Origin of the sequence: Microbispora sp. NPDC046933 (assembly GCF_040644635.1) — a bacterium.
In the GTDB taxonomy this organism is placed as follows: domain Bacteria; phylum Actinomycetota; class Actinomycetes; order Streptosporangiales; family Streptosporangiaceae; genus Microbispora.
This window is the reverse complement of sequence record NZ_JBEYWW010000046.1, coordinates 1-54,560: the sequence shown is the minus strand read 5'-3', so window position 1 is coordinate 54,560 and position 54,560 is coordinate 1. Positions and strand designations below refer to the sequence as shown.

The 54,560-nt window shown below is 72.5% G+C and carries 61 protein-coding genes (2 of these 61 only partly in view); 40 read left to right on the top strand and 21 right to left on the bottom strand.

The annotated features are described in order from the left end of the window. Positions 1-12, top strand: the 3' portion of a protein-coding gene (locus tag ABZ857_RS39135) for a DUF1918 domain-containing protein (protein WP_357054269.1). Its footprint begins 201 nt before the window's first position; only the last 12 of its 213 coding nucleotides appear in the window; the start codon falls outside the window, past its left edge; it ends in the stop codon at positions 10-12. On the opposite strand, the gene ABZ857_RS39130 is transcribed toward ABZ857_RS39135, so the two are convergent. After that, positions 1-452 carry the 5' portion of a DUF2267 domain-containing protein gene (locus ABZ857_RS39130; protein ID WP_357054266.1) on the bottom strand. The gene continues 19 nt to the left of window position 1, outside the view, so 452 of the gene's 471 nt are visible here — the first part of the coding sequence; its start codon is at positions 450-452; its stop codon lies beyond the left edge, outside the window. The two genes, ABZ857_RS39135 and ABZ857_RS39130, sit on opposite strands and share 31 nt — an antisense overlap. A 40-nt stretch (positions 453-492) precedes the next feature. Continuing rightward, a complete protein-coding gene (locus tag ABZ857_RS39125) occupies positions 493-1,128 on the bottom strand; it encodes a phosphoribosyltransferase family protein (RefSeq protein ID WP_357054263.1) in 636 nt (211 codons plus the stop codon). A 91-nt stretch (positions 1,129-1,219) separates the two neighbouring features. Here ABZ857_RS39125 and ABZ857_RS39120 point away from each other — a divergent pair, with 91 nt between their 5' ends. From ABZ857_RS39120 to ABZ857_RS39020, 21 genes are all read left to right on the top strand, one after another. After that, positions 1,220-1,435 (top strand): hypothetical protein, encoded by a 216-nt coding sequence (locus ABZ857_RS39120; protein ID WP_357054260.1) that lies wholly within the window; start codon positions 1,220-1,222, stop codon positions 1,433-1,435. A gap of 21 nt (positions 1,436-1,456) precedes the next feature. Continuing rightward, entirely contained in the window at positions 1,457-2,491 is a 1,035-nt protein-coding gene (locus tag ABZ857_RS39115) for a LacI family DNA-binding transcriptional regulator (protein WP_357054257.1), read from the top strand. Positions 2,492-2,558: 67 nt separating this feature from the next. Beyond that, on the top strand, positions 2,559-3,713 hold the full coding sequence (locus tag ABZ857_RS39110; RefSeq protein WP_357054254.1) for a histidine kinase: 1,155 nt from the start codon (positions 2,559-2,561) through the stop codon (positions 3,711-3,713). After that, positions 3,710-4,363 carry a response regulator transcription factor gene (locus ABZ857_RS39105; RefSeq protein WP_357054251.1) on the top strand — a complete coding sequence of 218 codons (654 nt, stop codon included), beginning with the start codon at positions 3,710-3,712 and terminating at the stop codon, positions 4,361-4,363. The genes ABZ857_RS39110 and ABZ857_RS39105 overlap by 4 nt, the downstream gene beginning before the upstream one ends. Before the next feature lie 79 nt (positions 4,364-4,442). After that, positions 4,443-5,615 carry a hypothetical protein gene (locus ABZ857_RS39100; RefSeq protein WP_357054248.1) on the top strand — a complete coding sequence of 391 codons (1,173 nt, stop codon included), beginning with the start codon at positions 4,443-4,445 and terminating at the stop codon, positions 5,613-5,615. Positions 5,616-5,706: 91 nt separating this feature from the next. After that, positions 5,707-5,979 (top strand): GlsB/YeaQ/YmgE family stress response membrane protein, encoded by a 273-nt coding sequence (locus ABZ857_RS39095; RefSeq protein WP_357054245.1) that lies wholly within the window; start codon positions 5,707-5,709, stop codon positions 5,977-5,979. 219 nt (positions 5,980-6,198) lie between these two features. Next, positions 6,199-6,768: an SIS domain-containing protein gene (locus tag ABZ857_RS39090; RefSeq protein WP_357054242.1), complete on the top strand. Its 570-nt coding sequence runs from the start codon at positions 6,199-6,201 to the stop codon at positions 6,766-6,768. Then, positions 6,765-6,974, top strand: coding sequence for a HypC/HybG/HupF family hydrogenase formation chaperone (locus ABZ857_RS39085; RefSeq protein WP_357054240.1), 210 nt, complete (start codon positions 6,765-6,767; stop codon positions 6,972-6,974). Before ABZ857_RS39090 ends, ABZ857_RS39085 begins: the two co-directional genes overlap by 4 nt. After that, entirely contained in the window at positions 6,971-7,651 is a 681-nt protein-coding gene (locus tag ABZ857_RS39080) for an SIS domain-containing protein (protein ID WP_357054237.1), read from the top strand. The genes ABZ857_RS39085 and ABZ857_RS39080 overlap by 4 nt, the downstream gene beginning before the upstream one ends. Beyond that, positions 7,638-8,702, top strand: a complete 1,065-nt coding sequence (locus ABZ857_RS39075; RefSeq protein WP_357054234.1) for a hydrogenase expression protein HypE — start codon at positions 7,638-7,640, stop codon at positions 8,700-8,702. The genes ABZ857_RS39080 and ABZ857_RS39075 overlap by 14 nt, the downstream gene beginning before the upstream one ends. 2 nt (positions 8,703-8,704) lie before the next feature. Then, positions 8,705-10,480: a nickel-dependent hydrogenase large subunit gene (locus ABZ857_RS39070; protein WP_357054231.1), complete on the top strand. Its 1,776-nt coding sequence runs from the start codon at positions 8,705-8,707 to the stop codon at positions 10,478-10,480. Beyond that, a complete protein-coding gene (locus ABZ857_RS39065) occupies positions 10,477-10,983 on the top strand; it encodes a NifU family protein (RefSeq protein ID WP_357054228.1) in 507 nt (168 codons plus the stop codon). The genes ABZ857_RS39070 and ABZ857_RS39065 overlap by 4 nt, the downstream gene beginning before the upstream one ends. Then, entirely contained in the window at positions 10,980-11,600 is a 621-nt protein-coding gene (locus ABZ857_RS39060) for a DUF5947 family protein (protein ID WP_357054225.1), read from the top strand. The genes ABZ857_RS39065 and ABZ857_RS39060 overlap by 4 nt, the downstream gene beginning before the upstream one ends. 2 nt (positions 11,601-11,602) lie before the next feature. Beyond that, positions 11,603-12,238, top strand: coding sequence for a DUF6084 family protein (locus ABZ857_RS39055; protein ID WP_357054222.1), 636 nt, complete (start codon positions 11,603-11,605; stop codon positions 12,236-12,238). Then, a complete protein-coding gene (locus ABZ857_RS39050) occupies positions 12,235-13,512 on the top strand; it encodes a hypothetical protein (RefSeq protein ID WP_357054219.1) in 1,278 nt (425 codons plus the stop codon). The genes ABZ857_RS39055 and ABZ857_RS39050 overlap by 4 nt, the downstream gene beginning before the upstream one ends. Before the next feature lie 8 nt (positions 13,513-13,520). Then, a complete protein-coding gene (locus tag ABZ857_RS39045) occupies positions 13,521-14,000 on the top strand; it encodes a hydrogenase maturation protease (protein WP_357054216.1) in 480 nt (159 codons plus the stop codon). 103 nt (positions 14,001-14,103) lie between these two features. After that, the gene (locus ABZ857_RS39040; protein WP_357054213.1) at positions 14,104-14,511 is read left to right on the top strand and encodes a hydrogenase maturation nickel metallochaperone HypA; all 408 of its coding nucleotides are present in this window, start codon (positions 14,104-14,106) and stop codon (positions 14,509-14,511) included. Further along, positions 14,459-14,734: a HypC/HybG/HupF family hydrogenase formation chaperone gene (locus tag ABZ857_RS39035; protein WP_357054210.1), complete on the top strand. Its 276-nt coding sequence runs from the start codon at positions 14,459-14,461 to the stop codon at positions 14,732-14,734. Before ABZ857_RS39040 ends, ABZ857_RS39035 begins: the two co-directional genes overlap by 53 nt. A 7-nt stretch (positions 14,735-14,741) precedes the next feature. After that, positions 14,742-15,866, top strand: a complete 1,125-nt coding sequence (gene hypD, locus ABZ857_RS39030; RefSeq protein WP_357054208.1) for a hydrogenase formation protein HypD — start codon at positions 14,742-14,744, stop codon at positions 15,864-15,866. After that, the gene (hypE, locus tag ABZ857_RS39025) at positions 15,863-16,951 is read left to right on the top strand and encodes a hydrogenase expression/formation protein HypE (RefSeq protein ID WP_357054205.1); all 1,089 of its coding nucleotides are present in this window, start codon (positions 15,863-15,865) and stop codon (positions 16,949-16,951) included. Before hypD ends, hypE begins: the two co-directional genes overlap by 4 nt. 18 nt (positions 16,952-16,969) lie before the next feature. Continuing rightward, complete coding sequence (locus tag ABZ857_RS39020) at positions 16,970-17,293, top strand: hypothetical protein (protein WP_357054202.1); 324 nt, start codon at positions 16,970-16,972, stop codon at positions 17,291-17,293. Here the strand turns inward: ABZ857_RS39020 and ABZ857_RS39015 are convergent. Beyond that, positions 17,290-18,762 (bottom strand): MFS transporter, encoded by a 1,473-nt coding sequence (locus ABZ857_RS39015; protein ID WP_357054200.1) that lies wholly within the window; start codon positions 18,760-18,762, stop codon positions 17,290-17,292. The genes ABZ857_RS39020 and ABZ857_RS39015 overlap by 4 nt on opposite strands. Positions 18,763-18,841: 79 nt before the next feature. Between ABZ857_RS39015 and soxR the strand changes: the two genes are divergently transcribed. Further along, entirely contained in the window at positions 18,842-19,309 is a 468-nt protein-coding gene (soxR, locus tag ABZ857_RS39010; RefSeq protein ID WP_357054198.1) for a redox-sensitive transcriptional activator SoxR, read from the top strand. A gap of 24 nt (positions 19,310-19,333) precedes the next feature. Here soxR and hypF read toward each other — a convergent pair whose 3' ends face one another. The 7 genes from hypF to ABZ857_RS38975 all read right to left on the bottom strand — a co-directional run bounded on the left by hypF (position 19,334) and on the right by ABZ857_RS38975 (position 29,299). Then, a complete protein-coding gene (gene hypF / locus ABZ857_RS39005; protein ID WP_357054195.1) occupies positions 19,334-21,601 on the bottom strand; it encodes a carbamoyltransferase HypF in 2,268 nt (755 codons plus the stop codon). A gap of 16 nt (positions 21,602-21,617) precedes the next feature. Then, entirely contained in the window at positions 21,618-22,715 is a 1,098-nt protein-coding gene (locus tag ABZ857_RS39000; RefSeq protein WP_357054192.1) for a cobalamin-dependent protein, read from the bottom strand. Continuing rightward, the gene (locus ABZ857_RS38995; RefSeq protein ID WP_357054189.1) at positions 22,709-24,352 is read right to left on the bottom strand and encodes a SpoIIE family protein phosphatase; all 1,644 of its coding nucleotides are present in this window, start codon (positions 24,350-24,352) and stop codon (positions 22,709-22,711) included. Before ABZ857_RS38995 ends, ABZ857_RS39000 begins: the two co-directional genes overlap by 7 nt. A gap of 132 nt (positions 24,353-24,484) precedes the next feature. Beyond that, on the bottom strand, positions 24,485-25,387 hold the full coding sequence (locus ABZ857_RS38990; protein ID WP_357054186.1) for a cellulose-binding domain-containing protein: 903 nt from the start codon (positions 25,385-25,387) through the stop codon (positions 24,485-24,487). A gap of 9 nt (positions 25,388-25,396) precedes the next feature. Continuing rightward, positions 25,397-26,137, bottom strand: a complete 741-nt coding sequence (locus ABZ857_RS38985; RefSeq protein WP_357054183.1) for a hypothetical protein — start codon at positions 26,135-26,137, stop codon at positions 25,397-25,399. A 224-nt stretch (positions 26,138-26,361) separates the two neighbouring features. Continuing rightward, positions 26,362-28,341, bottom strand: coding sequence for a cellulase family glycosylhydrolase (locus tag ABZ857_RS38980; protein ID WP_357054180.1), 1,980 nt, complete (start codon positions 28,339-28,341; stop codon positions 26,362-26,364). A 34-nt stretch (positions 28,342-28,375) separates the two neighbouring features. Beyond that, complete coding sequence (locus tag ABZ857_RS38975; protein WP_357054177.1) at positions 28,376-29,299, bottom strand: ROK family protein; 924 nt, start codon at positions 29,297-29,299, stop codon at positions 28,376-28,378. A 270-nt stretch (positions 29,300-29,569) separates the two neighbouring features. Here ABZ857_RS38975 and ABZ857_RS38970 point away from each other — a divergent pair, with 270 nt between their 5' ends. Beyond that, positions 29,570-30,565 carry a sulfite exporter TauE/SafE family protein gene (locus ABZ857_RS38970; protein WP_357054174.1) on the top strand — a complete coding sequence of 332 codons (996 nt, stop codon included), beginning with the start codon at positions 29,570-29,572 and terminating at the stop codon, positions 30,563-30,565. On the opposite strand, the gene ABZ857_RS38965 is transcribed toward ABZ857_RS38970, so the two are convergent. Next, on the bottom strand, positions 30,547-31,260 hold the full coding sequence (locus ABZ857_RS38965) for a dienelactone hydrolase family protein (RefSeq protein WP_357054170.1): 714 nt from the start codon (positions 31,258-31,260) through the stop codon (positions 30,547-30,549). The two genes, ABZ857_RS38970 and ABZ857_RS38965, sit on opposite strands and share 19 nt — an antisense overlap. A 60-nt stretch (positions 31,261-31,320) precedes the next feature. On the opposite strand from ABZ857_RS38965, the gene ABZ857_RS38960 reads away from it, so the two are divergent. Together ABZ857_RS38960 and ABZ857_RS38955 are read left to right on the top strand one after the other, a co-directional pair. Then, entirely contained in the window at positions 31,321-32,106 is a 786-nt protein-coding gene (locus ABZ857_RS38960; protein WP_357054167.1) for an aminotransferase class IV, read from the top strand. A 115-nt stretch (positions 32,107-32,221) separates the two neighbouring features. Continuing rightward, complete coding sequence (locus tag ABZ857_RS38955) at positions 32,222-33,670, top strand: alpha/beta fold hydrolase (RefSeq protein ID WP_357054164.1); 1,449 nt, start codon at positions 32,222-32,224, stop codon at positions 33,668-33,670. Here the strand turns inward: ABZ857_RS38955 and ABZ857_RS38950 are convergent. After that, positions 33,667-34,632: an LLM class F420-dependent oxidoreductase gene (locus ABZ857_RS38950; protein WP_357054161.1), complete on the bottom strand. Its 966-nt coding sequence runs from the start codon at positions 34,630-34,632 to the stop codon at positions 33,667-33,669. The genes ABZ857_RS38955 and ABZ857_RS38950 overlap by 4 nt on opposite strands. Before the next feature lie 207 nt (positions 34,633-34,839). Here ABZ857_RS38950 and ABZ857_RS38945 point away from each other — a divergent pair, with 207 nt between their 5' ends. Further along, positions 34,840-35,004, top strand: coding sequence for a hypothetical protein (locus tag ABZ857_RS38945; RefSeq protein WP_357054158.1), 165 nt, complete (start codon positions 34,840-34,842; stop codon positions 35,002-35,004). A gap of 36 nt (positions 35,005-35,040) precedes the next feature. After that, positions 35,041-36,099, top strand: a complete 1,059-nt coding sequence (locus tag ABZ857_RS38940; protein ID WP_357054155.1) for a sulfite oxidase — start codon at positions 35,041-35,043, stop codon at positions 36,097-36,099. Between the two features lie 10 nt (positions 36,100-36,109). On the opposite strand, the gene ABZ857_RS38935 is transcribed toward ABZ857_RS38940, so the two are convergent. Then, on the bottom strand, positions 36,110-37,099 hold the full coding sequence (locus ABZ857_RS38935) for a zinc-binding dehydrogenase (protein ID WP_357054152.1): 990 nt from the start codon (positions 37,097-37,099) through the stop codon (positions 36,110-36,112). A 94-nt stretch (positions 37,100-37,193) separates the two neighbouring features. On the opposite strand from ABZ857_RS38935, the gene ABZ857_RS38930 reads away from it, so the two are divergent. The 7 genes from ABZ857_RS38930 (at position 37,194) to ABZ857_RS38900 (ending at position 42,830) form a co-directional block, all read left to right on the top strand. Then, on the top strand, positions 37,194-37,784 hold the full coding sequence (locus ABZ857_RS38930; RefSeq protein WP_357054149.1) for a sigma-70 family RNA polymerase sigma factor: 591 nt from the start codon (positions 37,194-37,196) through the stop codon (positions 37,782-37,784). Further along, positions 37,781-38,608 (top strand): zf-HC2 domain-containing protein, encoded by an 828-nt coding sequence (locus ABZ857_RS38925; protein WP_357054146.1) that lies wholly within the window; start codon positions 37,781-37,783, stop codon positions 38,606-38,608. The genes ABZ857_RS38930 and ABZ857_RS38925 overlap by 4 nt, the downstream gene beginning before the upstream one ends. Next, complete coding sequence (locus tag ABZ857_RS38920) at positions 38,605-39,459, top strand: ABC transporter ATP-binding protein (protein WP_357054143.1); 855 nt, start codon at positions 38,605-38,607, stop codon at positions 39,457-39,459. Before ABZ857_RS38925 ends, ABZ857_RS38920 begins: the two co-directional genes overlap by 4 nt. After that, positions 39,456-40,916, top strand: a complete 1,461-nt coding sequence (locus ABZ857_RS38915; RefSeq protein ID WP_357054140.1) for a hypothetical protein — start codon at positions 39,456-39,458, stop codon at positions 40,914-40,916. Before ABZ857_RS38920 ends, ABZ857_RS38915 begins: the two co-directional genes overlap by 4 nt. Further along, positions 40,913-41,644: a hypothetical protein gene (locus ABZ857_RS38910; RefSeq protein WP_357054137.1), complete on the top strand. Its 732-nt coding sequence runs from the start codon at positions 40,913-40,915 to the stop codon at positions 41,642-41,644. Before ABZ857_RS38915 ends, ABZ857_RS38910 begins: the two co-directional genes overlap by 4 nt. Positions 41,645-41,659: 15 nt before the next feature. Next, positions 41,660-42,478 carry an SAM-dependent methyltransferase gene (locus tag ABZ857_RS38905; protein WP_357054134.1) on the top strand — a complete coding sequence of 273 codons (819 nt, stop codon included), beginning with the start codon at positions 41,660-41,662 and terminating at the stop codon, positions 42,476-42,478. 76 nt (positions 42,479-42,554) lie between these two features. Continuing rightward, the gene (locus ABZ857_RS38900; protein ID WP_357054131.1) at positions 42,555-42,830 is read left to right on the top strand and encodes an isoamylase early set domain-containing protein; all 276 of its coding nucleotides are present in this window, start codon (positions 42,555-42,557) and stop codon (positions 42,828-42,830) included. A gap of 8 nt (positions 42,831-42,838) precedes the next feature. On the opposite strand, the gene ABZ857_RS38895 is transcribed toward ABZ857_RS38900, so the two are convergent. From ABZ857_RS38895 to ABZ857_RS38875, 5 genes are all read right to left on the bottom strand, one after another. Next, entirely contained in the window at positions 42,839-43,666 is an 828-nt protein-coding gene (locus ABZ857_RS38895) for a metal ABC transporter permease (RefSeq protein ID WP_357054128.1), read from the bottom strand. A 76-nt stretch (positions 43,667-43,742) separates the two neighbouring features. Further along, positions 43,743-44,624, bottom strand: coding sequence for a metal ABC transporter permease (locus tag ABZ857_RS38890; RefSeq protein WP_357054125.1), 882 nt, complete (start codon positions 44,622-44,624; stop codon positions 43,743-43,745). Then, a complete protein-coding gene (locus tag ABZ857_RS38885) occupies positions 44,621-45,382 on the bottom strand; it encodes a metal ABC transporter ATP-binding protein (protein WP_357054122.1) in 762 nt (253 codons plus the stop codon). The genes ABZ857_RS38890 and ABZ857_RS38885 overlap by 4 nt, the downstream gene beginning before the upstream one ends. After that, positions 45,379-46,341: a metal ABC transporter substrate-binding protein gene (locus tag ABZ857_RS38880; protein ID WP_357054119.1), complete on the bottom strand. Its 963-nt coding sequence runs from the start codon at positions 46,339-46,341 to the stop codon at positions 45,379-45,381. Before ABZ857_RS38880 ends, ABZ857_RS38885 begins: the two co-directional genes overlap by 4 nt. Before the next feature lie 82 nt (positions 46,342-46,423). Next, positions 46,424-47,617, bottom strand: a complete 1,194-nt coding sequence (locus ABZ857_RS38875; protein WP_357054116.1) for an MFS transporter — start codon at positions 47,615-47,617, stop codon at positions 46,424-46,426. A gap of 69 nt (positions 47,618-47,686) precedes the next feature. Here ABZ857_RS38875 and ABZ857_RS38870 point away from each other — a divergent pair, with 69 nt between their 5' ends. After that, entirely contained in the window at positions 47,687-48,604 is a 918-nt protein-coding gene (locus ABZ857_RS38870) for a LysR family transcriptional regulator (RefSeq protein ID WP_357054113.1), read from the top strand. 20 nt (positions 48,605-48,624) lie between these two features. On the opposite strand, the gene ABZ857_RS38865 is transcribed toward ABZ857_RS38870, so the two are convergent. After that, complete coding sequence (locus ABZ857_RS38865) at positions 48,625-49,734, bottom strand: glycerophosphodiester phosphodiesterase (protein WP_357054110.1); 1,110 nt, start codon at positions 49,732-49,734, stop codon at positions 48,625-48,627. Positions 49,735-49,882: 148 nt separating this feature from the next. After that, on the bottom strand, positions 49,883-50,896 hold the full coding sequence (gene glnII / locus ABZ857_RS38860) for a glutamine synthetase (RefSeq protein WP_357054107.1): 1,014 nt from the start codon (positions 50,894-50,896) through the stop codon (positions 49,883-49,885). Between the two features lie 222 nt (positions 50,897-51,118). Here glnII and ABZ857_RS38855 point away from each other — a divergent pair, with 222 nt between their 5' ends. Further along, positions 51,119-51,685: a hypothetical protein gene (locus ABZ857_RS38855; RefSeq protein ID WP_357054105.1), complete on the top strand. Its 567-nt coding sequence runs from the start codon at positions 51,119-51,121 to the stop codon at positions 51,683-51,685. Positions 51,686-51,719: 34 nt separating this feature from the next. Here the strand turns inward: ABZ857_RS38855 and ABZ857_RS38850 are convergent, their stop codons facing one another. After that, entirely contained in the window at positions 51,720-52,484 is a 765-nt protein-coding gene (locus tag ABZ857_RS38850; protein WP_357054102.1) for a DUF72 domain-containing protein, read from the bottom strand. 91 nt (positions 52,485-52,575) lie between these two features. On the opposite strand from ABZ857_RS38850, the gene ABZ857_RS38845 reads away from it, so the two are divergent. The 3 genes from ABZ857_RS38845 to ABZ857_RS38835 form a co-directional block, all read left to right on the top strand. Beyond that, entirely contained in the window at positions 52,576-53,121 is a 546-nt protein-coding gene (locus ABZ857_RS38845; protein ID WP_357054099.1) for a type 1 glutamine amidotransferase domain-containing protein, read from the top strand. A 67-nt stretch (positions 53,122-53,188) separates the two neighbouring features. Then, complete coding sequence (locus tag ABZ857_RS38840) at positions 53,189-54,067, top strand: sugar kinase (RefSeq protein WP_357054096.1); 879 nt, start codon at positions 53,189-53,191, stop codon at positions 54,065-54,067. Between the two features lie 121 nt (positions 54,068-54,188). Next, positions 54,189-54,560: hypothetical protein (locus ABZ857_RS38835; RefSeq protein ID WP_357054093.1), on the top strand; the 372-nt coding region annotated here is incomplete at its 3' end.

Below are 54,560 nucleotides of genomic sequence, written 5' to 3'. Positions count from 1 at the left end.
GAGAGTCCCTGACCACCCTGACCACCCTGACCACCCAGCAGGTCGCGCACTTCGCGCGGGAGCTGACCGAGCGCGTGGTCGACCACCCCCGGCGTCAGCTCCTCGTACATCACGGCGGTCACCGCCTTGGCGAGCTTGGGCACGTCGGCGTTGGCGATGCGGCCGGTGGCGGCGAAGTGGGCGGTGAACTCCTCGCGGTCCCGGCGGATCGGCACCGCCGCGGGGTCCCAGCCGTTGTAGTAGATCCCGCGCAGCAGGTCGGGCAGCTGCGCGGCGAGGTGCGCCGCGGCGGGCACAGGAAGGCCGTCACGCACGGCGTGCAGCCAGGTCCGCAGCACGCGGTGGGCGAACTCCCGGTCCTCGGTGCCGATGGCCCCGGCGAGGGCGGCCAGCCACCGGTTGGTCGTCTGGATCGTGTGGTCAAGGCTGTGCACATGGTGGGTGGTGGACATGGTCTCCTCCTCCGCCGGCCCCCTGCCAGGGCCGATTGTCCTATTCCGCAGCCTGCCTCAGGCACTGCACGACGTCCTCGTCGCTCGTCTGGGTGAAGTCGTCGTACCAGGCGCCGATCGCGTAGAAGTGGTCGGGCGTGTCCAGGCAGACGACCTCGTCGGCGTCCCTGCGCAGGCTCGCGATCGTCTCGGGGGCGCCGACCGGCACCGCGAGCACCACCCGGGAGGCTCCGTGCGCGCGGGCCACCTGGCAGGCGGCGCGGGCCGTCCCGCCCGTCGCGATCCCGTCGTCCACCACGATCACGGTACGGCCGGCCAGGTCCACCGGCTCGCGGTCGCCCCGGAAGCGGCGGGCGCGGCGCTCCAGCTCGGCCCGCTCGCGCCGCTCCACCTCGGCCATCTCGTCATGCGTGATGTTGGCGAGCCGTACGACGTCGGGGTTCACCACCCGCACCCCGCCCTCGCCGATGGCGCCGAAGCCCAGCTCCGGCTGGTACGGCACGCCCAGCTTGCGTACGACGATCACGTCCAGGGGGACGCCGAGGGCCCTGGCCACCTGGAACGCCACCGGCACACCCCCTCGGGGCAGCCCGAGGACGACCGCGTCCTCCGTCCCCGGGAGTCCGCGCACCCGCTCGCCCAGGCGCAGCCCGGCGTCACGACGATCGACGAACACGACAGTCACCCCTGTCTTTCCCCCTGCCTTTCACCGTCGGCCCCCGCCACCCTCCGCGGTAGGGCCGAAGGGCCCGGGGAAGACTTGAGACATGTCCAATCCCGGAGAGATCGACGAGCTGAAGGCCAGGCTCGACGCGGCGGAACGGCAGGTGCGCGCGCTCGCCGAGGCCGTCCGGGTGCTGGCGGGCGGCCTGGAGGGCGGGCCGCTCGAGGAGGCCGGGCGGGCCCGGCCCGAGCACGCCGCCCGGCTCGCCCACGAACTGCTGCTCGCGGCCGGCCTGATCCAGCCGAAGGAGAGTCCTTGAGGCGGTGCGTAGACTGTCGCCGTGACCTCGACCGACCCGGCCCTCGACGGGGAGCTTCCGCGTCAGAGGCTGACCGTGGCCGAGATCGCCCACCTGGCGGGGGTGTCCGCGCCGACCGTGTCCCGGGTGCTCAACGGGCACGCGGGAGTCGCCCTGGCCACCCGGCAGCGGGTGGAGGAGGTGCTGCGGGAGCACGGCTACCGGCGGCGCGACAGCGAGCCCGCCGCGATCCTGGAACTGGTCTTCCACGCCCTGGAGAGCCTGTGGGCGCTGGAGATCATCCAGGGGGTCGAGCAGGTCGCGCGGGAGCGCGAGCTCGCCGTGGTGCTGACCGAGATGCAGGGCCGGCTCACCCCTGGCAGGGCGTGGACCGAGCAGGTGCTCGCTCGCCGCCCCACCGGCGTCGTGGCGGTCTTCTCCGAGCTCACCGTGCAGCAGCAGTCGCAGCTCGCCACCCGCTCTATCCCTCTGGTCGTGCTCGACCCGACCGGCGAGCCGCTGCACCAGACCCCGTCGGTCGGCGCCACCAACTGGAGCGGCGGGATGGCCGCGACCCGCCACCTGCTCGACCTCGGCCACCGCCGCATCGCGATGCTGAGCGGGCCGACGCAGTGGCCGTGCTGCCGGGCGCGGCTCGACGGCTACCGCGCCGCGATGGACGCGGCGGGCGTGCCCGTGGACCCCGCGCTCGTGCGGGTCAGCACCCTCTACGTGGAGGGCGGCCTGCGTGACGGGGCCGACCTGCTGCGCCTGCCCGATCCCCCGACCGCCGTCTTCACCGCCAACGACCTGCAGGCGCTCGGCGTGTACGAGGCCGCCAGGCGGGCCGGGGTGCGCATCCCCGAGGACCTGAGCGTCGTCGGGTTCGACGACCTGTCGTTCACCCAATGGGCCGGGCCGCCCATGACGACCGTGCGGCAGCCGCTCGTCCAGATGGGGGCCGCCGCCGCGCGGATGGTCCTGGCCCTCGCGGACGGCGAGCGGCTCGAACAGCACCGGGTCGAGCTCGCGACCACCCTCGTCGTACGGGAGAGCACCGCACCGCCATCCCGATGACCGGCACAGCGATAACAGTACTTTTGGCCGGTTCTGCACGGGCGGCCGATCTCGTAGCCTCGCTGCTGTGCGTGTAGGGCGATGGGCCGCCGACGTCGGCCTCGGTGCCGTGTTCGCCGTGGTGCTGGCCTTCTGGGCCACCCGGATCGCCGGCAGCTGGGGCGGCGGCTACTGGCGGTTCGACTGCGCCGCCGGGGCGGTCGTGTGCGCGATCGCCCTGGCGCGCCGGTTCGACCCGGCCCGGGCGGCGGCGGCCGGTCTGGCCGTCGCCGCGACCGCCGTCCTGGCCGCCAGGTTCGCCGGTCTGCCCAGCGAGCCGGGCCCCGGGATGGCCCTCGGCCTGGCCGTGCTGGTCGCCACGGCGGTCAGGGCGCTGCCGGTCCGTACGTCCTGCGGCGTGGCGGCCGGCGGGCTCGCGGTGGCCGCCGGCAGCCTGCTGACGGCGCACACGCTCGCCGCCGGTGTGCCCTCGGTCACCCTGATGAACGTCCTCACCTGGGCCGCCGCCGTCGTGGCCGGGCTGTGCCCGCGGCTGCTCGACGCCCGCAGGCGGGCCGTCGCCGAGGGGGTGCGCCGCGCGGAACGGCTGAGGCTCGCCCGCGAGCTGCACGACGTCGTCGCCCACCACGTCACCGGCATCGTGGTGCAGGCCCAGGCCGCCCGGCTGGTCGCGCGCAAGAGCCCCGAGAAGGCGAGCGACGCCCTGGCCGAGATCGAGGCGGCCGGGTCCGGCGCGCTGGCCGCGATGCGCCGCGTCGTCGGCCTGCTGCGCGACCCGGACGAGGCCGCCACCTCCGCGTCCGGGGGGCTCGGCGAGCTGGTCGGGCGCTTCGAGGCGGGCGGCCGTGCGGTGCGCCTGCGACTGCCGGGCGAGGAGGAGACGGCGACGTGGCCGCCCGAGGTGGCCGGCACGGTCTTCCGGGTCGTCCAGGAGTCGCTGACCAACGTCTCCCGCCACGCCCCGGGCGCCCGTTCGGTGACGGTCAGCGTGGAGCGGGACCGTGAGACGCTCACCGTCGAGGTCGCCGACGACTCGCCGCGGGGCCCCTCGCGGCGCCACCGGCGCGGCGGGTACGGCCTGATCGGGATGCGTGAGCGGGTCGAGGCCCTCGGCGGCACGCTGCGCGCCGGGCCGCGTCCGGAGTCCGGTGCTGAGTCCGGTGCTGAGTCCGGCTGGTCGGTGCTCGCCACCCTGCCCGTCCCCGGGCGTGACCGCCGATGACGATCAGAGTCCTGGTGGCCGACGACCAGGCGATGGTCCGCGGCGGCCTGCGGCTGATCCTGGAGGACCAGCCCGACATCGAGGTGGTCGCCGAGGCGGCCGACGGCGCCGAGGCCGTGGAGTCGGCCCGGCGGCTGCGGCCGGACGTGTGCCTGGTGGACGTGCGCATGCCCCGGCTCGACGGCATCGAGGTCACCCGCGCCCTGGCCGGGCCGGGCGTGCCCGGCCCGCTGCGGGTGGTCGTGGTCACCACGTTCGACCTGGACGAGTACGTCTACGGCGCGTTGCGGGCGGGCGCGACCGGATTCGTACTCAAGGACTGCGGCCCCGCCCTGCTCGTGGAGGCCGTGCGGGCCGCCCACCAGGGGGACGCCCTGGTCTCCCCGTCGGTCACCCTGCGGCTGCTGCGCCACCTGACGGCTCGTCTCCCGGACTCCGGCCGGGTGGACCATCCGCTCTCGAACCGGGAGTTGGAAGTCGTCCGGGCCGTCGCCCGAGGCCGTACGAACCAGGAGATCGCGGCAGAGCTGTTCATCTCGCTGAGCACGGTCAAGAGCCACGTGGCCGGCATCCAGGCCAAGCTCGGCCTGCGCAACCGGGTCGAGGTCGCCGCCTGGGCCTGGGAGAACCGCATCGCAGGCGGCGGGTAGCCGAACCCGGCGGCATTCCCGGCCGTCGTACTCCTCGGAGCTCCTCAAATCTCCTCAGAGGAGTACGGAAGGGAAGCCGATGATGATACGCCTCGTGGTGGCGGCGGCCGCTGTGACGCCGGCGCTCGCGGCACCGCCCCCGGTCTGGTCGTACGCCGATCTGCCTTCGCACAAGGGCTACGACCGCATCGACCTCCTGGCGGCGGCCGGCGCACGGGACATCTGGGCGGTGGGCACCCAGGATCGGTACGTGCGCGGGGTCAAGAGGACCTACAGCGGTGAGGACGGCACCCAGACCCTGGAACACTTCGACGGCACTACGTGGCGGCGGGCCGCCCTGCCGCCGCAGGGCACGATCCGGTCGCTGTCCGCCGCCCCGTCGAGCGTCTGGGCCCTGACGTCCGGACGCGACGGGGGCGAGGGCGGGAACGGGGACGAGGTGGTGCGCTGGGACGGCCACCGGTGGCGGAGCGTGCCGCCGCCGGCGCCCGGCGCCAACGCGATCGCCGCCACCTCCGGCGGGGGAGCGTGGCTGGCGACGTGGACCAGGGAAGAGAGCGGGCTGCTCCGCCACGACGGCAGGCGGTGGCACACCGTTCCCTCTCCGAAGGGACTGGCGGTCACCGGCATCCTCGTACGCGGCGAACGTGACGTCTGGGTGGGCGGCTGGCTGAGGTCGGGCAGGCCCGGCGCCCAGACCGAGGCCCCCGCCCTGCTGCACTGGGACGGGCGGTCCCTGCGCCGGATCGCGATTCCGGCGAAGGTCTTCCCGCACGGGATCGCCTATGGAGCCAGCCAGGTGAAGGACATCGTGGTCACAGGCCCGGGGGACGTCTGGGTGACCTGCTACGACCTGGACAGTGGCCCCGAGGCCGCCATCGCGTTGCACCGGCAGGGGAAGACCTGGCGCAGGGTGACCCCGCCGGCCCGCACCACGTCCCTGCGCGGCGTGGTCGACGACGGCGCGGGCGGCGTGTGGTTCGACTACGGGCTCGCCGAGCCGCTGTGGCACCTCAACAGTGGTCGAATCAACAAGGGACGTTGGTCGAAGACGGAGGCGCTCCGGCCGCCGTCCGGGCGGAGGTTCGGCGGCTACGGCGCCGGCGAGGACGTCGCGCACATCCCCGGCACGACCATGCTCGTCCGCGCCGGGGCGTCGTCCGTTCCGGACGTGGGCGGGGACGCCGCGGCGACCACCGCTTCCTACAACTCCACGGACGGGGTGATCGTCGCGGGCCCGGAGGCCTCCTGACACACCAAAAACCGGACATTAACCATCAATATGTGTCATAGCACCCCAATCGGGCAGAAGGGAGGCAGCCGAACACAAGGAGGGTGGCAGCATGGCCGTCAGCGGCATCATCTCCGCCATAATCATCGGACTCATCATCGGCGCTCTCGGCCGGCTGGTCGTTCCCGGGCGCCAGGCCATCCCTATCTGGCTGACCGTGGTCATCGGTATCATCGCCGCTCTCATCGGCACGGCCATCGCCGGAGCGGTGGGAGTCGCCCCGGCAGGCGGGTTCGGCTGGATCCAGCTGATCATCCAGGTGGTCCTCGCCGCCATCGGCGTCGCCCTGGCCGCCGGGGTGTACCACCGACGAAGCGTCGGGTAGGCCTTCACCCGCCGATGGCCCCGGCACGTCCGGGGCCATCGGCATGTCCGGACTGTAGTGATCTTTACGAAATCACCGACATCTATTGATTCCCCCCGTCACGGCTGGGCGTACGGTCGTTAACCAGGGGCTTTCCTGTGGGAAGCAGTGATCCGGGGGAAGTGGTCCGCGATGGACCAGGCGGTCCTTGCACGTGTTCCGGAGGTGTTCGCGCGTCGCGTGGGGCCGGCGCTCGGCCTGGCCGACGAGGCCGACGCGGTGGCCAGGGCCTGCCATGCGATGGCGACGCGTTTCCACGGCGGCGGCAGGCTCATCGTCTTCGGCAACGGCGAGGCGGCCACCGACGCCCAGCACATCTCCGTGGAGTTCGTCCACCCGGTGATCGTGGGCAAACGGGCGCTGCCGTCGTTCTCGCTCACGAGCGACGTGGCGACGATCACGGGGGTGGCCGCGACGGCGGGCCTGGAGGAGGTCTTCGCGCACCAGCTCCGCCGTCTCGCCGCACCGCGGGACATGGCGCTGGGCGTCTCACCCGACGGCGGGTGCGTGAACGTGCTGAGGGGCCTGGAGACGGCGCACCGGCTCGGCCTGCTCACGCTGGCGCTCACCGGCGGCGACGACGGCGGCCCGATCGGCCGCAGCCCGGCCGTCGACCACGTCCTGATCGCCCGTTCCGCCGACCCCCGCGTGGTCAAGGAGGTGCACGTCACCACCTACCACATCCTCTGGGAGCTGGTGCACGTGTTCTTCGAGCAGCCCGGCGTGCTGGATCCAAGGGTCATCCCATGAACTGCCACGACGAGACGTGCGTCACCTGCTCGGACGAGGCGGTCGCGGTGACCGTCGTACGGCTCCTGGAGCGGGACCTCGCCCTCGTCGACACCGGCCGGGGCCGGGAGGTGGTCAGCGTCGCGCTGGTGGAGACCGAGCCCGGCGACACCGTCCTGGTCCACGCCAAGGAGGCCATCGCGGTGGTCCGGGAGGTGAAGCGATGACCGACGACTCGATGGAGGCCCTCTACCCCTTCCTCTACTCCGGGTCCACGGACCTCGACGCGGTCATGACCTCCGTACGCCAGTCGACGGTGGAGAAGGTCGACGAGATCGTCATGCTGCGCCGCACCGTGCTGGAGCGCGACGGGGAGCGGATCGCCGCCTGCGCCGAGGCCATGGCGGAGGCGTTCACGGCCGGGGCCCGGCTGTTCGCCTTCGGCAACGGGGGCAGCTCGACCGACGCCCAGGACGTGGCCACGCTTTTCATGAACCCGGGAGGTGTCGCCAGACCGCTTCCCGCGTTCGCCCTCACGGCCGACATCGCGGTCGTGACGGCGCTGGCGAACGACATCGGCTTCGAGGTGGTCTTCGCCCGGCAGCTCGCCGCGTCCGCCTTCGCGGGAGACATCGCACTGGGCCTGTCCACCAGCGGCAACTCCCGCAACCTCATCGCCGCGTTCGAGGAGGCCGGCCGGCGCGGCATGCTCACGGTCGGGCTGGCCGGCTACGGCGGCGGCCAGATGGCCGAGCTCGGCACCATCGACCACCTGTTCGTGGTGCCCTCGGCCTCGGTCCACCGCATCCAGGAGGCCCAGACCACCGTCTACCACGCGCTCTGGGAGCTGACCCAGCAAGCGCTTATCCGATCGGAAGCTGGTGACAGCGATGACGGCGCCTGACGGACAGCCAGACGGGCAGAAGGAGCCTGTCATCCACATCCTGTGGATAAACGCCGGGCTGAGCTGCGACGGCGACTCGGTCGCGCTCACGGCCGCGACCCAGCCGAGCATCGAGGAGATCGTGCTCGGCGCGCTGCCCGGCCTGCCCAAGGTCGCGGTCCACTGGCCGCTGATCGACTTCGAGTGCGGCCCGATGCAGGGCGCGGACACGTTCATCGAGTGGTACTTCAAGGCCGACCGGGGCGAGCTTGACCCGTTCGTGCTGGTCATCGAGGGATCGATCCCCAACGAGTCGATCAAGCGCGAGGGCTACTGGTGCGGGTTCGGCAACAACCCCGACACCGGGCAGCCGATGACGACCAGCGAGTGGCTCGACCGTCTCGCGCCCAAGGCGACCGCCGTGCTCGCCGCCGGCACCTGCGCGACGTACGGCGGCATCCACGCGATGGCGGGCAACCCGACCGGCGCGATGGGCGTGGCCGACTACCTGGGCTGGGAGTGGCGGTCGAAAGCGGGGCTGCCGATCGTCAACGTGCCCGGCTGCCCGATCCACCCGGACAACCTGTCGGAGACGATCCTCTACCTGCTCTACCAGCTCGCCGGGCAGGCGCCGATGATCCCGCTCGACCACATGCTGCGCCCCACGTGGCTGTTCGGCCAGACCGTGCACGAGGGCTGCGACCGGGCCGGCTACTACGAGCAGGGCCAGTTCGCCACCGAGTACGGCTCGCCGAAGTGCCTGGTGAAGATCGGCTGCTGGGGGCCGGTCGTGAAGTGCAACGTGCCCAAGCGCGGCTGGATCAACGGCATCGGCGGCTGCCCCAACGTGGGCGGCATCTGCATCGCGTGCACGATGCCCGGCTTCCCCGACAAGTTCATGCCGTTCATGGACGAGCCGCCCGGCGCCCGCGTCTCCTCGACCGCGAGCGAGGCGTACGGCACGGTGATCCGCGCGCTGCGGAGCATCACGTTCAAGACGGTCGACAAAGAGCCGAAGTGGCACAAGAAGGGCCGCGAGCTGCTCACCGGTTACAAGGCCCCCTGGAGCTAGCGATGACCTCGGAACGCGAACTGGTCGAGATGGCCTGGGACCCGATCACCAGGATCGTCGGCAGTCTCGGCATCTACGCCAAGGTCGACTTCGCCAACCGCGAGGTCGCCGAGTGCTACAGCACCTCGTCGGTGTTCCGCGGCTACAGCATCTTCATGAAGGGCAAGGACCCGCGCGACGCCCACTTCATCACCAGCCGGATCTGCGGGATCTGCGGCGACAACCACGCCACCTGCTCGGTGTACGCCCAGAACATGGCGTACGGCGTGCGCCCGCCGCACATCGGCGAGTGGATGATCAATCTCGGCGAGGCGGCCGAGTACATGTTCGACCACAACATCTTCCAGGAGAACCTGGTCGGGGTCGACTACTGCGAGAAGATGGTCCGCGAGACCAACCCCGGCGTGCTGGCGCAGGCCGAGCGCACCGAGGCGCCGCACGCGGCCGACCACGGATATCGCACGATCGCCGACATCATGCGCTCGCTGAACCCGCTGGAGGGCGAGTTCTACCGCGAGGCGCTGGCGATGAGCCGCACCACCCGGGAGATGTTCTGCCTGATGGAGGGCAGGCACGTGCACCCCTCCACGCTCTACCCCGGCGGGGTGGGGACGGTGGCGACCGTGCAGGTGTTCACCGACTACCTCACCCGCCTGACGCGGTACGTCGAGTTCATGAAGCGGGTCGTCCCCATGCACGACGACCTGTTCGACTTCGTCTACGACGCGATGCCCGGCTACGAGCAGGTGGGCAGGCGGCGGGTGATGCTCGGCTGCTGGGGCAGCTTCCAGGACCCCGAGCACTGCGACTTCGACTACCGGAACATGAACGACTGGGGCCGGAAGATGTTCGTCAGCCCGGGGATCGTGGTGGACGGGGAGCTCGTCACCAACGACCTGGTGGACATCAACCTCGGCATCCGCATCCTGCTCGGCAGCTCCTACTACGACGACTGGGCCGACAGGGAGCCGTTCGTCACCGAGGACCCGCTGGGCAACCCGGTCGACATCCGCCATCCGTGGAACCAGCACACGATCCCGCATCCGCAGAAGCGGGACTTCACCGACAAGTACAGCTGGGTGATGTCGCCCCGCTGGTACGACGGCCGGAAACTGCTCGCGCTCGACACCGGCGGCGGGCCGCTCGCCCGCCTGTGGGTCACCGCCCTGTCCGGTCTGGTGGACATCGGCTACGTCAGGTCCACCGGGCACAGCGTGGAGATCAACCTGCCGAGGACGGCGACCCGGCCGGAAAAGACCTTCGAGTGGAGGATCCCCCAGCGGAACGGGGAGCTGCTGTCCAACGCCATCGAGCGCAACCGGGCCAGGACCTACTTCCAGGCGTACGCCGCCGCGTGCGCGCTGCACTTCGCGGAGCAGGCGCTGGGCGAGGTCCGCCAGGGCCACACCCAGACGTGGTCGCCGTTCACCGTGCCCGACGAGGCGATCTCCTGCGGCTTCACCGAGGCCGTGCGGGGCGTCCTGTCACACCACATGGTGATCAGGGACGGAAAGATCGCCAACTATCACCCGTACCCGCCGACGCCGTGGAACGCCAGCGTGCGCGACTTCAACGGCACGCCGGGGCCCTACGAGGACGCGGTGCAGAACACGCCGATCTTCGAGGAGAACCCGCCGGAGAGATTCAAGGGCATCGACATCATGCGCACCGTCCGCAGCTTCGACCCGTGCCTGCCCTGCGGCGTCCACATGTACCTCGGCCGGGGCAGGCAGCTGCGCGTGGTGCACAGCCCGCACGCGTTCACGGGGACGCCATGACCGACGACACCGCGTACGACGTGGCCGCATCGGGCGAGCGGATCGAGCGACTGCTCGGCATGCTGATGGACGCCGAGGCCCGCACCATGGCGGAGGATCTCGTGCGGGAGCTCGTCGGCCTGTACGGCGCGGGCCTCGAACGCGTCATGGCGATCGTCACCGAGACCGGAGCGGCCGGCGCGCTGCGCGGTCTGGTGGAGGACCCGCTGGTCGCGGGCCTTCTCGTGCTGCACGACCTGCACCCGCTGACCACCGCCGAGCGGGTGCGGGCCGCGCTCGACGGCCACCCCTATGGTCACGGGGCCGAGCTGCTCGGCGTGGAGGGCGGCGTCGTACGGCTGCGCCTGAAGGGCGCCTGCGGCTGCCCCTCGTCGCGGATCACCGTCACGGAGTCGATCGAGCGCGCCATCGCCCGGGTGGCCCCCGAGGTGGCGCGGGTGGACATCGAGAGCCCGGTCAGGGATGCCGTGACCCTCCTGCAGATCGGCAGGCGCCCGGCATGAGCACCGGCCTGCGCCGTTTCCGTGAACCGGTCCGAGCCGAGTCGGCGGAACGAGCGGAACAGTGCGAGATGTGCGCCGAGCTCCTGGAGGGGGAGCACGGGCACGTCGTCGACCTGGAGACCCGGGCGCTGATGTGCGCCTGCCGAGGCTGCCGCCTGCTGTTCGTCCGGCCGGGCCAGGGACGGTATCGCGCCGTACCCGACCGCTTCCTCTACGCGCCGTCCTTCCGGGTCTCCCCCTCCGACTGGGACGACCTGGGCATTCCGGTGCGTACGGCGTTCTTCTTCCACAACTCCTCGCTCGGCCGGACCGTGGCCTTCTATCCCAGCCCGGCCGGGGCGACCGAGTCGCTGCTCCCGCTCGCGACCTGGGAGCGGGTGCTCGCGGCCAACCCGGCGCTGGCGGACGCCGAGCCCGACGTCGAGGCCCTGCTGGTGGACCGGGCTCCCGACGGGTCGTTCTCCTGCCATCTCGTGCCGATCGACGCCTGCTACCGGCTCGTCGGCCTCGTACGGCTGCACTGGAAGGGCTTCGGCGGCGGGCGGGAGGCGTGGGAGGCCATCGACGGCTTCTTCGCCGCCCTGCGCCGCCGGGCCCGCGTTCTGAAGGAGGTTTGACCTTGGACGATGGTCTCCGCTTCGACTGCCTGGACGCCCGGCCCGAGCCGTACGCGGCCTCGCCCACGCTCGTCTTCCGCCTGCGCGTCACCGACCCCTCCCCCGAGGGCGTCCACGCCATCGCGCTGCGCTGTCAGATCAGGATCGAGCCGCGCCGCAGGCCGTACGGGCCGCGGGAGGCGGCGCTGCTGGCGGACCTGTTCGGTGAGCCGGCCCGGTGGGGCGACACGCTGCGGCCGGTGCAGTTCGCCATGGCGCAGGCGATGGTGCCCGGCTTCACCGCGAGCACGGAGATCGACCTGCCCGTGCCGTGCGGCTACGACCTGGAGGTGGCCGCGGGCCGATACTTCGCCTCCCTTGACGACGGCGAGATCCCCCTGCTGCTGCTGTTCAGCGGCACCGTGCTCGCCCGCTCAGGCGGCGGGGTGAGCATGCGGCAGGTCCCCTGGCACTGCGAGACCCGCCATGGCCTGCCGGTCGCGGTGTGGCGCGAGACGATCGACACCGCCTTCCCCGGCTCCGGCTGGCTGCGGCTGCGCCGCGACACCGTGCGCGAGATCCTCCGCTTCAAGTCCGAACGCGTGCTCGCGACCGTCGACGAGGCGGTCGAGCTGCTCATGAAGGAGGCGGGCCGGTGACCGCGCCGATGGAGGCGGCCCGTCGCGTCGCGGACGCCGTGCTGTACGAGGGCTACCTGCTCTACCCCTACCGCGCCTCGGCCGCCAAGAACCGCATGCGCTGGCAGTTCGGCGTGCTCGTGCCGCCGAACTACCCCGGCGAGCCGTCCACCAGCGTGACCGAGTGCCTGCTGGAGGCCCCCGGCGAGGCCCAGTTCGATGTGCGCCTGCGGTTCCTGCACGTCAGGAGCAGGACGGTCGAGCGGGAGGAGGACGACGGCTACTGGCCCGTGCCGAGGCTGACTCTCGGAGGGCGCGACTACCTCAGCTTCGACGAGGCCACCGAGCGGGAGGCCCGGACCGCGGTGTCCCTGGCACACGTGACGGCCAGGCGGTGCACGATCGAGGTCCGGGTGCCCGGCGACCGCCTTATCGAGCCCATCGACGACCCCGGCGGCGAGCGGACCGGCCGGATCGTCTGCGCGCACCAGCCGCTCGACGCGGAGATGCGGATCTCCGCCGAACGGCTGCCCGGGCCGTACGGGCTGGTCCGGCTGCGGGTCGAGGTGGAGAACACGGCCCACTGGGAGCGCGCGGACGCGCCGCGCGAGGAGGCCCTGCGCCGCTCGCTGGTCGCCGCCCACCTGCTGATCGGGGTGAGCGGAGGGGCCTTCGTCTCGCTGCTCGACCCGCCGCTGTGGGCCGAGGCGGCGGCGCGGCAGTGCCGCAACGAGAACACCTGGCCCGTCCTGGTGGGCGAGCCCGGCCGCCGCGACGTCGTGCTGTCCTCGCCGATCATCCTGTACGACCACCCGGCCGTCGCCCCGGAGAGCCCGGGCGACCTGTTCGACTCGACCGAGATCGACGAACTGCTCACGCTGCGCACGCTGACCCTGACCGAGGAGGAGAAGCGGGAGGCCCGGATCACCGACCCGCGCGCCGCCGAGATCCTCGAACGGGCCGCCGACCTGCCGCCGGAGCTGCTCGAACGCCTCCACGGCGCCATCCGTCACCTGGAGGTCCCCGCCAGGACGACGCCGGAGGACGACGCCGTGACCGTGGCCGGGGTGCGGATCGCCAAGGGGAGCCGGGTGCGGCTGCGGCCCGGCCGCCGTCGCGCCGACGCGCACGACATGTTCCTGGCCGGGCGGACCGCCCGGGTCGAGGCGGTGTTCCTCGACCTGGACGGCCTGCGCCACCTGGCCGTCACGCTGGAGGACGACCCCGCCGCCGACCTCCAGCGTGAGCAGCGGCGTTTCCTCTACTTCGCGCCGGACGAGGTGGAACCCGCATGAGAACCGGCATGAGAACACTGGTGGCCGGCGTGGGCAACGTCTTCCTCGGCGACGACGGGTTCGGCGTGGCGGTGGCCCGCCGCCTCGCCGCCGTCGGGGTGCCCGACGGGGTGGAGGTCGGCGACTTCGGCATCCGGGGCATCCATCTGGCCTACGAGCTGACCTCGGGATACGACCTCACGATCCTCGTGGACGCGATCCCGGCGGGACGCGCCCCCGGCACGCTGTCCGTCGTCGAACCGGCGCCGGAGTCCCTGACGCCGGCCCCCGGTGGATGTTTCGTGGACGCGCACGCGATGACCCCCGACGCGGTGCTCACGCTGGCCTCCGGCCTCGATCTCCCGCGGGGAGACAGAGTCCTGCTGGTCGGCTGCGAGCCCGCCGACGTGTCTCCGGGAATGGACCTGAGCCCGCCGGTCGCGGCGGCCGTCCCCGAGGCCGCCGCCCTCGTGCTCGAACTGATCGCGGAGGAGGACCGGCGATGCTGAAACGCGTGCTCTTCGTGCTGCTGGTGACCGGGGTGGCCGTGCTGGTCGTCCAGTCGCTGCCCGACATCCGGCGCTACCTGCGGATCAGAAGGATGTGACGCCGATGCACGAGTTCGGGATCGCCGAGGCCGTGGTCGACGCCGTCGAGCGCCGGGCCGACGGCAGGCGCGTGCGCCGGGCCCGGGTGCGCGCGGGCGCGCTGCTGCGCATCGCCCCGCAGGCCCTCGACCAGGCCTTCTGCCTGGCCTCCGCCGGCACGGTCGCCGAGGGCGCGACGCTCGACCTGGTCATCGAGCCCGTACGGCTCATCTGCCGGGGCTGCGGGCACTCCGCGCTGTGCGCCGACCCGCTCACGATCTGCGGACTGTGCGGCGGGATCGACGTCGACATGGAGGGCGGGGACAGCCTCGTCCTCGAATCCATCCAGCTCGACCCCGACACCACTGCGGAGGCGTCCTATGTGCCTGGGTATTCCCGGCGAGATCGTGGAGATCCCACCGGACCAGACTGACCTCGCCAGGGTCGACGTGAGCGGAGTCCGGCGGGCCGTCAACATCGGCCTGCTCGACGGCCAGCCCCTGGGGCCCGGCGACTGGGTCCTGATCCACGTCGGCTTCGCGCTGTCGAAGATCGACGAGGCCGAGGCCAGGGCCGCCCTGGAGTTCCTGGAGGGCATCGGCCAGGCGTACGAGGACGAGCTGGCCGCGCTGCGCGACTCGTCCATAGAGAGGTGAAGGACCCATGCGCTTCGTCGACGAGTACCGCGACGCGGACAAGGCGCGGGCGCTGTCCGCCAGGATCGCGAGCCTGTGCGAGCCGGGGCGGGCCTACAAGTTCATGGAGGTGTGCGGCGGCCACACCCACACCATTTACAAGCACGGGCTGGAGGACTACCTGCCCGAGACGATCACGCTGGTGCACGGCCCAGGCTGCCCGGTCTGCGTGATCCCGATGGGCCGCGTGGACGACGCGATCCACATCGCAGAACGGCCGGATGTGATCATGACGTCGTTCGGCGACATGATGCGCGTGCCCGGCGGACGCGGATCGTTCTTCGACTCCACCGCCCAGGGCGCCGACATCCGCATGGTCTACTCACCGCTGGACGCCCTGAAGATCGCCCGGCGCAACCCGGACCGCAGGGTGGTCTTCATGGCCATCGGATTCGAGACCACCGCGCCGTCGACCGCCATGACCGTGCTGCGCGCGGCGGCCGAGGGCGTGCGGAACTTCTCGGTCTTCTGCAACCACGTGACGATCATTCCCGCGATCAAGGCCATCCTGGACTCGCCCGACCTGCGTCTCGACGGTTTCCTCGGACCCGGCCACGTCTCCACGATCATCGGCTGCCGGCCGTACGAGTTCATCGCCCGCGACTACGGCAAGCCGCTGGTCGTGGCGGGCTTCGAGCCGCTGGACATCCTCCAGTCGGTCTACCTGCTGCTGCGGCAGCTCGCCGAGGGGCGGTCGGAGGTCGAGAACCAGTACGCCCGGGTGGTGCCGTGGCCGGGCAACATCAGGGCGCTGCGGGCCATCGGCGAGGTGATGGAGCTGCGGCCCTACTTCGAGTGGCGCGGCCTCGGCTTCATCTCGCACTCCGCGCTGCGCATGCGCGAGAAGTACGCGGCGTACGACGCGGAGCGGCTGTTCGAGATCCCCGGCAGCCGGGTGGCCGACCCCAAGGCGTGCCAGTGCGGCGAGGTGCTCAAGGGCGTGCTCAAGCCGTGGGAGTGCAAGGTCTTCGGCACGGCCTGCACACCGGAGACGCCGATCGGCACCTGCATGGTGTCGTCCGAGGGCGCCTGCGCGGCCTACTACAACTTCGGCCGCTTCTCCCGGCAGCGGGTGAGGGAGGCGACGCGGTGACCGACACCGGTATCACCCGTGAGGAACAGGTCCTCGAACGCATCGACCGGGCCAGGCACCGCAAGGCGCGGGTGCGCGAGGAGCACATCACGATGGCCCACGGCGCCGGCGGCAAGGCGACCCAGACCCTGATCGAGGCGGTCTTCCTCGACGCGTTCCGCAACCCGCTGCTCGAACCGCTGGAGGACGGCGCGGTGTTCGGCGCGGGCGGCGCGCGGCTCGCGTTCACCACCGACTCCTACGTGGTCTCCCCGCTGTTCTTCCCCGGCGGCGACATCGGCGACCTCGCCGTCAACGGGACCGTGAACGACCTGTCGGTGTGCGGGGCCCGGCCGCTGTACCTGTCGGCGGGATTCGTCCTGGAGGAGGGTTTCCCGGTCGAGGACCTGCGGCGGATCAGCGCGTCGATGGCGCGGGCCGCCGCGGCGGCGGAGGTGTCGATCGTGACCGGGGACACCAAGGTCGTGCAGCGCGGCAAGGCCGACGGCTGCTACGTCACCACCGCCGGCGTGGGACTGCTGGAGCGGGACGCGCGTCTCGGCGTCGCGCACGCCCGCCCCGGCGACGCCGTCCTCGTGTCCGGCCCGGTCGGCGAGCACGGTGTCACGATCATGCTGGCCCGGGGCGAGCTGGACATCGAGGCCGACGTGACGTCGGACACCGCCCCGCTGAACGGTCTCGTCGCCGCACTCCAGGCCGCTGCCGGCGAAGGGGTGCGGTGCCTGCGGGACGCGACCAGGGGCGGCGTCGCGACGATATTGAACGAGATCGCCCGCGCCTCCGGCGTCGCCGTCGTCGTCGAGGAGGACGCGGTGCCCGTACGGCCCGCCGTACGCGGAGCCTGTGAGCTGCTCGGGATCGACCCGCTCTACGTGGCCTGCGAGGGCCGGATGGTCGCGGTCGTGGGCGGGGGCTCGGCCGAACCCGCGCTCGCCGCCCTGCGGAGCCACCCGCTCGGCGAGCACGCCGCGATCGTCGGCCGCGTCCGGGACGATCCCCCCGGCCTGGTGCTGCTCAAGACCGCCTTCGGCGGCACCCGGATCATCGACGTGCTGGTCGGCGACCCGCTGCCGCGGATCTGCTGACCGGGAGGTGACTTCATCATGAGTGAGACCGAACGACCGGACACCGAGGCCAAGCGGGCGGGCGACCTGGCGTTCCGGCCGGAGGCGGCGGGCGAGCCCGGACCCGGGCGGGAGCCGTCCGCCGAGGAGGAGTCGGGCGTGACCGCGGGCGAGTCGCTCACCAGGGGCGGCGAGGAGCTCGCCGAGCAGAAGCAGGAGCCCGGACGTGACCAGGTGGGCGTGAAGGGCGAGACCGACCGTCCGCACGGCCGCTCCACCCTCGAGGACTCCACCGGCATCGCGCCGGAGGGACCCATCGACGAGGAGAGCCCCCCGCTGCCCGCGGGCGACCAGGGAGGCTAGCCCATCGGCTGGGCATGGTGCGCGCGAGGCGTCCGGAGCAGGAAGAACACGGCGGCGGCGCCGAGGGCGGTGAGCAGGGCGACGCCGCAGAGGGTCACCCGCCATCCGTCGGTGAACGCCGCCTGTTCGTGAGCGGCGACGTCGCCCGCGGCGATTCGTGCCGCCGCGGCGGCTGAGCCGGTCCTGGCGCCGACGACGCTGACCAGCACCGCGCCGAACATCGCGATGACCAGTGCCTCGGCCGAGCCACGCACGGTGTTGAGGAATCCCGCCGCCACTCCGGCGCGGTCGGGTTCGACGACGTTCATGGCCTGACCGTCGGTGATCCCGAACGACAGTCCCATCCCGACGCCGATCAGCAGCAGCGGGCCGAGCAGCGCGAGCGTCCCGATCCCCGGGTGAAGCACGGTCAGCCAGGCGTTGCCCGCCGCGACCAGGGCCAGTGCCATGGTGATCAGGGCGCGTCCGGACACACCGCGGGTCACCAGCCAGCCGCCCAGCGGCGGGGCGACCAGGACGGGGGCGGTCAGCATGAGCATCGTCACGCCCGCCTCGCTCGCCGAGACTCCGTTCACGCCCTGCAGGTAGGTGGGCAGGAAGACCAGCACGCCCAGGAAGCCGACCGAGGTCGCCAGGGTCCCCAGGCACCAGCCCATGAACGGTGCGTTCCCCACCAGCGTCAGGTCCAGGACCGGGCGATCGCTGCGCCGTTCCACCAGGGCGAAGGCCACCAGCAGCACGGCTCCCGCCGCCAGCGCGCCGAGCACCGGCGCCGCGCTCCAGCCCTGCTCGGGCCCCCGCATGACGCCGAACATCAGCAGCGCCAGCCCGCCGGCGAAGGTCGCGACTCCGGCGCGGTCCACGCGCGGGCGTTGCGCGGCCCGCGACTCGGGGGCGAACCTGCTGCCCGCCAGGACCAGCAGGCCGACGGCGACGTTCACGCCGAACGTGCCGCGCCAGCCGAACTCGCCGACCAGCCAGCCCGACAGGCTCGGGCCGATCGCGATGCCGACGCCCGCCATGGTGCCCATCCCGGCGAAGGCACGCGTCCGCGCCGCGCCCTCGAAGGTCGCCGCCAGGATCGCGCCGCCCGCCGCCATCATCCCGGCGGCCCCCACCCCGGCGAGCAGCCGTGCCGCGTTCAGCACCCAGATGCCGTCCGCGACCGCGCTGACCAGCGCCGCCACCGTGAACAGCGCCGCGCCGAGGGTGAAGACGCGGCGGCGGCCGAAGAGATCGGCCAGTGAGCCGCACACGAGCGTGAACGCCGCGAAGGTCAGGTTGTAGCCGGCGACCACCCACTGCAGGGACGCCGCCGACACGTCCAGGTCGCCCCCGATGCGCGGAACCGCCACCGCGGTGCCCGCGATCGACATGGCCAGCGCCAGGACGCCGAGCAGCACGGTGACGGCGGTCACCGGCCGGCTCACCCGTCCCGCACGTCGTGCGCCGATGCTGATGGTGCTCACGAAGTCCTCCCCGAGTCGTCGGTGGGCACCATCCTTGAACCTCAAGTTAAATTGAGGTCAAGCTCGTGGAGGGATCTCGATGGCGAAGCTGAATCCGGCCGAGCTGCTGACGGTCGGCGAGGTGTCGCGACGTACGGGAGTCGCCGTCAGCGCCCTGCGCTTCTACGAGGCGCAGGGGCTGATCTTCTCGCGGCGGACGGCGGGGAACCAGCGGCGCTACTCCCGGCACATGATCCGCCGCGTGTCGCTGATCCAGGTGGCGAAGCGGCTGGGCATCCCGCTGCGGGACGTGGCGGAAGTCTTCCGAGACCTCCCCCATGACCGCAAGCCCACCAGGCGAGAGTGGGAACGCATCGCGCGCGCCTGGTCCGCCGACCTGGAGATGCGCCGCGCCGCTCTCGAACGGCTCCAGCGCGAGCTCACCAACTGCATCGGGTGCGGCTGCGTCTCCATGAGTGCCTGCCGGCTGCTCAATCCGTACGACGAGCTGGCGAGCCGGGGCCCCGGCCCACACCGGCTCGACCCTCTTCCCGCCGACCCCGACTGAGATGACGGTCAAGGGGGATGACGATCAAGGGGGACAGTCGCGGCCCGCGGCGACCGCCGCCTGACCGAGGCTGACGCCGCCGTCGTTCGGAGGGACCCGGTGGTGGGTGAGCACCGTGAAGCCGCGCTCCTCCAGCAGGGTCACGGCCCGGCCGAGCAGCAGCAGGTTCTGGAACACGCCGCCCGACAGGGCCACCGTGGACAGACCGGTGGCCTCGCGGACCCGGGCGCATCCGGCGGCCACGATCCCGGCCACGGCGTTGTGGAACCGCGCGGCCACCACGTCGCGCGGCGCACCCGCGCGCAGGTCGTCGGCGACCGCGCGGACCAGTTCCACGCCCGGCACCGTGAACCGATCACCCGCGGGGACGAGGCCGCAGGGATACGCGTCGTCCACCACGGGGTCGGCGAGCTGCTCGAACTCGACCGCGGCCTGGCCCTCGTAGGTGATCGTGTCGCGTACGCCCGCGACCGCCGCCACCGCGTCGAACAGGCGGCCCATGCTGGAGGTGAGGGGCGCGTTCCCGCCCCGGCGGGCCAACGCGACGACGGCCGCCCACCGCCCGGCGTTGCGCCGTACGACGTCCAGGTCCTCCGGGACGTCCCCGTCGTAGGCGAGATCGAGGTAGGCCGCCGCCATGCGCCAGGGCTGCCGGATCGCGGTCGCGCCGCCGGGCATCGGCACCGGCGCCAGGTGGCCCGCGCGTTCGAAACCGGCCAGGTCGGCGACGAGGAACTCGCCGCCCCACAACGTGCCGTCCATGCCGAATCCGAGGCCGTCGAAGGCCACCCCCGCGACCGGCCCGGCGACACCGTTGTCGGCCAGGCAGGAGGCGACGTGGGCGTGGTGGTGCTGCACGCCGACCAGGTCCGCGTCCTGGTCGAGGGCCCACTTCGTGGACAGATATTCGGGATGCAGGTCGTACGCGATCACCTCGGGCGTGATGTCGAACAGCCGCCGGAAGTGCTCGACCCCCTCGGTGAACGACCGCAGGGTCTCGTAGTTCTCCAGGTCGCCGATGTGGTGGGAGACGACCGCACGGTCATCCTTGACCAGGCAGAACGTGTGCTTCAGCTCGGCGCCGCAGGCGAGCACGGGCCGGGGGGCCGCCCGGGCGAGCGGCAGCGGGTGCGGCACGTATCCCCGCGACCGCCTGATCGGCAGGTCGCGGCCCCGGAAGACCCGTACGACCGAGTCGTCCGTACGGATGTGGATGGGGCGGTCGTGGGTCAGGAAGGCGTCGGCGATGCCGCCGAGCCGTTCCAGGGCGTCCTCGTCCCGGTAGGCGATCGGCTCGTCGGACACGTTTCCGCTGGTCAGCACGATTGGCCGGCCCAGCGCCCGGAGCAGCAGGTGGTGCAGCGGGGTGTAGGGCAGCAGCACGCCCAGCCACCGGTTGCCCGGTGCTACGGACAGCGCGACGGGCGCGTCCGGCAGGCGGCGGAGCAGCACGACAGGGCGGGCGGGCCCGGTCAGCAGGCGCTCCTCGGCCGGGTCCACCACGCACAGCCGCCGCGCCGCGGCCACGTCGCCCACCATCACCGCGAAGGGCTTGTCCTCGCGGTGCTTGCGCGACCGCAGCGCCGCCACGGCGGGCTCGTCCGCCGCGAGCGCCGCCAGGTGGTAGCCGCCGAGTCCCTTGACCGCCAGCACCCCGCCCTCCCGCAGCAGCCGTACGGCCCGCTCGAGTGGGTCGCCGGCCGGGTCGCCGGCGGCACCGGTGAAGCGCAGCCGGGGCCCGCAGGCGGGGCAGCAGACGGGCTGGGCGTGGAAGCGCCGGTCGGCGGGGTCGTGGTACTCCCGGGCGCAGTCGGCGCACATCCGGAAGCCGGCCATCGTCGTGTTCGCCCGGTCGTAGGGCACGTCGCGGACGATGGTGAAGCGCGGGCCGCAGCCGGTGCAGTTGGTGAAGGCGTAGCCGCACCTGCGGTCGGCCGGGTCGGTCAGGTCGCGCAGGCAGGCGTCACAGGTCGCCACGTCCGGCAAGACGAGCGCGTGCCGCTCCCCACCGGCCGCGCTGGGCGCGATCACGAAGGTCCTGCGGCCGGTGACGGGCGCGGGGCCCGTGCTGATCCGCTCGATCACCGCCAGCGGCGGCGGGTCGCCGGTCAGCGCGGCGAGGAACCGCTCGACCAGCGCGCTGCCGCCCTCGACCTCGATGAAGACCCCGCGCTCGTCGTTGCCGACCAGCCCGGCGAGGCCGAGCCGCGTGGCGAGGCCGTACACGAAGGGCCGGAAGCCGACCCCCTGCACGATCCCCTCGACCCGGACGGCGACGGCACGCCTGCTCACCTGCACATTGTCTCAGTCAGGGAGATTGAGCACGTCGTCGAGGTTGATTCGCGGGCTGGGTTGATCGGCTGCAGCACGTGTGTGCCGCGGCGATGCCCTCGATCAGCAGCGCCTGGGCGCCGGGGCAGTCTGTCAGTACGTCACGGAAGACACCCAGCCCGAGCACGACGGACTCCGCCGGCACCTTCCTGGCCACCAGCACCCGGCAGGTCCAGGTGACGAAATCGGTGAACAGCGGAGCGTCGTGGACGTACATCGCGGCGATCAGGAAGTCGGCGATGTGGCCGAGATCCTCGGCGGTGTGCTCCAGTTGCCGCGCACTGTAGCCGCCCATCGGGGCGTACGCCTCCCTGAGCGCGTCCATGACGCGGGCCAGCAGGTTGGCGCGGTGCCGGGTCAGGTACGCGTACTCCTCGCCGCCGAGATCGGCCGCGGCGCCGCCGGAGCCGCCGGGGCCGCCGTGGGCGGCGGGGAAGGACGGCAGCCCGGCGGCGAGCCGGTCGGCCGCCGCGTCGGCGGTGGGCGCCCACGCGTCCGCGCCGAGCAGGCGGGCGAAGCGGCCGTCGGCGCCGAACCCGGCCCCGCCGGCCAGCACGGGGATGCCCACGGCCTGGCAGGCCGCGATGGTGGCGTGCGCGCGGGGCAGCCGGGTCGGCAGCGTGCAGCCGAGCGCGACCACGTCGGGCCCGGTCTGGTGCAGGTGCGTGATCAGGTGCGGGCCGGGCACGCTGGCCCCCAGGAAGTCGACGTGCCACCCTCGCAGGCGCAGCACCTCCGCCATGATGCGGGTGGGCAGCGCGTGATACTCGCCGTCCGCGCAGGCCACGGCCACCCGTCCACGGGTCGCTGCGGGCCGGACGCGCCCGGTGACGGCGGCCACGGCGCGCTCGCTGACCGCGGTCGCCGCGTGCTCGCGTGCCACCGACCACTCGTTCGACGCCCACAGCTCGCCCACCCGGCGCTGGCCCGCGGCGATGATCCGCAGCAGCACGTCCTCGGCCGGGACGCCCTCGTCGATCAGGCCCAGGACCAGGTCGACCGCGCCGTACTCGTCGGCCCGGCCGATCAGGTCCAGGTAACGCCCGGTGGCGGCCTCCAGGTCCGTCGTCACCATGATGTCTCCGTCCGTCCCGGCCCCGCGCGTACGGCGAGCAGGGCGCGGTCGTCCTGCTGGCCGCCGCCCAGACCGCCGCCCGGACCGCCGCCCGGACCGCCGCCCAGCCACTCGGTGCTGAGCTGCTCCAGGCGCTCCACCAGGGCGTCGGCCGGCATGCCGGCGCAGGTCGCCAGCGCCTCCTTCAGCCGCTCCTCGCCGAACATCTCCCGGCCGCTCGGGCCGCCGAACGCCTCGGTGATGCCGTCGCTGTACAGCAGGCACACCTCGCCGGGCGCCAGGTCGAGCGTGACGGGCCGCAGGGCGATCCTCTTCAACGCGCCGAGGATCGAACCTCGGACGGCGACCTCCTCCACCGTGCCGTCCCGGCGCAAAACCAGCGGCGGCGGGTGCCCGGCCACGGCCAGGTCCACCAGCACGTGATCGCCGGGTGCGGTCCGCAGCGCGGCGAGGATCATCGTGACGTAGGCGTTCGGCGCCGGGGAGGCCAGCAGCGACCGGTTGAGCAGCTCGAGCAGCCGGTCGGGGCGGCTTTCCAGCAGCAGCAGCGTACGCAGGCTGTGGCGGACCTGACCGGCCAGGACCGCCGCGCGGGCGCCCTTGCCGCAGACGTCGCCCAGGATGACCAAGGGGGGCCGTTCCACGATCCCGGTGTCGGGCGCCGCGTCGGGCAGGTAGACGTCGTAGAAGTCGCCGCCGATGGCGCCCGCCTGCTGCGAGGCCCGCAGCCGGCCGGCCAGCCGCATGCCCTCGATCTCCGGCAGGTCGGGCGGCAGCAGGTCGCCGGTGAGGATGGCGTTGATCGTGCTCTGCTCCCGGAACAGGGAGGCCGCCGAGATCGCGGCCCCGGCCCGGGTCGCGAGGTCGCGCGCCATCACCTCGTCGTCGTCGCCGAACGCCGGCCCCCCGGCGCGGCGGGCGAGCACGACCGCCCCTGCGGGCACGCCGTTGCCGGGCAGCGGGAGCACCAGCAGGTGGCCGGCCGGGCCGAACCCCTCCGGCAGCAGCCAGTCCGGCACGCCGCCCGGCTCCTGCTGTCCCGCGGCGCCGTGCCGCAGGCCCGCGAGCGCGTCGGTCAGGCCGGGCACCTCCGCCGCCGCGGCGGCCGGCAGGGTGCCCTCCTCCACGCCGTACCGGCCGGAGACGGCGCGCACCCACTCCACCCGGCGGCGTGAGGTGGGCGGCAGCAGCACGATCGCCACGTCGGACAGGAACTCGGTGCCCAGCTCCGTCGCGGCCCGGGCGCAGCGGTGCGGGTTGAGCGAGGCGGACAGGCGGCGGGCGGCCTCCAGCAGGAACTCGGTGCGTCGGGCCGCCTCCTCCGCTTGGTCGGTGAGGTACCAGGCGACCCCGCCCTCGCCGACCGCCTCCACACGCACCCCGATCACCCGGCCGCCGTGCGTCACGCTCCGGCCGGCGGGCGCGGACGAGAGGGAGTCGAGCGGCGCGGGCGGGGGCCTGCCCACCTCGACCCGCGGCACCAGGCGGACCGCCTCCGCGTTGGCCAGCGTCACGACGCCGTCCGCGTCGCACACGACGATGCCCTCGCCGCTGCGCTCCAGCAGCGCCGCCATGAGGTCGAGGGACGGCCGTACGCCGCTGTGGCGGGGGTCGGCGGAGCCGGTGGCGCCTCTCACCCGTGCGTTCCCGTCATGGCCGCGTCCCCCGACGTCCGATTCGTTCCTCCAGCCTACCTTTGCCCCATAAATGGGGATATCGCACTAGTTGCCGCGGGCCGGGGTCGCGTTCCGGCCCGCGGCGGGGTGGGCTCAGCCCTTGGCGCAGGCGGCGCCGTTGAGCGTGAACTGTGCGGGGACGCCGTTGGTTCCGGCGGTGGACCTGCCGTTCAGGCCGAAGTTGACCGAGCCGCCGGCCGGGATGGTGCCCGTCCACGACTCGTTGGCGGCCGTGACCCGCTTGCCGCTCTGGGTCGCCTTGGCGTTCCAGACGCTGTTGATCGTCTGGTCACCCGGGAAGGAGAAGACCAGCGTCCAGCCGTTGATCGCCGTCGCGCCGCCGTTCCTGATCGTCACGTCGGCGTTGAAGCTGCTCCCCCAGTCCGAGAGCCGGTACGTCACCGTGCACGCGGCGGGAGTCACCGACGGCGAAGGAGACGGGGAGGGTGAGGGCGAGGGCGACGGGGAGGGCGACGGGGAGACGGAAGGGGAGGGGGAGGCGGAAGGGGACGGGGACGGGCTGGTCGAGGGGCCTGCGCCGTTCTTCGCCGCCTGCCGCTGCGAGTGGGCGCGGAAGGCCGCCAGTTCCGGGGCGCCCGCGGAGACGCCGAACTTCCCGTCCACGCTGTGGTCCTGATACCACCAGAACGCGCTGCCGTCGCCGTCGGCCGCCTCGAAGTCGGAGAACAACGCGCTCCACCAGGCGGAGCGATCGACGTTGTGGACGTTGAACTCCCCCATGAAGAACGGTTTGCCGACGAGGTTGTGCGAGTCGGAGATCCAGGCGCGGATCAGCGCCTTGGTCTGGTCGATGCCCAGGTTTGCCCATGACTCGGTCGGATAGGGGTGGGCCGAGGTGAAGTCGACGTACGGCGACTGGTGGATGGAGACGAACGGGTTGCCCTCGTCACCGCCGAAGCCGTACTTCGTGCCGTGTCCCTCCAGGCCGGTGCCCAGCATGTGGTTGGGGTCGATCCCCTTCACGAAGGCGCCCATCTCGTCGACTCACGCGCGCAGGGTCGTTCCGTTGACGTTCTCCGAGGCGCTCTGGTCCTGGTAGCGCGGCTCGTTCATCAACTCCCAGGCGAAGATCGTCGGATCGTCCTTGTACCTGATCCCGCTGTAGTGGTTGACGCGGTTGAGCGCGTGACTCACGTAGTTCTTGTACGAGGTGAAGCAGCCGGGGCACCTCGTCTTGTCGAAGAACGCCGCCCGCCCCGGGTGGCCGCCGGACAGGCCCTCCCACTGGAGCCGGGTGTCGATGCCGCCGTAGGCCTCCCAGTAGTTCTCGAAGACCGGGATCAACTTGACGCCGTGCGCCTTGGCCGACTGGATGATGTAGTCGAACTGGGCGAACTCCTGCTCGTTGTAGACGCCCTTGGACTTCTCGAACCCGTGCCAGTCCTCGTGACTGAACATCCACACCCGCAGCACCGTGACCTTGTCGGCCTGGAGGTTCGCGAAGTGCGCGTCGATCCGCGCCTTGTCCATGTACTGCGTCTCGGTGTCGCCCGAACCGCTGCCGAAGGTGAACAGGTCGTAGGTGTTCGCGCCGGCGAAGTAGAAGGTTCTGCCGTCGAGGCAGAAGTGGATCCCGCAGCGGTAGGCGAACCCGGCAGGGACTGCGGCGGCCCCGGCGCGCTGCACCGACGCGCCGGTGAGAGCCGGCACGAGAGCGAGCAGGGCCGCGGCGATCACGGCGAGGGCGACGGGCAGACGGCGTAAGGCAGGGGGGTGGTCTTTCACGTGCTTCTCCCTGAATCGGTTGAGCGCCGGAACCAGAAGGTTGTCCGGTTGCCATTGAGTGAAAGACTTAACCAGTTAAGTTTCAAGACCCAAACATGGGCGGGTTCGGACCGGTGATGGATCGTTCCAACAGACGCGACGGCGTCGCGGGCCGGGGTCAGGACCGGCCCGCGACGCGCTCGCTCCTACTCGGCCCTCTTACTCGGCCCTCTTACTCGGCCCTCTTAGTCGGCACGGACGTTGTCGATGAGGAAGGTGCCGGGGCTCACCCAGACGAACATGCCGCGCACGTCCTTGAGGTCCTCGGTCGTGCAGGACATCGCGGAGGTGAGGTCGATCTCCACCGTCCCCGTGCCGTCCTGGTTCTGCCAGCCCCATGTGGACTGGCACCAGGCCCAGCCGGAGCCGGTCTGCAGCGCGACGCTGGTCGAGGTGCCCGCGGCCCCCGTCTTGATGTCGTACTTCAGCGTGCCCTTGGCCGACAGGTCGACGGGCTCGGGGAAGGCCGCGCCGAACCAGCCGCCGCCGGTCGCGTCCACCCGCAGCCCGTGCGTGCCGTCGGTGGCCCACTCGGCGGACTGGGCGACCGTGCCGGCGTCGCTCTGCCAGTTGCCGGGCGCCCAGCCCTGCACGCCGTCCTCGAAGGAGAACAACCTGATCGCCGCGCCCGGGTCGGGCTTGACGGTCACCGTGATCGTGGCGGTGCCGGACCACCGCAGCAGACTGTCACGCACCCGGTAGGTCGCCGTGGCCCGGCCGCTGAAGCCCTCCGCGGGGGTGAAGGCGACCTTCCCCGACGCGTCGGCGGTGAACGTGCCGCCGGTCACGGTCAGGCTCGCCTGACGGCCCGCCGTGGCCGGGTCGAGGTCGAGCGTCTCCGGCCTGATCCTGGCGAGGTACGCGATGTCGTTGGCGGTGGCGTCCACCGTGACCGGCGTGCCGAAGGTCGTGACGGCCGTGTCGTCGTCGGCCACCGGCGGGAAGATCGGCAGCCTGCCGCGGATCGTCGCCGACGCGTTGGTGATCGTCGTGCACACCGGGCCGGGGCAGTAGACGGTGAAGCCGTCGTAGTCGGGATAGAGGGTGCCGTCGTCCTGCGTGCCCGCGATCAGCCAGTACAGGAAGCCCGCCCCGCCACCGGACACGAAGGCGTCCGTCCACTCCCGGTAGACGGGGTTGCGCACGGCCTTGCTCAGCAGGCCGAACTCGCCGAGCATCACGGGCTTGCCGATCCTGCGGCCGTCGGCGAGGTGCCTCTTGATCCAGGTCGTGCCCCAGGCGGCGTCCTTGCCCCATCCGTCCGGATAGAGGTGCAGGGACATCAGGTCCATCTTCGGCAGCTTCGCCAGCGCGACCGTGTCCACGCCCTCGCCGCAGTTGTCGGTCCAGTCGGAGCCGCCGGGGTCGGTGCAGTAGAAGCCCTCGTCACCCGCGCCGACCAGGTGCCTGCCGTCCACCGACTTGATGTGGCGGGACATCTCGTCCGCCCAGGCCGTGACGGTGGCCGTGGTGCAGCCGGACGAGGTCGGGTAGTTGCCCGACCCCTTGCACCGGGGTTCGTTGGCCAGCTCCCAGGCCATGATCGTGGGGTCGTCCTTGTAGGCGACGCCGGTCAGCGTGTTGACCCGGTTGAGCAGGTGGCTGATCCAGTCCTTGAACCAGCCCTTGATCGTCGGGTTCGTGTAGAAGTCGTCGTGATGCTGACCCTTGGCCCAGCGGACGTACTGGTCCATGCCGCCATAGGCGTTCCAGTTGTTGACGAACGGGATGACCAGCTTGATCCCGGACTGCCTGGCCTTCCACAGCACGTAGTCGAGGTGCTCCAGGCCGTCCGCCCCGTCGTTGTAGGCGGGTTTGACCCCGTCCCAGTACTGGAAGTAGACGCCGTCCGCCTTGCCCTGGATGGAGTCGGACCCGTCCTGGTTGCCGATGTCCAGCGACCCCCAGTTGCGGATCACGGACAGATCGGCGGCCTTGGCGCGGGCGAACACGTCGTCCACCATCGCGTGCGACTTGTACATCAGGTAGTAGTTGTTGGTCCCGGCGAAGCGGAACGGCTTGCCGTTCAGCACGAGGTGGGCGCCCGCGCGCTTCACGAAGCCGGAATCGCCGGTCGCGGCGCTCGCCGTGGCCGGCGCGGCGGTCAGCCCCGCGAGCATGGCGGCCAGCACGGCAGCCGTGCGTAATCCTCTCGGTCCTCTCATCGACGCTCCTTGTGGTCGGGGAGGCCCGGGCCGGTCAGGTGCCCGGGTCGTCGTCCTGCAACAGGACGAGGGCGGCGGCGCCGAACAGTCCGGCGTCGCGGCCCAGGGAGGTCGGGTCCACCCGCAGGCGCCGCAGGAAGCCGAGCCCGGCGTTCCTCTCGATCGCCTGCCTGAGCGGGTCGAACAGGATCGGCCCCGCAGCGGCCACGCCCCCTCCGATGACGACGTGGTCGAGGTCGAACAGGGCGGACGCCGTGAGCACGGCGGTGGCCAGCGCGTCGGCTGCGCGCCGGAAGGCCAGCGTGGCGGTGGGGTGCCCGGCCCGGGCGTCGGCGGCCAGCGCCCGCGCGTCCTCGCCGGTCCAGCCGTTCGCGGCGGCCCACCGGACCATGCTGGGCCCGCTCGCGACGGTCTCGACGCAGCCGACACCCCCGCAGGGACACGGCTCGCCCCCGGGATCGACCGTGATGTGGCCGATGTGCCCCGCGTTGCCGGTCGGGCCGACGTACGGCACGCCGTCGAGGACGAAGCCTCCGCCGACGCCGGTGGAGACCACCATGCCGAGCATGGCCCGGCTCCGCTCGTGGCCGTCCCGGGACAGGCCGCGCCACCACTCCCCGAGCGCCATGCACTGGGCGTCGCCCGCGAGCCGTACGGGCCGGCCGGGCAGCACCTCGCCGAGCGCGTCCACCAGCGGGAACTCGCGCCAGGCGGGGATGTTCACCGGGCTGACGGTGCCCCGGCCCGGGTCGAGCGGCCCGGCCGAGCCCACTCCGATCCCGTCGAGGCGGGCGGGCGGCACCCGCTCGGTGATCCGGCCCACGACCTCCGACAGCGTCCGGTCGGCCGAGCCTGGGCCGCGCAGCGGCACCTCGGCGCGGGCCAGCATCTCTCCGTCGGGCGCGACGGCCGCGGCGGCGAACTTCGTGCCGCCGATGTCCACCGCGAGGACGGTCATCGCCGCATCCCCAGCCCCTCAAGTGTCACTTAACCGGATAAGGTCCGGCCAAAGTATTCGGTGCGTGACCGCCACGTCAACGGGCGATCACCGATGTGATCCCTCCGCGACCTCCACGATCCCCGACCGCGACGAGAATGCGCAGCCAGGCGCGGGTGATCAGCCGGTCGCGGGGTACGCCGCGAGAGATCGGCCGAACCGGTTCAGTGGGAAAGGTTCACCACAACAGGGGGGTATCCATAATTCCGATGGGTTAGGTAGGGTTAGCGGGTGCATTTCGACTACACCATGGCGATCGGCTCGTTCCTGGTCGCCGTCGTCGTCGGCCTGACCGGCATGGGCGGCGGCGCCCTGATGACGCCCATGCTCGTGACGTTCTTCGGCGTGCCACCCCTCGCCGCCGTCTCCAGCGACCTCGTCGCCGCCGCCGTCATGAAACCGGTGGGCAGCCTCGTGCACCTGCGCCGGGGGACGGTCAACCTGAGACTCGTCGCCTGGCTGTGCGCCGGCTCGGTCCCCGCGGCGTTCTGCGGCGTGCTCATCGCCCGCGCGCTGGGCAAGGGCGAGGCGGTGCAGGAGGTGATCCAGAAGGGTCTCGGCATCGCCCTGCTCATCGCGGCGGCGGGCCTGGCCGTACGCGGCTACCTCGCGATGCGCGACCGCGCCGAGGGCCGCACCCCCGAGACCGGCCGCCGCACCGCCGCCCCCGGCGAACCGGCCGCGACCGAGATCCCCTCCGTCACCGTACGGCCGCTGCCGACCGCGCTGGTGGGGGCCGTCGGCGGGCTGGTGGTCGGCATCACCTCGGTCGGCTCCGGCTCTCTGATCATCGTGGCCCTGCTGGCGCTCTACCCCGCGTTGAAGGCCAACCAGCTCGTCGGGACCGACCTGGTCCAGGCCGTGCCGCTCGTCATGTCGGCCGCGCTCGGGCACCTGCTGTTCGGCGAGTTCACGCTGTCGGTCACGGTGGCGCTGCTGGCGGGCTCCATCCCTGGCGTCTACCTCGGCTCGCGGATCTCCTCGCGTGCCCCCGGCGGGCTGATCCGCCGCGCCCTGGCGTTCGTGCTGCTCGCCTCGGCGCTGAAGATGTTCGGCATCGGCAACACCGAGACCGTCTGGGTGCTGCTCGCCGTGCTGCTGCTCGCCCCGGCCTTCTGGATGGTCCTGCGCGTGCGGTGCGGCCTGCCCGCCCTCCCCTGGCGGACACCCTCGGAGAACCCCGCGGAAGGCCAGGCGAGGCAGGAGGCTCAGGCCGCCGGGAGGTGACGGCGCAGGAAGTCCATGGCCAGCGCCCACGCCGTACGGCCCGCCTCCGGGTTGTGGAACATCGGCGCGAAGAAGTTGTGGAAGGCGTGACCGGCCTCCTCCTGCACGTGGACCTCCACGTTCGCCCGTCCGGCCGCCGCCGCCTCCACGACCGCCACCCTGTCCCGGGGGATGTAGGGGTCCCGGCCGCCGAAGTGGAACTGGATCGGGCAGCGGATGTCGCCCATCAGCCGCGGCGCGTCCGGCACGGCAGAGCCGTAGAAGGACAGCACGGCCGACAGGCCGGGCACGCCGGCGCGGGCCGCCACCGCGTAGGCCAGCGAGCCACCGAGGCAGAAGCCGAGCATGCCGGTCCCGCCCGTCACCTCGGGCCGGGCCGCGAGCGCGGCCAGCGCGGCGGCGCAGTCGTCGGCGCCCTTCTCGGGGTCGAAGTCCGCCGACAGCTCCAGCGAGGCGCGCAGCCCCTCCTCGTCGTGCGCGGCCGCCCAGCCGGGCCGCAGCCGCCAGAACAGGTCCGGCACGCCCACGACGTAGCCGAGCGCGGCGAGGTCGGCGGCGACGGCCCTGATGTAGTCGCTCACTCCCCAGATCTCCGGGATCAGCAGCAGCCCCGGGCCGCTCCCCCGCTCCGGAATCCACAGGCGCAGGTCGAAGCCGCCGTCCGCGACCGTCACCGTCTGCGTGCGCTCGGGCATCGGTACCTCCCATCCGCGGTGCCGACCGCGATCATCTCACGGGCCGTTACCTTGGTGATCGTGACACCCTCTCCCGCTCCCCGCATCGAGATCGACGGCCGCCCGCCCACGGTCGAGCAACTCGGCCACCGCGCCCTGGTGAACTACGGACACTTCACCGCCATGCAGGTCAGAGGGTTCGCGACCCGCGGCCTCGCCCTGCATCTGGACCGGCTCGACGCCGCCAGCCGGGAGCTGTTCGGCACGGGCCTGGACGGCGACCTGGTCCGCCGCCGGATCCAGCACGCACTGGGCGACACCCCCGACGCGTCGGTCCGCGTCGTCGTCCACCGGCCCGACCCGGACGCCGCGCCGTCCGTCATGGTCGTCGTGCGGCCGCCGGTCCCCGCGCCGGAGGGACCTGTTCGCCTGAAGTCCGTGCCCTACCAGCGGCCGGTCGCGCACATCAAGCACGTCGGGAGCTTCGGGCAGATCCACTACGGCGAGCTGGCCGAGCGCGAGGGGTTCGACGACGCGCTGCTCACCGGACCGGGAGGCGTGATCGCCGAGTCCGGCGTCGCCAACGTCGCCTTCTTCGACGGGTCGCGGGTGACCTGGCCGGACGCACCCTGCCTGCACGGCATCACGATGCGGCTGCTGGAGCCCCGGCTGCCCGCCGCCGGGTTCCCGTCCCGTCGGGCACCGGTGCGGCTGGCCGACCTGCCGTCCTTCCGTTCGGTGCTGGTGACCAACTCTCACGGAGTCGCCCCCGTCGACAGGGTGGACGACCTCGCCCTGCCCGTCGACGCCGCGTTCGCCGCCGCCGTCGCGGAGATCTACGAGTCCGTCCCGTGGGACCCGATCTGACCCGCGAGGTAAGACCCCTGACGTAGCGCGGCGGGACGGCGATACGGGCGGGGTAGCGACGGTCCCGCCGGACGGACGATCTCACGGGCCGTCCGGGCCGGGAGGATCGGGAGACGTGATCAAAGCGATGGCCGCGCTCCTCACCGCCGCCGCCCTTCTCGTCTCCCTTCAGAGCTGCGCCTCCCCGCCCCGCCCCCGCCCCTCCTCGGACTGCGGTCCCGGCGCGACCTGCGGCACGCTGCGGGTGCCGCTCGACCGGACCGACCCGGCGGCGGGCACGATCGCGATCGGCTACACGCTGGTGCGCCACCTCGACGGCTCGCGCCCCGCCCAGGGGACGGTCGTGCCCAACCCCGGCGGCCCCGGCGCCTCGGCCACCGCCGCCCTCGCCATGTACGCCACCGGCTACCGCGACCTGCTCAGAACCCACGACCTGCTGCTGGTGGACCCGCGCGGGACCGGCGTGTCGGAGCCGCTGCGCTGCCGCGCGGCGGCCGGGGTGACCACCGCCACCGCGCGGGCGAAGATCGTGGCGGCGATCGGCGCCTGCGGCGCCGAGCTGGGCGACCGGGCCCGCCACTACACGACGGCCGCCGCCGCGGACGACATCGACGCCGTCCGCGCTCACCTGGGGATCGACCGGCTCGACCTGCTCGGCCAGTCGTACGGCACCTATCTGATGACCGTGTACGCCCGGCGGCACCCGGACCACGTCGGGTCGATCGTGCTCTCGGGGGCGTACCCGCTGCGGTTCGACCCATGGGCCAGGCAGAACGCGCAGGCCCTGCGCCGGGCGGTCGGCGCGCTGTGCGACCGCTCACGCGGCGCGTGCGAGGGGCGGGCGGTGCTGGCGGACCTCGCCACGGTCGCCGCCCGCCTGCGGCGCGGCCCGGTGCCACTGGAGGGCGGTCCGCTGGACGAGGCGGCCCTCGCCGGGATGGTCTACCAGGTCGCGTCGGACGACCCCGAGCTGTTCGGGCGGCTGCCCGCGATCCTGCGCCGGGCCGCCGGCGGCGACACCGGGCCGCTCGCGGCGCTGGCCGGCCAGGTCCGCGACGGCGCGGTGCGAGACGGCGACGACTTCAGCGTGGCCCTTTTCGCCGCGGTGGTCTGCGGCGACTACCCGGTGCCGTGGGCCGCGGGCACGCCGGTCGCGGACCGGCCCGCACGGTATCGCGCCCGGCTGGCCCGGCTCGATCCCGCGGACTTCCGGCCCTTCAGCCCAAAGGCCTGGGTGAGCGGCATCCCCGACCGGGGCGACGTCTGCGCGGGCTGGCCGGGCGTGGCGGCGACGCCGTCCGGCGGGCCGCCGCCCCGCGTGCCGGTGCTCGTGGTGTCGGGCGAGTTCGACCTGAACACCCCGGTCGAGGAGGGACGCCTGGCGGCCGGCCAGTACCCGCGGGCTGAGACGGTGACCGTGCCGAACAGCGGGCACGTGCCGGAGAGCGGCGGCAGCGCGGCCTCCTGCGTGGTCGCGCTGCAGACCGCCTTCGTCCGCACCGGGAGGCTGCCCGCCGCGGACTGCCTCGGCGGCGTCCCGGCCGTCACGGTCGAGCGGGTCTAGAGTTCGCGCAGCGCGGGGAGGAGCTCCTTCTCCGCCCACTCGAAGAACTCCCGCTGGCGCTCCCGCCCGACCTGCACGAGCGCGATGTGGGTGAAGCCGGCCTCGGTGTACTGCCGCACGGCCTCGACCACGGCGCCGACGTCCGCGCCGCAGGGCACCTTCTCCGCCACGTCCTCCGGCCGTACGGTCTCGGTCGCGGCGGCGAAGTTGACCGGCGCGGGCAGCTCCGACATGACCTTCCAGCCGGTCACCGACCAGCGCCACAGCCGGTGCGCACGCTCGACCGCGGCGTCCCTGTCGGGGTCGTAGCAGACGGCCAGCTGGCCGTAGACGGGCTTGCCCTCGCCGCCGGACGCGGCGAACTTCTCCACCAACGACCCGTCCGGGTCGGTCGCCACGAGGCCGTCGCCGAGCTCGGCCGCGATGTCCACCGACTGCTCGCCGGACGCGGCGACCGCGATGGGCACCGGCCTCTCGGGCAGGTCGAACAGCCGGGCCGAGTCGATGTCGAAGTACTCGCCGCGGTAGTTGCGGTAACCGCCCTGGAAGAGCTCCTTGATGACCTCGATGGCCTCGCGGAACATCTCGTGCCGGGTGTTGACCGGCGGCCAGCCGTGCCCGACCACGTGCTCGTTCAGGTTCTCGCCCGCGCCCACGCCGAGGGTGAACCGGCCGTCGCTGAGCACACCCATCGTGGCCGCCTTCTGCGCCACCACGGCGGGGTGGTAACGCATGATCGGGCATGTCACGTACGTCATCAGCGGCAGCCGTTCTGTGGCCTGCGCCGCCGCGCCCAGCACCGACCAGGCGTACGGAGAGTGGCCCATCTCCTCCAGCCACGGGAAGTAGTGGTCGGAGACGACCGCGTAGCCGAAGCCGGCCCGCTCGGCCGCGACCGCGTCCTCCACCAGCTCCTTCGCGGGCGATTGCTCGCTCATCAGGGTGAAACCGATCTCTGCCATACGGCCCCCCTACCCACTGGCGGGCGGTCAGACCGCTGTCAGACGGCGCGGTGGTACTGGTCGGGCCAACGCCCGCGCACACCGAGCTCCCGCGCCGCCAGGTTCACCCGTGACCGTTTAAACGAGCTTGACCAGTCACATCCCTTTACCGTACCTTTGTAACTGCCAAAGAAATTTAAGACAGTTACAACGGCGACCTGGACGGTAATGATGTTCTACGACTACTCCCTGGCCACCGAGCGCGTCACCCAGTTGCACCGCGAGGCCGACAACGCACGCGTCGCCAACCGCCTGGCCGCGGCCCGGCGCTGGTCGCGTCTCGCGTCCTGGGCGCAGCGTCAGGCCCGCAGGGCGAGCCACGACCTGGGCTGACGGCCGTCACCGCGTCGGTCCGGAAGGGAAGGGCCGATGCGTACGACATCCGACATCCGCACGGCGGTGGTGAAGCCGGTCATCGCCGCCCTCATGGAGGACGCGGGCACCGGCCTCGACTACGGCAGCAGGCCCGACCGCCTGCCGGGCCTGCTCACTCCCCTTGACCGCTTCTTCGTCCGCAACCACGCCCCGACCCCCCGCCTCGACCCCAGAACCTGGGCGCTGCGCGTGGAGGGCGGCGGCGTACGCCGTTCCGTCCGCTACACCTACGACGACCTGTGGCGCCGGTTCCCGCTCGTGTCCGTCGTCCGCACCCTGGAGTGCGCGGGCAACCGGCGCGCCCTCTTCGGGGCCGAGCACGGCCACCGCTTCGGCGGGGTGCAGTGGGGCCGCGGCGCGATCGGCACCGCCGAGTGGACCGGGATCCCGCTGCGCGACCTGCTCGAACCGGCGGGCCTCACGGACGCCGCCGTCGAGGTGATGCCGGAAGGGCTCGACGAGGCGCGCGGGCGCCGCCCGATGCCCCTCGCCAAGGCCCTGGCCCCCGACACCCTGCTCGCGCTCGCCATGAACGGCGAGATCCTGCCGCCCGACCACGGCTTTCCCGCCCGTGTCGTGGTCTCCGGCTGGCTCGGCGCCGCGAGCATCAAGTGGGTGGGCCGAATCGAGGTGTCCGACCGGCCGCTGCGCGTGCCGTGGAACACCGAGGACTACGTGATCGTCGCCCCCGGCCGTCCGGCGGCGCCCATCACCTCGACACCGGTCGCGAGCCTGGTCGAGCTGCCGTGGCCCGCGCGGCTGTGCCCCGGCCCGCAGACGATCCGCGGCCGGGCGTACGCCGGGGAGGACCGCGTGGCCGCCGTCGACTACCGGATCGACGACGGCCCCTGGCGGCCCGCCGCCCTCGACGGGCCGGACCTGCCGGGCGTCTGGACCCGCTGGCGGTTCCCCTGGGACCCCTCCCCGGGAGCGCACGTCGTGCGGGTGCGGGCCACCGACGAGCACGGCCGCTCCCAGCCCGAGGCCACCCCCTGGAACGACCTCGGCTACTGCCACAACTCGGTGCTCCCCCACCCCGTCCTGGTGGCTTAGGGCTGGTCGCCTAGGGGACGAGCACCACCTTGCCCGTGGTCGCGCGGGTCTCCAGCGCGGCGTGCGCGGCGGCGGCGTCCTTGAGCGGGAAGCTCTGCACCAGCGGGACCAGCGCCCCCGACCCCGCCGCCGCCAGCGCCCGCTCCTCCAGGCCCCGCAGGCCGCCCGGCCGCTTCAGCACCCGCGGGCCGACCGCCACCGCCGCGGTGATGCCGCGCGCGTACAGGTCCTCCGTGGTCAGCGCGGTCGGGCCGCCCTGCGCGTCCGCCCAGCCGAACAGCACGATCCTGCCGCCGACGCCGAGCAACTCCAGGGTCGTGCGCCCGAGGTCCCCGCCGACGCCGTCGAGCGCCAGCGTGACCTCCTGGTCGCCGAGGAGCGCCCGCACCTCGTCGGGCCAGCCGGGAGCGGTGTAGTCCACGGCGTGGTGGGCGCCCAGCGCTTGCACCCGGCGAATCTTCTCCTCACCGCCGGCGAGCCCGACGACCGTGGCACCGGCCCGCAGTGCCGCCTGGACAAGCAGGTTGCCGATGCCTCCCGCCGCCGCCGTCACCACGACGACGTCGTCCGCCCGGATCTCCGCGACGTCGAGGATGCCCATGGTCGTCCGGCCGGTGCCGATCATCGCCACCGCCTCGCCATAGCCCAGGCCGTCCGGGATCTCGTGGACCGCCGAGGCGTCCCGTACGGCCAGTTCCGCGTAGCCGCCGGGAGCCATGCCGAGATGGGTCACCACCCTCCTGCCGACCAGGCCCGGATCGACCTCCGGCCCGACGGCGTCGACGACCCCGGCGACCTCCCGGCCGGGGATCGTGGGCAGCTCGGGGACGGGGATCGGGCCGCCGGCGTACTTCCCGGCCCGCAACGTGGTGTCGACCAGGTGCACCCCCGCCGCCCGTACGGCCACGCGGACCTGGCCGGGCCCGGGCTCGGGATCCTCGACCTCCTCGTAGACGAGGTTCTCCGCGGGACCGAAGGCGTGCAGTCGTATGGCGTACATGTGTCCGTTATAGATCTCCGAGCCGCGCCCCCACATCGGGCTTTGGACCTAGGTCCTGTGAACCGATCGGAGCATCCGGCGCGATAGACGAGACATGCGTCCCTTCCCCCTGCGGCTCCCCCGCGGGCGCCCGCATCCGCCACCGGTGAGCCCGTCCAGCGACGACCACGACCTGATGGCGGCGGTGGCGGCGGAGCGCGTCGAGGCGCTGCGGCTGCTGCACGACCGGCACGCGCCCTGGCTGCGCGCCCGCCTGCTGCGCAGGTGCGCCGACCCCGACCTCGTGGACGACGCGATCCAGGACACGTTCGTCGCGGTCTGGCGCGGGGCGCGGCGCTACACGCCACAGGGCGAGGACGCCGCCGCGTGGATCTGGACGATCGCCGCACGGCGGCTGGCCTCCGGGCTGCGGCGGCCGGGCGGACGCTGGATCGCCGCCGCCACGCTCACCGAGGCTGACGCCCGCCTCGCCTCCGCGGAGGACAACGTGCTGCTCGGGGTCGAGCACGGCGACCTCGGCGGCGCCCTGGCCCGCCTGTCGCCCGAATTGCGCGCCGTGATCCAGGCGACCGTCCTCGACGGCCTGACCGTCCGCGAGGCCTCCCGGCTGCTCGGCATCCCCGAGGGCACCGTGAAGACCCGGCTCATGCGGGCCAAGGCCCGGCTGAGAGAGGAGCTGGCATGACGACCGGCGACTGGCATATCCCGCCTGACCTGCTGGAACGCTACCTGGACGGCACGCTCGACCCGGTGGGCGTCATGTCCGTGGAAGCCCACCTCGTCCGCTGTGGCCGGTGCCGTACGGCGGTGCCCGCCGACGAGGGGTGGCTCGCCGCGTCGTGGGAGCGGATCGCGGCGGAGGTCACGGCGCCCAGGCCGCCCCTGGCGGAGCGGCTGCTGCGCGGCGCCGGCGTCCCCGGGCACCTGGCCCGGCTGCTCGCCGCGACGCCCGCGCTGAGCCGCGCGTGGGCGGCGGCCGTCGCGGCCGCCCTCGGCTTCGCGGTGGCGGCCGCGCACCTGGCCGAGCACGGTCTCCTCGCGTTCCTGACGCTGGCCCCCGTGTTGCCGACGGCGGGCATCGCGCTCGCGTACGGCCGCCGGATCGACCCCGCCCACGAGACGTACGCCGCCACACCCATGGCGGGGGCGCCGCTGCTGCTGGTGCGCTCCGTCGCCGTGCTCCTGACGGCACTCGCGCTGACCGCCCTGGCCGTGCCGCTGCTGCCGGCCGCGACCATGCCACCCGTCGCCTGGGCCTGGCTGCTTCCCGCGCTGGCGCTGACCTCGGGCTGCCTGGCGCTGGCCACGCGGGTGCCGCTGCCTCTCGCCGCCGTGGCCCTGTGCGGCGGCTGGCTCTCGGCCGTGACCGCGGTGGGAGCGGTGACCGACGACCGCACGCTGCCGTTCCGGCCCGCCGCGCAGGTGCTCTACGGCTGCGCGGCGGCGCTGCTCACCCTCGTCCTGTACGTCCGGCGCCACCGCCTCGATCCCGCTCTGGAGCCCAGATGACCCCCACCGTCAGTGTGCGCGGCCTGCGCAAGCGATATGGCCGCACGCCCGTGCTCGACGGCCTCGACATCGCGTTCGACGTGGGCGTGACGGGCCTGCTCGGACCGAACGGCGCGGGCAAGACGACGCTGCTGCGCTGCCTGGCCACGACGCTCGCACCCGACGCCGGGGAGTTGCGCGTCCTCGGCCTCGACCCGGCCACGACGTCCGGGCGGACCGAAGTGCGCCGGCGGCTCGGCTACCTGCCGCAGGACCCGGGCTTCTATCCGCACTTCACCGCCTTCGAGACGCTCGACTACGTCGCGATCCTCAAGGAGATCACCGACCGGCGCGAGCGGCACCGGGAGGTGACGCGGGTGCTCGACGAGGTCGGCCTCACGGACCGGGCACGCACGAAGGCGCGCAAGCTGTCGGGCGGCATGCGGCAGCGGCTCGCGCTCGCCCAGGCCCTGCTGGGCGGGCCCGATCTGCTCGTCCTGGACGAGCCCACGGTCGGCCTCGACCCCGAGCAGCGGCTGCGGCTGCGTGCCCTGGTCTCCCGGCTGGGCGAGAGCCGTACGGTGCTGCTGTCCACACACCAGACGGAGGACGTCGCGGCGCTGTGCGAGCGGGTGGTCGTGATGGAGGGCGGGCGGATCCTGTTCGACGGCACCCCCGCCGGGCTCGCCGCCGTCGCCGCAGGCCGGGTGAGCCTCGGCGACCACCGCCCCGGGCCCGGCTCGCTCTTCTGGCGTACGGCCGACGGGCGCTACCGCACCATCGGCGACGCCCCGGCGGAGGCCGTCCCGGCCGAACCGACGGTGGAGGACGGCTACCTGCTCCTCGTCGGCCGCACCGAGGAGGCCGCGTGAGCCTGACGCGGTTCGAGGCCGCCCTCCTGCTGCGCAGCCCGCTGGTCTGGGGGTCCGCGGTGCTCATGGTCGCGCTGCGCGTGTGGCAGACCTGGTCCCGCGCGCCCGCCTGGCCCGAGGTGACGATCGACACCGCGTACGGCTGCATGCTGGTGGGGGCGGGCGCGCTGCTGGCGGCGAACCTCGCCGTGAACCGGGAGCGGCGCCACGGCATGCCGGAGACCATCCGGGCGCTGCCGGTCCGCGCCCCGGCCAGGACCCGGGCGCTGCTGGCCACCGCTCCGGCGGTCGCCGCCGTGGTGGCCTGCGCGGCCACGGCGGTCCACCTGCTGAGCCTGCTGCCCGCCCGCCCAGCGGGCCGGTTCGATCCGTGGGAGGCGCTGACCGGGCCGGCGGGGGCGGCGCTCTGCGGCGTCCTCGGCGTCACCGTGGGCCGGTGGTTTCCCGGGCCGGCCACCGGGCCCGTCGTCCTCTTCGCGGTCGCCGCGCCCGTGGAGCTGTCCAGGTCCGGTGGTTCGTGGGCGGCGCTGCTCCCGGTGATCCTGCGTCACGACCTGCCCGTGGAGATCAACCCGCGGCCGTCGGGGGCCCATCTCGTCTATCTCCTCGCCCTGATCCCGCTGGTCGCCGCCCTGGGAATGTCCCGGTACGGCATGCGGCCCCGGCGCTCGCTCGCGGCGCTGGCCGGACTGGCGGTCGCGGTGCCCGCGGGGGCCGTCGCGATCGCCGGTACGCACGACGCGGTGCCCCAGGAAAGGCTGGCGCGGTGGCTGACTCCCGAGGCACAGCGCTGCCGGGACATCGAGGGAGTGCGTTACTGCGCCTATCCGGGCTACGAGGCGTGGATCCCGCGCTGGACACGCGCCGTACGGCCCGTGATCGCCGCGGTTCCGCCCGCCGCGCGGGACCTGGTGCCCGAGATCCGGCAGCGGGTCGGCGACGTCTCCTCCGGCCAGGGACGGGGGACGATGATGAAGCCCACCTGGCCACATCCCACCGGCCCGTTCTTCCTCTGGGGCAGGCACGGGACCGCGGAGCTCTCCGAGGCCTGGCTCGGCGGTCAGGTGGCGGCCCGGGTGGCCGGTCTGTCTGATCCCGAGTGGTGGCGCGTGTCGATCACCGATCCGATCTACGGCGCCTCCGACGTCTTCGTCCGCGTGGGCACTCCCGGATGCGCCGGGTGGCGGCAGGCCCGCACGCTGGTCGCCCTGTGGCTGGGCGGCCAGGCCGGGCCGGTGCGCACGGCCGCCTCGTCCTGGGCGCAGACGAAGGACTCCGAACGGCCCGCCGCCGAACGCCTCTACCGGTACGCCGAGCGCCTGGTCGCGCGCCCGGACGCCCGGTCGCGGATGTGGGCCCACTGGACGACGCTCATCGACCCGAAGACCACGGTGGAGCAGGCGCTCCCGCTGCTCGGCCTCACCCCGGACCCCGACGACAGGAAGGACTGCTCGTGATCCGTACGGCACTGATCCTCGTCCGCCCGATGCTGCGGGCCGTCGACTGGGCGCCGCTCGCCTGGACCTGGCTGGCGTCCGTGGCGATGATCGTCGCCGCCGCCCTCACCCGTGGCGCGGTGGTGAGCTGCGACGCCGTGGTCCTGTCGCGGCTGTCCGCCGGGGCGATGGGCGCGACGGCGGGGTTCGCCCTCGTCGATCCCATGGCGTACGGCGCGCTCGCGACGCCCGTGCCGCGATGGCTGCGGATGTGGCTGCGCACCGCGCTCGCCGCCGGGGCGGCCCTCGCGGCCTGGGGGACGTCCCTCGCGCTGATCGTCGCCTTCCTGCCTCACGGCTCCCCGCTGCTCGCCGGAGACCTGGCGCTTGAGGCCGCGACGTGCGTGCTCACCGGGCTGTCCGGCGCCGCCGTCGCCGTACGGCTACGTCCCCGGCACGGCCGTTCCGCGGCCCTGGCGGGCACGGCGGCGCAGTTCGCGCTGCTCGCGCTCACGCTCTTCCTGACCGCCGAGCTGTGGCTGTGGCCGCTGCAGAACGACCCGCAGTGGCCGGTGGCCCATCGGCTGTGGCTCGTCATTCTGCCGCTGCCGGTGGCGTGCCTCGCGTTGGCGAACGGGAATCCCGTGGCACGGAGACCGGCCAGGTGGAGTCACAGAGTTATGACGTTCTTCATTGGGTTTTTCCCTGGCGGCCCTTATGCTCGCACCAAGTCCTCTTTACTACCGTGAGTGAGGAGATGTTGCGTGGTCGATGACGCGCCGCCACCCGGTATCGACGCCCGCGTCCCCAATCCCGCGCGCATGTACAACTACTTTCTGGGCGGAAAGGACAATTTCGCAGCCGACCGGGAGGCCGCGGAGCGGGTTCTGAAGGTCGCGCCCGAGGCCCCCATGCTGGCCCGCCGCAACCGCGCCTTCCTGCGCCGGGCCGTACGCCATCTGGTGGCCGAGGCCGGGATCCGGCAGTTCGTGGACATCGGCACCGGACTGCCGACCGAGGGCAGCGTCCACGAGGTGGCGCACGAGATGGAGCCCGGCGTCCGGGTGGCCTACGTGGACAACGACCCGGTCGTGCTCGCGCACTCCCGGGCCCTGCTGTCGGGCACCTCCGCCACCACCGTCACCGTGCAGGGGGACCTGCGGCGCCCCGAGGAGATCCTGGCCGATCCGGAGCTGCGGTCGCTGATCGATCTCTCGGAGCCGGTCGCCATCCTGCTCGTGGCCGTGCTGCACTTCCTGTCCGACGACGACAAGCCGGCCGAGCTCGTGGCCCGCCTCAGGGAGTCCGTCGCCCCCGGAAGCCACCTCGTGCTGTCCCACGTCACCGACGAGGAACGGGCCGGCGACGCCCGCGAGGGGGCGGCCGTCTATCGGCAGGCCAGCACCGGTGTCACGCTGCGCAGCCGGGAGCAGATCCACGAGTTGTTCGACGGCTTCCGCCTCATCGAACCGGGCCTCGTCCCGCTCGACGACTGGCGGCCCGACGACGAGAACCTGCTCGCCCGGCAGGCCCGCCGGCACCTGCCCACGTGGTTCCTCTGCGGGGTCGGACACGCGCCCTGAAAAGGCCGTGAATATTGTGTTACGTCCTGCGTGTACCGGTTTCTTCCTTTAGACGCGATACGCCAGGCTATGCGGCATGCTCAAGCGCACCAGGCTGTTCGGGCAGAAGACCCGAGTCACCTTCACCCTGCCCGTTGACGAGCCCTCGGGGACGGTCAGCGTGGTGGGCGACTTCAACGACTGGCTGCCCGGCCGCCACGAACTGCTGCGGCGCAGGAACGGCACCCGCACCGTGTCGGTGATCCTCCCGCCCGGCGCGCACCGGTTCCGCTACCTCGCGACGGGCGGCGTGTGGTTCGACGACGACAGCGCCGACCACGTGGACGAGCAGGGCAGCGTGCTGCACCTCTGACAGGGAGATCACGCCCTGACGGCCGCGGCCCGCCTGACCCGGCCGCGTACGGCGGTGCCGAGGAAGACGGCCCCGAACACCAGGCCGACGAACAGGGCGATGGAGGCCCCGGTCGCGACATTCCACTGCGTGGAGACCCACACACCCGCCAGCGCGCATGCGACCCCGATCGCGGCGGCGAGCGGGAACAGCGGCGCGAGCCTGTCGGTGAGCAGGCGGGCGGTCGCGGCCGGGCCCACGATCAGCGCCACGGCGAGGATCGTCCCCAGCGCGGGCACGGTCGCGACGACGGTCACCTCGACGACCGCGAGCAGCGCGAAATCCAGCAGCACGGTGGGCAGCCCGAGCGCCGCCGCCCCCACCGGGTCGAACGCCGCGAGCAGCAGTTCCTTGCCCACCAGGGCGAGCAGGAGCAGCACGCCCGCGGCCACGGCGGCGGTCGCCACCAGGTCGCCCGTCCCGACGGCGAGGACGTCGCCCACCGTGTAGGCCGCCAGGTCCTTGGTGAAGCCGTCCTGGGCCGACACCAGCACCACGCCGAGCGCGAAACCGCCCGACAGCGCGATGCCGGTGGCCGTGGTGAAATCCTGCCCCCGGCCCCGGCCGAACACGAGGACGGCGGCGACCACCAGCAGCCCGAACAACCCGCCGCCGAGGTAGAGGTTCACCCCGAGCAGGGCGGCGACGACGATGCCGGGGAACGTCGCGTGCGTGAGGGCCATCGTGAAGAACGGCAGCCGCCGCGCGACCACGAAGACCCCGACGACTCCTCCCAGCGCGCCGACGAGGACGGCCTCGACGAGGGCCCGGTGAACGGTGGAGTCCAGCCAGCTCATGCCACCCCCTCGCCTAGCGGCTCGGGGTCGCATTCGCAAGGCGCGCTGTGTTTGTCGATTCGCTCGCTCCGCTCGCTCATGCCGCACTCTCCACAACCGCGCGGCGGGCGCGGCTCAGGCTCACCTTCCTGCGGACGAACCCGGCGGCGTGGGCCAGGCCGTACATCACGACCAGGACGAGCACCACGGTCGCGCCGGAGGCGAGCCTGACGCCGTGCCCCACCGACGCCTCGTAGCTCACGACGAGCCCCAGCCACCCGGCGACCGCGCCGACGAGGCAGGCCAGCGGCACGATGACCGCGAGCCGGTCCGACAGGTTGCGCGCCGCCGCGGCCGGCACGATGAGCAGCGCGATCACGAGGACCGTGCCGACCGCCTTCACGGCGGCCACGACGACCAGCGCGACCGCGACGTTCAGCACGAGGTCGAGCAGGCCCACGCGCACACCGGCCGCGCGGGCGCCCTCGGGGTCGAAGGCCCGCAGCAGCAGCGGCCGCCGCAGCACCGCCAGCAACGCCACGACCAGGACCGTCACGACGGCGGTCTGCGCGAGTTGCTCCTCTGTGACCGTCAGCACCCGCCCGAACAGGAACGCGGTGAGGTCGGAGGTGAAGCCCGTCTGCCGCGACACCAGCACCACCCCGACCGCGAACAGCGTGGTCAGCAGCATGGCCAGCGCGGCGTCCTCGCTCACGCGGCGCCGGTGGGTGAGCAGCGTGAGCAGGACGGCCGTGACGACTCCGGCGGCCAGCGCCCCCCAGAAGATGCCGCCGTCCCCGGCCATGAGGTGTCCGATGACCACGCCGGGGAAGACGGTGTGCGTCAGGGTGTCGCTGACGAAGGCGAGCCGGCGCAGCAGCACCAGCACGCCGACCGTGCCCGCGAGCGCGCCGAGGACGACCAGTTCGACCAGCGCCCGCGCCATGAACGGCAGATGGAACGGCTCGAAGACAATCATGTCTGGGTCACGATCACACGGTCGCCGCGCAGTTCGAGCGCGTGCCCGCCGTACGTCGCGCGCAGCCGCTCGGGCGTCAGCACGTCGCCGGTCGGGCCGAAGCCGAACTGGTGCCGGTTGAGCAGGCACACCTCGTCGCAGGCCAGATGCGCGATCGCGAGGTCGTGGGTGCTGACGACGACGGAGGCGCCCTGCGCCTTCAGCGAGCCGATCGCCTCCAGCAGCGCGTGCTGGCTGACCGCGTCCACGCCGTTGAACGGCTCGTCGAGCAGCAGCATCCGCGGCTTGGCGGCGATGGCCCTGGCCAGCAGCACCCGCTGGCGCTGCCCGCCCGACAGCGTGCCGAACCGGTCGCGCGCCCGCCCTGCCAGCCCGACCCGCTCCAGGGCCTCGGTGACCTCGGCCCGGTCGCCGGCGGAGGGACGGCGCAGCCAGCCGATCCGCCGGTAGCGGCCCATCATCACCACCTGCTCGACCGACACGGGGAAGTCGGGATCGAGCGTGTCGGCCTGCGGCACGTAGGCGACGTCGCGGCGGGCCTGCGCCGGGGGCCGGCCCAGCACCTCGATCCGGCCGCGCACGACCGGCACCAGGCCGAGCAGCGCCTTGATCAGCGTGGACTTGCCCGCGCCGTTCGGGCCGATGAGCGCCACGGCCTCGCCCTCGTGGACGACGCCGTCCAGCTCCTCCAGGACCGGGACGTCGCCGTAGGCCACGCTCGCCCGGTCGAGCACCAGGGTCGGCGCGCGCTCGCTCATCCGGCGGTCCCCCTCAACGCGTTGACGATGGTGTCCGTATTGTGCTCCTCCATCTGGAGGTACGTCGCACCGGCCGACCCCTCGGGGCCGAGCGAGTCACCGTACAGCGCGTCCTCGCCCGCCACGACCGTCACCCCGGCCTCGCGGCCGATCGCCTCGGCCGTCTTGGGCGGCAGCGACGCCTCCGAGAAGATCGCGGCCACCCCGGTGGCCTTGATCTTGGCGACGAGGTCGGACACCTGCTTGGCGGACAGCTCGGCCGAGGTGTCGAAGCTCGGGATGATCGATCCGACGAACGTCAGCTTGTAACGGTCGAGGTAGTAGCCGAAGGCGTCGTGGTTGGTGACCAGCTTGCGCCGGTCGGCGGGGATGGACTCGATCTTCTTCGCGATCTCGGCGTCGAGCGCGTCCAGCTTCGTGTCGTACGCCGCCCGGTTGGCCTGGTAGGCCGCGGCGTCGTCCGGGTCGGCGGCGGCGAACCCCTTCTCGATCGTGGCGACCATCGTCTTGACGTTCAGCGGGTTATGCCAGATGTGCGGATCACCGCCGCTCTCCTCCTCCGACCCGTCGCCCTTGCGGATCTGGATCCCCTGAGAGGCGTCGACCACGGGGCCGTCGAAGCCGGCGGCCGAGATCGTCTCGTCCAGCCACTTCTCCAGGCCCACCCCGTTCTTGACGAGCACGTCGGCCTCGGCGATGGCCTGCATGTCGGCCGGCGACGGCTCGTAGTCGTGGGGGTCGACGTTCGGCCTGAGCAACTGGTGGACGCTGACCCGGTCGCCGCCGACGTTGCGGGCGAAGTCGGCCACCTGCGTGGTGGTCGCCACCACCTTCAACGGCCGCGCCGGATCAGAGGCCGGATCAGAGGGCGAGGAAGGCTTGTCCGCGCCGCCGCACCCGGCGGCGAACAGGACGATCAGTGCGGCGGACGACAGCGTACGGGCGAGCGGCGAGAGCACGACGAATCCTCAAGGCGGCATATCAAAGTCGGTGTATCAGGGGAAACATCCCTTCCAAATGTCTCGCAAATGAAAATCATTGTCAACTTGGGACACTTCGGCCGTGCGCTCGGCCGTACCACCAGCTGAGGCCGGCCGCGGCCACGGCGAGCACCGCCGCCAGCGGCGGGAGAAGCGTGGCGCCGGCGGCGTCGAGCGCGATCCCACCCGCCGCGCCGGCCAGCGAGACCGCCAGATACAGTGCGGACTGGTTCAGCGAGGCGGCCATCGGCTGCATTCCCGCCGGGGCGTAACTCATGATCAGGTGCTGCTGCGGCGTCGTGACGGTGAAGGAGAACAGGCCGCAGGCCGCGACCGCCGCCAGCGCCGTCGCGTACGAGCCGCGCAGCACCGGCACCAGGAGGAGGACGGCGGCGAGGAGCAGCGTGCCGGCGATCACGACGCGCCGGGGCCCGCGACGGTCGGTGAAGTGCCCCGCCGCCAGGTTCCCCACGGTGCCGGCCACCCCGAACACCAGCAGCAACACGGCCAACCGGCCGCCCTGACCGCCGGTGGCCGGCTCGTACACGGCGCTGAGGTACGTGTAGGGGACGTAGATCCCGGTGAACGCCACGACCGTGGTGATGAGCACACCGAGCACCCGCCGGTCGGCGAGCGGGGCGAGTCGCCGCCGCAGGCTGCCCGCCGGGCCATGACCGACGTCGGGCAGGCGGCCGGCGATGACCGGAACCACGACCGCGGCCAACGCCGTGACCAGCCACATCGTGGCCCGCCAGCCGAGCGCCGCGCCCACCGCGGTGCCCAGCGGGGCGCCGAGCGCCAGCGACGACGTGAGCCCGAGCATGACGATCGCGATGGCCCTGCCTCGGCGCTCGTCCCCGGCGAGCGCCGCGGCGGTCGCGCTGGCGGTCGCCGCGTAGAGCGACGCGCCGCCCGCGGCGACCACCCGTGCCACCAGCACCAGGCCGTACGCGGGCGCCAGCGCGGTGATCACGTTGCCCACGGCGAACAGCGCCAGCCCGGCGGGCAGCACGACGCGCCGCGACCAGCCCGCGGTCAGCGTGGCCAGCACCGGGGCGAGCACGGCGTAGGCGACGGAGAAGACCGTGACGAGCTGGCCCGCCGCCGCCACGCCGACGTCCAGCGACCGGGCGATCTCGGGGAGGATTCCGGCGATGACGAAGGCGTCCGTGCCCACGGCGAAGGTCCCGACCGCCAGGATCGCCGCGTGCCCTCGCCATCGCCCGGTGAGCTCTCCACTCACTGCGTTGATCATGAAATCAGTCAATCGGGACCTGCGGTGAACCTGAAGGATCAATCGGATCACCATTGATACCCTGCGGATATGAATGATCTGGAGGTGCGGCAGCTTCGCTACTTCGTGGCGGTCGCGGAGGAGTTGCACTTCGGGCGGGCGGCCGAGCGGCTGGGCATGGCACAGCCCCCGCTGTCCCGGGCGATCCGGACGCTGGAGCGCCAGCTGGGCGTGCAGTTGCTGGAGCGCACCACACGTCACGTCGCACTCACCACGGCGGGAGAGGTCTTCCTGCGGGACGCGCGTACCGCCCTCGACGCGATCACCGCGGCCGGCCGGCGCGCCCGGCACGCGGGCCGGTCCGAGCCGCGGCTGCGGCTCGCGCTCAAGGCCGACCATGACGCCGGGCTACTGCCGCGGATCCTCTCCGCCTACCAGGGCGAGGAAGCGGCGCTCGCGGTGGAGCTGGTGCTCGGCGGACGGGGAGCGCAGGCGCCGGCGCTGCGCGACGGCCGGGCCGACGTCGCGCTGGTGTCCGGCCCCTTCGACGAGCGTGGCCTGGACCACCAGCCGCTGCTGACCGAGCCCCGCCTGGCCGCCCTGGCGGCGGGTGATCCGCTGGCCGCCCGATCAGAGCTGCGGCTGGCCGATTTCCTCGGCCGCAGGCTTCCCAGCGGCGCCACCGTCACTCAGGGCGACTGCGAGTGGGTGCGGACGACACGCCGCGAGCTCGTGACCGCGTCCGAGCAGAGCGTCATGGACATGACGCAGATCTTCAAGCTGGTCGAGCTGGGCAGCATCGTCTGGTTCCTCCCCGCCTCGATCGCACGACGCTACCCGCGGCCTGAGATCGCCTACCGCGCCGTCGCCGACCTCGAGCCGGTCACGCTCTCCGTCGCCTGGCCGCGGGACGCGCGTTCGGTGGCCGTCGCCGCCTTCGTCCGCGCGGTCGCGGCGGTCGCGGCGGTCGAGGCGGTCGAGGCGGTCGAGGCGGTCGAGGCCACCTGATCACGACAGCCGCGCACCCCTCAGTGCCGGGCCCGCCCGGCCAGGACGGCCCGGGCCATGCCGGGGTTGTCGGCGAAGACGCCGTCCACCCCGAGGTCGTACAGCTTCGCCAGCCAGCCCATCACGTCGCCGGTCGCCCGCGCGTACACCGGACTGGCCGGGTCGCCGAGCCGGAAGTCGGCCGGGAGCTGGGAGTTCTCGTCACGGACGGTCCACACGTGCACGTCGAGCCCGGCCCGGTGGGCGTCCCGCACCAGCGTCGTGGGGGCGAGGAGGCGGCCGTCGGGGCCCGTGGGAACGACCCGTGAGGTCGCCGCACCGATGCCGTCCGCGTACGACGCGACCTCCTTGAGCCCGGCGGGCGTGACCATCTGGTCGTAGGTGAGCGGATCTCCGGCCGCCACCCGGTCGTACGGCGCGCCGGAGCCGTTGACGAGCTGGATCAGCGGCAGCCGGGTCTTCCCGCGCAGCTCCCGCAGGTTGGCCGTCTCGAACGACTGGATGAAGACCGGATCGCGCCGGTCGCGCCAGCCGTGCCGGCCCAGCACCTCCAGCAGCGGCTCCTCCAGCGACAGCCCGATGGAGTCGAAGTAGGTGGGGTGCTTGGTCTCCGGATACACGCCCACGCCGTGCCGCCGGGCCAGCTCCACGACCTCGTCGAACGTCGGGATCTGCGCCAGGCCGTCGAAGGCGGCGTTCTGCGGGCGCAGGTCGGGGATGCGCTCGGTGGCCCGCAGCGTACGCAGCTCGGCCAGCGTGAAGTCCTCGGTGAACCAGCCGGTGACCGCCACCCCGTCGATGGTCTTGGTGGTGCGGCGGGCGGCGAACTCGGGGTGGTTCTCCACGTCGGTGGTCCCCGAGATCTCGTTCTCGTGGCGGGCCACCAGCACGTGGTCCTTGGTGGAGACCAGGTCGGGTTCGATGTAGTCGGCCCCGAGCGCGATCGCCGTCTCGTAGGACAGCAGCGTGTGCTCCGGCCGCAGGGCGCTGGCGCCCCGGTGGCCGATGACGACGGGTTCACGGTCTCGCCTGGCGGCGTCGGCGGGTTCGGGCTGGTACGACACAGCGGTCACCGTACCCGCAAGGAGGACGGACAGGACGACGGCGGCGGATTTGCGGATCTTGGTCATGCCACGGACGGTAGGCGTGTCAGGCGTACCCGACGTGACCGCCGCGTGCCGTCCAGGCGACGCTTGCCCCAGAAAATGCGTACGGCCCCCGCGTGGTGCGGGAGCCGTACGAGGACGGGGGAACCGTCTCAGCGCCTCGTGGGGCTGATCAGACCTGACCGGCCTTCTCCAGGGCCGTGCAGCAGGTGTCGACCATCAGGCGGGTGACGACGTAGGGGTCGACGTTGGCGTTGGGGCGCCGGTCCTCGATGTAGCCCTTCTTGTCCACCTCGACCTGCCACGGGATGCGGACCGAGGCGCCGCGGTCGGAGACGCCGTAGCTGAACTTGTCCCACGGAGCGGTCTCGTGGTGGCCGGTGAGGCGGTCCTCGATGCCGTGGCCGTAGTTCTTGACGTGCTCCATGGCGTTGTCGGCCAGGGCCTCGCACGCGGTGATGATCGCGTCGTAGCCCTCACGCATGGCCTTGGTGGAGAAGTTGGTGTGCGCGCCAGCGCCGTTCCAGTCGCCCTTCACCGGCTTGGGGTCGAGCGTGGCGGCGACGTCGAACTCCTCGGCCGTGCGGTAGAGCAGCCAGCGGGCGACCCACATGTGGTCGCCGACCTCCAGCGGACCCCCCGGACCCACCTGGAACTCCCACTGGCCGGGCATGACCTCGGCGTTGATGCCGGAGATCTTGAGACCGGCGGCCAGGCAGCGGTCGAGGTGCAGCTCGACGATGTCACGGCCGAACACCTCGTCGGCGCCGACACCGCAGTAGTAGCCGCCCTGCGGGGCGGGGAAGCCGCCCAGCGGGAAGCCGAGCGGGCGGCCCTCCTTGAAGAAGGTGTACTCCTGCTCGATGCCGAACCACGAGTCCTGGTCGGCGAACCGCTCGGCCACCTCCGCGAGCGGGGCGCGGGTGTTGGTGGCGTGCGGGGTCATGTCGGTGTGCAGGACCTCGCACAGGACCAGCACGTTGTCGCCGCCCCGGATCGGGTCGGGGCAGGTGAACACCGGCTTGAGCACCAGGTCGGAGGAGTGACCGGTGGCCTGGTTGGTGCTGGACCCGTCGAAGCCCCACAGCGGCGGCTCGGCGCCGTCGGCAAGGACCTTGGTCTTGGACCGGAGCTTCGCGGTCGGCTCCGTGCCGTCGATCCAGATGTACTCGGCCTTGTAGGTCACGTCGATCCCTTTCGAACGAGGCGGCCTGGCGTTCGTCCGCCACGCTCGAGATTGCCCTTTTGGCATTTCGTAGCTTTTGCCCGTTTGTGAACACGGTGTTAACGCGGATTCTTTGCCTTGCCCTCCCTGTGACCTCGTGTGACCTGACGCACATGATCCGCGCCCGTACGGGCAGTCGGAGAACGTCCACGAATCGCAACCGCACCTTGGGAGTGAGAGCAGATGGTCTTACTGGGCCTGCTTCTGGTCCTGATCGCGGCGGCGGCCGTGATCGAGGTGTCGGTCAACGACACCGCGAACACCATGCCGATCACGGTCCTGGACCGCACGTTCAACCTCAGCCCGTTCGAGCTGTTCATCGCCGGCGTCGTGACCGCCGCCGTGTTCGTCGCCGGTCTGCTGCTCATCACCGGCGGCATGCGCCGTGCCGCGGTGAAGCGCCGCCGGCTGCGTGAGGCGCGCCTGGCGGAGCGGGACCGCGTGTCCCGCCTGGAGGCCGAGAAGCGCGACCTGGAGCGCCGTCTGGAGACGAGCACCACGACCTCGACGACCTCGACGACCTCGACGACCGCTCCGGCCGCCCCGGCCGTCCCGGCCGTCCCGGCCGCCGAGCCCGTCACCAAGCAGTATCCGAAGGTCGACCGGGACCGCGACGGCGTCGACGACCGGGCCGAGCGCGCGGAGCGTCCCACCGCGCCGCACAACCGCCTCTCCGTGCCCGCCCAGCAGTCGTCCCCCGACCAGTTGGTGGCGGGCGGGCGTCACGCGGCCGACGAGCGCCGCGTCTGATCCGTCATGTCGGGGGTGGCACTCGCCCGTCCGGTCACGACCGGACGGGCTGCGGCTCGGGGGGCCGGACCCTGCCGACGTCCCGTCCCTGCGCGCACGCCAGCTCCGCGAAGGTGATCGCGTTGCGTACGGCGGCGCCGCCGGGGTCGTTGTTGAAGTAGACGTAGGCGTCCGGCACGTCCCCCAGGCGGTCCACCCAGCTGTGCAGCGCGCGCCGGCCGTAGCTGGGCCAGGGTTCGGCTCCTCCCTCGTGGAAGCGGAGGTAGACCCAGTCGGCCGTACGCCACAGGGGTCCGGCCGGCCGGCCGAGACGGTCCGCCCAGCACAACGCGGCCCCGCACTCGGTCAGCAGGGCGCGGATCTCGTCGGTCCACCACGAGGCGTGCCGCGGCTCGACGGCGACCCGTACGGCACGCGGGAACCGGGCCAGGCAGGCCCGCAGCCGTCCGGCGTCCACCTGCAGGGTCGGCGGCAGTTGCAGCAGGATGGGGCCCAGCTTCGGGCCGAGGCCCTCCGCCACGCCCATCAGCCGCTCGACCGGCTCCTCGGGGTCCTTCAACCGCTTGATGTGCGTCAGGAAGCGGCTGGCCTTGACCGCCATGACGAAGTCGGCCGGCGTACGCTCCCGCCACGACTCGAACGTCTCTCGCTTCGGCAGCCGGTAGAAGGCGTTGTTGTTCTCGACCGTGGCGAAGGTCTCGCCGTAGCTCTCCAGCCACAGCCTCTGGGGCACGCCGCCGTAGAGGAGGTCGCGCCAGTCGTCGTACTGCCACCCAGAGGTCCCCACCAGCACGGGCATGTCCCTCCCCTACCCAGCGAACGGCATAGATCGCGGCCAGCGGGGCACGCGACGTCAAGACCGAGCAAAAACACACCGAAAGGGGAGCACGATGATCCAGGGCAGGACGATCGCATTCCTCGTCGCCCCTGAAGGAGTCGAGCAGGTCGAGCTCACCGAACCGTGGAAGGCCGTCGAGCAGGCGGGCGGCACGCCGAGGCTGGTCTCGGTGAAGCCCGGGGAGATCCAGGCGTTCAACCACCTCGACAAGGCCGGCACCTTCCCCGTGGACGCCGTGGCAGGAGAGGTCTCCGCCGCCGACTTCGACGGGCTGGTCCTCCCCGGCGGGGTCGCCAACCCCGATTTCCTGCGGATGCGGCCGGAGGCCGTACGGTTCGTCAAGGAGTTCTTCGACGCGGGCAAGCCGGTCGCGGCGATCTGCCACGCGCCGTGGACCCTCGTGGAGGCCGACGTGGTGCGCGGGCGCACGCTCACCTCGTGGCCCAGCCTCCAGACCGACCTGCGCAACGCGGGGGCGACCTGGGTGGACCAGGAGGTCGTGGTCTGCACGGATGGCCCGAACACGCTGGTGACCAGCCGGAAGCCGGACGACCTCAAGGCATTCTGCCAGGCCGCCGTGGACGCGTTCGGCGGCTGAGCCAGGGCTTTCCCGGGCGGTTCAGGCTCTGTCATGCTTTCCGGGTGCGATCCCGCGGACTTACGGCATGACCGAGGTTTTCACACTCGGAGAGGCATTGGGCGTCGTCTCCGGCGACCGGCTCCGGCATGACATCACCATCCGTCTCGATGTGGAGGGGCCCGAGCTGACGACGGCGGTCGGCCTGGCCCGGCTCGGCCACACGGTGAGCTGGCTGGGCCGGGTCAGCGCCGACGAACTGGGCACCCGCACGCTGACCGTCCTGCGCGGCGAGGGAGTGGACGTCTCCCACGTACGGGTGGACGAGACGACGGCGACCGGGCTGATCCTCCGCCAGCGACGCATCGGCCGTTCGTCGCACGCCGTCCACTACCGCGAGGGCTCGGCCGGGTCGCACCTGTCGACCGGCGACGTGCCCGGTGAGGCGGTCCAGTCGGCGCGGATCCTGCACGTCACCGGCGTCACCCTCGGACTGAGCGGCCTCGCGTGGAGCGCCGTCCACCACGCCGTCAAGCTCGCCAGGGACGCCGGGGTGCTCGTCTCCGTGGACGTCAACCACCGCGCGAACCTGTGGGAGAGCGCGGAGGAGGCCCGGCAGGGGCTCACCGAACTCGCCGCCTCGGCCGACGTGCTCTTCGCGACCCAGGACGAACTCATGCTCGTGGAGCCCGTGCTCGCGTCCACGCCCGAACTGGTCGTGACCCGGGGCGCCAAGGGCGCCAGCGCCACCGTCGAGGGCCTGCGCTACGACACCCAGGCCGCCCCCGTGACCGCGGTCGATCCCTCCGAGGTCGGCGGAGCGTTCGTCGCGGGCTACCTCAGCGCGATCCTGGACGGGCTGCATCCGGCGGACCGCCTCAAGCGCGGCATCTCGGTGGCCGCCTTCGCGGTTGCCAGCCACAGCTCCTGGCAGGGCCTGCCCACCCGCGGCGAACTGCCCCCGTGAACCTCGTCGTACGCCTCAATCCGAAAGCCTGTAGCTCCAACAAATCGCGCCGCGCGGTTGCTCATCGTGAGGTTGGCGGGAGAAAATTAAAACAGACTTTCGAATCCGGCGAGGAGGTGCCATGGATCTGTTCGGCTCCGATCCTGGGCACCCTCGTGATTCGAACAACGCCAACAACGCCAACAACGGCGATCAGGCCAACAGCGGCAACAGGGGCAACGGCGGCAACAGCGCCAACGGGGGCACCGGCCGCGACGGCGACTGGTGGGACCGGCTGACCGCCGGTTCGCCGTTGTGGTCGTCCGAGGGCTCGCTCGCCTGCGAGTACTTTCCGATCATCGACCCCGAGCCGGGGCAGCACGCAAGTCACACCGGCAGCCCGGCCCCCGACAGTGAGGCCCCAGACGGTGGGGTCACAGACGGTGGGGTCACAGACGGTGGGGTCACAGACGGTGAGGCCACCAGCGACGGCGCAACCGGTGCCGGTCGGGCT

Excerpts from the sequence above, each read along its gene's own strand:
- ABZ857_RS39065 (WP_357054228.1), top strand. The coding sequence starts at position 10,477 with ATGACCGACGACACCGCGTACGACGTGGCCGCATCGGGCGAGCGGATC.
- soxR (WP_357054198.1), top strand. The coding sequence starts at position 18,842 with ATGGCGAAGCTGAATCCGGCCGAGCTGCTGACGGTCGGCGAGGTGTCG.
- ABZ857_RS38865 (WP_357054110.1), bottom strand. The coding sequence starts at position 49,734 with ATGACCAAGATCCGCAAATCCGCCGCCGTCGTCCTGTCCGTCCTCCTT.
- ABZ857_RS38945 (WP_357054158.1), top strand. The coding sequence starts at position 34,840 with ATGATGTTCTACGACTACTCCCTGGCCACCGAGCGCGTCACCCAGTTG.
- ABZ857_RS38930 (WP_357054149.1), top strand. The coding sequence starts at position 37,194 with ATGCGTCCCTTCCCCCTGCGGCTCCCCCGCGGGCGCCCGCATCCGCCA.
- ABZ857_RS38940 (WP_357054155.1), top strand. The coding sequence starts at position 35,041 with ATGCGTACGACATCCGACATCCGCACGGCGGTGGTGAAGCCGGTCATC.
- ABZ857_RS39120 (WP_357054260.1), top strand. The coding sequence starts at position 1,220 with ATGTCCAATCCCGGAGAGATCGACGAGCTGAAGGCCAGGCTCGACGCG.
- ABZ857_RS39080 (WP_357054237.1), top strand. The coding sequence starts at position 6,971 with ATGACCGACGACTCGATGGAGGCCCTCTACCCCTTCCTCTACTCCGGG.
- ABZ857_RS38925 (WP_357054146.1), top strand. The coding sequence starts at position 37,781 with ATGACGACCGGCGACTGGCATATCCCGCCTGACCTGCTGGAACGCTAC.
- ABZ857_RS39100 (WP_357054248.1), top strand. The coding sequence starts at position 4,443 with ATGATGATACGCCTCGTGGTGGCGGCGGCCGCTGTGACGCCGGCGCTC.
- ABZ857_RS39060 (WP_357054225.1), top strand. The coding sequence starts at position 10,980 with ATGAGCACCGGCCTGCGCCGTTTCCGTGAACCGGTCCGAGCCGAGTCG.
- ABZ857_RS39040 (WP_357054213.1), top strand. The coding sequence starts at position 14,104 with ATGCACGAGTTCGGGATCGCCGAGGCCGTGGTCGACGCCGTCGAGCGC.
- ABZ857_RS39035 (WP_357054210.1), top strand. The coding sequence starts at position 14,459 with ATGTGCCTGGGTATTCCCGGCGAGATCGTGGAGATCCCACCGGACCAG.
- ABZ857_RS38875 (WP_357054116.1), bottom strand. The coding sequence starts at position 47,617 with ATGATCAACGCAGTGAGTGGAGAGCTCACCGGGCGATGGCGAGGGCAC.
- ABZ857_RS38870 (WP_357054113.1), top strand. The coding sequence starts at position 47,687 with ATGAATGATCTGGAGGTGCGGCAGCTTCGCTACTTCGTGGCGGTCGCG.
- ABZ857_RS38845 (WP_357054099.1), top strand. The coding sequence starts at position 52,576 with ATGATCCAGGGCAGGACGATCGCATTCCTCGTCGCCCCTGAAGGAGTC.
- ABZ857_RS39020 (WP_357054202.1), top strand. The coding sequence starts at position 16,970 with ATGAGTGAGACCGAACGACCGGACACCGAGGCCAAGCGGGCGGGCGAC.
- ABZ857_RS38855 (WP_357054105.1), top strand. The coding sequence starts at position 51,119 with ATGGTCTTACTGGGCCTGCTTCTGGTCCTGATCGCGGCGGCGGCCGTG.
- ABZ857_RS38920 (WP_357054143.1), top strand. The coding sequence starts at position 38,605 with ATGACCCCCACCGTCAGTGTGCGCGGCCTGCGCAAGCGATATGGCCGC.
- ABZ857_RS38965 (WP_357054170.1), bottom strand. The coding sequence starts at position 31,260 with ATGCCCGAGCGCACGCAGACGGTGACGGTCGCGGACGGCGGCTTCGAC.
- ABZ857_RS38975 (WP_357054177.1), bottom strand. The coding sequence starts at position 29,299 with ATGACCGTCCTCGCGGTGGACATCGGCGGCACGAAGTTCGCCGCCGCG.
- ABZ857_RS38935 (WP_357054152.1), bottom strand. The coding sequence starts at position 37,099 with ATGTACGCCATACGACTGCACGCCTTCGGTCCCGCGGAGAACCTCGTC.
- ABZ857_RS38850 (WP_357054102.1), bottom strand. The coding sequence starts at position 52,484 with ATGCCCGTGCTGGTGGGGACCTCTGGGTGGCAGTACGACGACTGGCGC.
- ABZ857_RS38890 (WP_357054125.1), bottom strand. The coding sequence starts at position 44,624 with ATGATTGTCTTCGAGCCGTTCCATCTGCCGTTCATGGCGCGGGCGCTG.
- ABZ857_RS38895 (WP_357054128.1), bottom strand. The coding sequence starts at position 43,666 with ATGAGCTGGCTGGACTCCACCGTTCACCGGGCCCTCGTCGAGGCCGTC.
- hypD (WP_357054208.1), top strand. The coding sequence starts at position 14,742 with ATGCGCTTCGTCGACGAGTACCGCGACGCGGACAAGGCGCGGGCGCTG.
- ABZ857_RS38980 (WP_357054180.1), bottom strand. The coding sequence starts at position 28,341 with ATGAGAGGACCGAGAGGATTACGCACGGCTGCCGTGCTGGCCGCCATG.
- ABZ857_RS38990 (WP_357054186.1), bottom strand. The coding sequence starts at position 25,387 with ATGGGCGCCTTCGTGAAGGGGATCGACCCCAACCACATGCTGGGCACC.
- ABZ857_RS39000 (WP_357054192.1), bottom strand. The coding sequence starts at position 22,715 with ATGGTGACGACGGACCTGGAGGCCGCCACCGGGCGTTACCTGGACCTG.
- ABZ857_RS39085 (WP_357054240.1), top strand. The coding sequence starts at position 6,765 with ATGAACTGCCACGACGAGACGTGCGTCACCTGCTCGGACGAGGCGGTC.
- ABZ857_RS39070 (WP_357054231.1), top strand. The coding sequence starts at position 8,705 with ATGACCTCGGAACGCGAACTGGTCGAGATGGCCTGGGACCCGATCACC.
- ABZ857_RS38840 (WP_357054096.1), top strand. The coding sequence starts at position 53,189 with ATGACCGAGGTTTTCACACTCGGAGAGGCATTGGGCGTCGTCTCCGGC.
- ABZ857_RS39105 (WP_357054251.1), top strand. The coding sequence starts at position 3,710 with ATGACGATCAGAGTCCTGGTGGCCGACGACCAGGCGATGGTCCGCGGC.
- ABZ857_RS39075 (WP_357054234.1), top strand. The coding sequence starts at position 7,638 with ATGACGGCGCCTGACGGACAGCCAGACGGGCAGAAGGAGCCTGTCATC.
- ABZ857_RS39045 (WP_357054216.1), top strand. The coding sequence starts at position 13,521 with ATGAGAACACTGGTGGCCGGCGTGGGCAACGTCTTCCTCGGCGACGAC.
- ABZ857_RS38950 (WP_357054161.1), bottom strand. The coding sequence starts at position 34,632 with ATGGCAGAGATCGGTTTCACCCTGATGAGCGAGCAATCGCCCGCGAAG.
- ABZ857_RS38900 (WP_357054131.1), top strand. The coding sequence starts at position 42,555 with ATGCTCAAGCGCACCAGGCTGTTCGGGCAGAAGACCCGAGTCACCTTC.
- ABZ857_RS39095 (WP_357054245.1), top strand. The coding sequence starts at position 5,707 with ATGGCCGTCAGCGGCATCATCTCCGCCATAATCATCGGACTCATCATC.
- ABZ857_RS38885 (WP_357054122.1), bottom strand. The coding sequence starts at position 45,382 with ATGAGCGAGCGCGCGCCGACCCTGGTGCTCGACCGGGCGAGCGTGGCC.